General features: G+C 71.9%; 47 protein-coding genes (2 of these 47 only partly in view). 32 read left to right on the forward strand and 15 right to left on the reverse strand.

The window, feature by feature from the left end; translation table 11 throughout:
- The 7 genes from dxr to ACWCWD_RS14780 all read left to right on the forward strand — a co-directional run.
- Positions 1-271: the final stretch of a 1-deoxy-D-xylulose-5-phosphate reductoisomerase gene (gene dxr, locus ACWCWD_RS14750; RefSeq protein ID WP_450772974.1), read on the forward strand. It extends 983 nt beyond the left edge of the window; only the last 271 of its 1,254 coding nucleotides appear in the window; its start codon lies off the left edge, out of view; it ends in the stop codon at positions 269-271.
- Positions 268-1,578 (forward strand): M50 family metallopeptidase, encoded by a 1,311-nt coding sequence (locus tag ACWCWD_RS14755; protein WP_450772976.1) that lies wholly within the window; start codon positions 268-270, stop codon positions 1,576-1,578. The genes dxr and ACWCWD_RS14755 overlap by 4 nt, the downstream gene beginning before the upstream one ends.
- A gap of 187 nt (positions 1,579-1,765) precedes the next feature.
- Positions 1,766-2,920 carry a flavodoxin-dependent (E)-4-hydroxy-3-methylbut-2-enyl-diphosphate synthase gene (ispG, locus tag ACWCWD_RS14760; RefSeq protein ID WP_450772977.1) on the forward strand — a complete coding sequence of 385 codons (1,155 nt, stop codon included), beginning with the start codon at positions 1,766-1,768 and terminating at the stop codon, positions 2,918-2,920.
- Between the two features lie 202 nt (positions 2,921-3,122).
- Positions 3,123-3,965 (forward strand): GNAT family N-acetyltransferase, encoded by an 843-nt coding sequence (locus ACWCWD_RS14765; protein ID WP_327180184.1) that lies wholly within the window; start codon positions 3,123-3,125, stop codon positions 3,963-3,965.
- 243 nt (positions 3,966-4,208) lie between these two features.
- The gene (locus tag ACWCWD_RS14770; RefSeq protein ID WP_450772978.1) at positions 4,209-4,976 is read left to right on the forward strand and encodes a DUF1684 domain-containing protein; all 768 of its coding nucleotides are present in this window, start codon (positions 4,209-4,211) and stop codon (positions 4,974-4,976) included.
- A gap of 27 nt (positions 4,977-5,003) precedes the next feature.
- A complete protein-coding gene (locus tag ACWCWD_RS14775; RefSeq protein WP_450772980.1) occupies positions 5,004-5,567 on the forward strand; it encodes a GNAT family N-acetyltransferase in 564 nt (187 codons plus the stop codon).
- A 116-nt stretch (positions 5,568-5,683) separates the two neighbouring features.
- Complete coding sequence (locus tag ACWCWD_RS14780; RefSeq protein ID WP_450772981.1) at positions 5,684-7,387, forward strand: proline--tRNA ligase; 1,704 nt, start codon at positions 5,684-5,686, stop codon at positions 7,385-7,387.
- Positions 7,388-7,503: 116 nt separating this feature from the next.
- Here the strand turns inward: ACWCWD_RS14780 and ACWCWD_RS14785 are convergent, their stop codons facing one another.
- The 3 genes from ACWCWD_RS14785 to ACWCWD_RS14795 are packed head-to-tail and all read right to left on the reverse strand — an operon-like array spanning position 7,504 to position 9,550.
- The gene (locus tag ACWCWD_RS14785; RefSeq protein ID WP_450772983.1) at positions 7,504-8,424 is read right to left on the reverse strand and encodes an aminoglycoside phosphotransferase family protein; all 921 of its coding nucleotides are present in this window, start codon (positions 8,422-8,424) and stop codon (positions 7,504-7,506) included.
- Between the two features lie 41 nt (positions 8,425-8,465).
- Positions 8,466-8,948: a DUF4439 domain-containing protein gene (locus tag ACWCWD_RS14790; protein ID WP_450772985.1), complete on the reverse strand. Its 483-nt coding sequence runs from the start codon at positions 8,946-8,948 to the stop codon at positions 8,466-8,468.
- Positions 8,945-9,550 carry a hypothetical protein gene (locus ACWCWD_RS14795; protein ID WP_450772987.1) on the reverse strand — a complete coding sequence of 202 codons (606 nt, stop codon included), beginning with the start codon at positions 9,548-9,550 and terminating at the stop codon, positions 8,945-8,947. The genes ACWCWD_RS14790 and ACWCWD_RS14795 overlap by 4 nt, the downstream gene beginning before the upstream one ends.
- Positions 9,551-9,726: 176 nt before the next feature.
- On the opposite strand from ACWCWD_RS14795, the gene rimP reads away from it, so the two are divergent.
- From rimP to ACWCWD_RS14840, 9 genes are all read left to right on the forward strand, one after another.
- On the forward strand, positions 9,727-10,233 hold the full coding sequence (gene rimP, locus ACWCWD_RS14800) for a ribosome maturation factor RimP (protein ID WP_450772988.1): 507 nt from the start codon (positions 9,727-9,729) through the stop codon (positions 10,231-10,233).
- Between the two features lie 2 nt (positions 10,234-10,235).
- On the forward strand, positions 10,236-11,276 hold the full coding sequence (nusA, locus tag ACWCWD_RS14805; protein ID WP_386892477.1) for a transcription termination factor NusA: 1,041 nt from the start codon (positions 10,236-10,238) through the stop codon (positions 11,274-11,276).
- A gap of 213 nt (positions 11,277-11,489) precedes the next feature.
- Entirely contained in the window at positions 11,490-11,777 is a 288-nt protein-coding gene (locus ACWCWD_RS14810; protein WP_327178282.1) for a YlxR family protein, read from the forward strand.
- Positions 11,778-11,917: 140 nt separating this feature from the next.
- A complete protein-coding gene (gene infB, locus ACWCWD_RS14815; RefSeq protein WP_450772989.1) occupies positions 11,918-15,049 on the forward strand; it encodes a translation initiation factor IF-2 in 3,132 nt (1,043 codons plus the stop codon).
- 138 nt (positions 15,050-15,187) lie between these two features.
- Positions 15,188-15,484 carry a DUF503 domain-containing protein gene (locus ACWCWD_RS14820; RefSeq protein ID WP_266709805.1) on the forward strand — a complete coding sequence of 99 codons (297 nt, stop codon included), beginning with the start codon at positions 15,188-15,190 and terminating at the stop codon, positions 15,482-15,484.
- Positions 15,485-15,507: 23 nt separating this feature from the next.
- Positions 15,508-15,951, forward strand: a complete 444-nt coding sequence (gene rbfA, locus ACWCWD_RS14825; protein ID WP_327178285.1) for a 30S ribosome-binding factor RbfA — start codon at positions 15,508-15,510, stop codon at positions 15,949-15,951.
- The gene (gene truB / locus ACWCWD_RS14830) at positions 15,948-16,847 is read left to right on the forward strand and encodes a tRNA pseudouridine(55) synthase TruB (protein ID WP_450772991.1); all 900 of its coding nucleotides are present in this window, start codon (positions 15,948-15,950) and stop codon (positions 16,845-16,847) included. Before rbfA ends, truB begins: the two co-directional genes overlap by 4 nt.
- 274 nt (positions 16,848-17,121) lie before the next feature.
- Positions 17,122-20,772: a trypsin-like peptidase domain-containing protein gene (locus ACWCWD_RS14835; protein WP_450772993.1), complete on the forward strand. Its 3,651-nt coding sequence runs from the start codon at positions 17,122-17,124 to the stop codon at positions 20,770-20,772.
- Positions 20,773-20,818: 46 nt separating this feature from the next.
- Positions 20,819-21,781: a bifunctional riboflavin kinase/FAD synthetase gene (locus tag ACWCWD_RS14840; protein WP_450772994.1), complete on the forward strand. Its 963-nt coding sequence runs from the start codon at positions 20,819-20,821 to the stop codon at positions 21,779-21,781.
- Positions 21,782-21,823: 42 nt separating this feature from the next.
- Here ACWCWD_RS14840 and ACWCWD_RS14845 read toward each other — a convergent pair whose 3' ends face one another.
- From ACWCWD_RS14845 to eccE, 9 genes are all read right to left on the reverse strand, one after another.
- Positions 21,824-22,876 carry an ABC transporter ATP-binding protein gene (locus ACWCWD_RS14845; RefSeq protein WP_450772996.1) on the reverse strand — a complete coding sequence of 351 codons (1,053 nt, stop codon included), beginning with the start codon at positions 22,874-22,876 and terminating at the stop codon, positions 21,824-21,826.
- Positions 22,873-23,982 (reverse strand): ABC transporter ATP-binding protein, encoded by a 1,110-nt coding sequence (locus ACWCWD_RS14850; RefSeq protein WP_450772998.1) that lies wholly within the window; start codon positions 23,980-23,982, stop codon positions 22,873-22,875. The genes ACWCWD_RS14845 and ACWCWD_RS14850 overlap by 4 nt, the downstream gene beginning before the upstream one ends.
- 23 nt (positions 23,983-24,005) lie before the next feature.
- A complete protein-coding gene (locus tag ACWCWD_RS14855) occupies positions 24,006-24,929 on the reverse strand; it encodes an ABC transporter permease (RefSeq protein WP_450773000.1) in 924 nt (307 codons plus the stop codon).
- The gene (locus ACWCWD_RS14860) at positions 24,926-26,017 is read right to left on the reverse strand and encodes an ABC transporter permease (RefSeq protein ID WP_450773002.1); all 1,092 of its coding nucleotides are present in this window, start codon (positions 26,015-26,017) and stop codon (positions 24,926-24,928) included. The genes ACWCWD_RS14855 and ACWCWD_RS14860 overlap by 4 nt, the downstream gene beginning before the upstream one ends.
- A gap of 3 nt (positions 26,018-26,020) precedes the next feature.
- Positions 26,021-27,889 carry an ABC transporter substrate-binding protein gene (locus tag ACWCWD_RS14865; RefSeq protein ID WP_450773004.1) on the reverse strand — a complete coding sequence of 623 codons (1,869 nt, stop codon included), beginning with the start codon at positions 27,887-27,889 and terminating at the stop codon, positions 26,021-26,023.
- 198 nt (positions 27,890-28,087) lie between these two features.
- The gene (locus tag ACWCWD_RS14870; RefSeq protein WP_450773005.1) at positions 28,088-30,973 is read right to left on the reverse strand and encodes an SCO5717 family growth-regulating ATPase; all 2,886 of its coding nucleotides are present in this window, start codon (positions 30,971-30,973) and stop codon (positions 28,088-28,090) included.
- Positions 30,974-31,309: 336 nt separating this feature from the next.
- Positions 31,310-31,543 carry a DUF397 domain-containing protein gene (locus tag ACWCWD_RS14875; protein ID WP_450773007.1) on the reverse strand — a complete coding sequence of 78 codons (234 nt, stop codon included), beginning with the start codon at positions 31,541-31,543 and terminating at the stop codon, positions 31,310-31,312.
- 373 nt (positions 31,544-31,916) lie between these two features.
- Positions 31,917-32,612, reverse strand: coding sequence for a hypothetical protein (locus tag ACWCWD_RS14880; RefSeq protein ID WP_450773054.1), 696 nt, complete (start codon positions 32,610-32,612; stop codon positions 31,917-31,919).
- Between the two features lie 8 nt (positions 32,613-32,620).
- Positions 32,621-33,973 carry a type VII secretion protein EccE gene (gene eccE / locus ACWCWD_RS14885; protein WP_450773009.1) on the reverse strand — a complete coding sequence of 451 codons (1,353 nt, stop codon included), beginning with the start codon at positions 33,971-33,973 and terminating at the stop codon, positions 32,621-32,623.
- Positions 33,974-34,155: 182 nt separating this feature from the next.
- Between eccE and eccB the strand changes: the two genes are divergently transcribed.
- The 7 genes from eccB to ACWCWD_RS14920 all read left to right on the forward strand — a co-directional run bounded on the left by eccB (position 34,156) and on the right by ACWCWD_RS14920 (position 41,518).
- Positions 34,156-35,685 (forward strand): type VII secretion protein EccB, encoded by a 1,530-nt coding sequence (eccB, locus tag ACWCWD_RS14890; protein ID WP_450773011.1) that lies wholly within the window; start codon positions 34,156-34,158, stop codon positions 35,683-35,685.
- 18 nt (positions 35,686-35,703) lie between these two features.
- Complete coding sequence (gene mycP / locus ACWCWD_RS14895; protein ID WP_450773012.1) at positions 35,704-36,993, forward strand: type VII secretion-associated serine protease mycosin; 1,290 nt, start codon at positions 35,704-35,706, stop codon at positions 36,991-36,993.
- Positions 36,994-37,224: 231 nt separating this feature from the next.
- A complete protein-coding gene (locus ACWCWD_RS14900; protein WP_450773014.1) occupies positions 37,225-37,671 on the forward strand; it encodes a hypothetical protein in 447 nt (148 codons plus the stop codon).
- Entirely contained in the window at positions 37,668-39,356 is a 1,689-nt protein-coding gene (locus ACWCWD_RS14905) for a WXG100 family type VII secretion target (protein WP_450773016.1), read from the forward strand. Before ACWCWD_RS14900 ends, ACWCWD_RS14905 begins: the two co-directional genes overlap by 4 nt.
- A gap of 25 nt (positions 39,357-39,381) precedes the next feature.
- Positions 39,382-40,683, forward strand: a complete 1,302-nt coding sequence (locus ACWCWD_RS14910; protein WP_450773018.1) for a S8 family serine peptidase — start codon at positions 39,382-39,384, stop codon at positions 40,681-40,683.
- A gap of 122 nt (positions 40,684-40,805) precedes the next feature.
- A complete protein-coding gene (locus ACWCWD_RS14915) occupies positions 40,806-41,156 on the forward strand; it encodes a WXG100 family type VII secretion target (RefSeq protein WP_450773019.1) in 351 nt (116 codons plus the stop codon).
- A 62-nt stretch (positions 41,157-41,218) separates the two neighbouring features.
- Complete coding sequence (locus ACWCWD_RS14920) at positions 41,219-41,518, forward strand: WXG100 family type VII secretion target (protein WP_450773021.1); 300 nt, start codon at positions 41,219-41,221, stop codon at positions 41,516-41,518.
- A 241-nt stretch (positions 41,519-41,759) separates the two neighbouring features.
- On the opposite strand, the gene eccCa is transcribed toward ACWCWD_RS14920, so the two are convergent.
- The gene (eccCa, locus tag ACWCWD_RS14925; RefSeq protein ID WP_450773023.1) at positions 41,760-45,731 is read right to left on the reverse strand and encodes a type VII secretion protein EccCa; all 3,972 of its coding nucleotides are present in this window, start codon (positions 45,729-45,731) and stop codon (positions 41,760-41,762) included.
- 260 nt (positions 45,732-45,991) lie between these two features.
- Between eccCa and eccD the strand changes: the two genes are divergently transcribed.
- The 6 genes from eccD to ACWCWD_RS14955 all read left to right on the forward strand — a co-directional run bounded on the left by eccD (position 45,992) and on the right by ACWCWD_RS14955 (position 53,184).
- Entirely contained in the window at positions 45,992-47,500 is a 1,509-nt protein-coding gene (eccD, locus tag ACWCWD_RS14930; protein WP_450773024.1) for a type VII secretion integral membrane protein EccD, read from the forward strand.
- Positions 47,501-47,719: 219 nt separating this feature from the next.
- Complete coding sequence (rpsO, locus tag ACWCWD_RS14935; protein ID WP_003965855.1) at positions 47,720-48,010, forward strand: 30S ribosomal protein S15; 291 nt, start codon at positions 47,720-47,722, stop codon at positions 48,008-48,010.
- A 305-nt stretch (positions 48,011-48,315) separates the two neighbouring features.
- Positions 48,316-50,526, forward strand: coding sequence for a polyribonucleotide nucleotidyltransferase (locus ACWCWD_RS14940; RefSeq protein WP_450773056.1), 2,211 nt, complete (start codon positions 48,316-48,318; stop codon positions 50,524-50,526).
- Positions 50,523-51,902, forward strand: a complete 1,380-nt coding sequence (locus tag ACWCWD_RS14945) for a M16 family metallopeptidase (RefSeq protein ID WP_450773026.1) — start codon at positions 50,523-50,525, stop codon at positions 51,900-51,902. The genes ACWCWD_RS14940 and ACWCWD_RS14945 overlap by 4 nt, the downstream gene beginning before the upstream one ends.
- A 62-nt stretch (positions 51,903-51,964) precedes the next feature.
- Entirely contained in the window at positions 51,965-52,717 is a 753-nt protein-coding gene (gene dapB, locus ACWCWD_RS14950; RefSeq protein WP_450773027.1) for a 4-hydroxy-tetrahydrodipicolinate reductase, read from the forward strand.
- Between the two features lie 11 nt (positions 52,718-52,728).
- On the forward strand, positions 52,729-53,184 hold the full coding sequence (locus ACWCWD_RS14955) for a hypothetical protein (protein ID WP_450773029.1): 456 nt from the start codon (positions 52,729-52,731) through the stop codon (positions 53,182-53,184).
- Positions 53,185-53,248: 64 nt separating this feature from the next.
- On the opposite strand, the gene ACWCWD_RS14960 is transcribed toward ACWCWD_RS14955, so the two are convergent.
- Positions 53,249-53,797 (reverse strand): hypothetical protein, encoded by a 549-nt coding sequence (locus tag ACWCWD_RS14960; RefSeq protein ID WP_450773031.1) that lies wholly within the window; start codon positions 53,795-53,797, stop codon positions 53,249-53,251.
- 95 nt (positions 53,798-53,892) lie between these two features.
- A complete protein-coding gene (locus tag ACWCWD_RS14965) occupies positions 53,893-54,132 on the reverse strand; it encodes a hypothetical protein (protein ID WP_450773032.1) in 240 nt (79 codons plus the stop codon).
- Positions 54,133-54,305: 173 nt separating this feature from the next.
- Here ACWCWD_RS14965 and thyX point away from each other — a divergent pair, with 173 nt between their 5' ends.
- The 3 genes from thyX to ACWCWD_RS14980 all read left to right on the forward strand — a co-directional run.
- Positions 54,306-55,043, forward strand: a complete 738-nt coding sequence (gene thyX, locus ACWCWD_RS14970) for an FAD-dependent thymidylate synthase (protein WP_450773034.1) — start codon at positions 54,306-54,308, stop codon at positions 55,041-55,043.
- A 152-nt stretch (positions 55,044-55,195) separates the two neighbouring features.
- Positions 55,196-56,095 (forward strand): 4-hydroxy-tetrahydrodipicolinate synthase, encoded by a 900-nt coding sequence (dapA, locus tag ACWCWD_RS14975; protein ID WP_450773036.1) that lies wholly within the window; start codon positions 55,196-55,198, stop codon positions 56,093-56,095.
- A gap of 147 nt (positions 56,096-56,242) precedes the next feature.
- On the forward strand, positions 56,243-57,671 hold the 5' portion of the coding sequence (locus ACWCWD_RS14980) for a ribonuclease J (RefSeq protein ID WP_450773038.1). 257 nt of this gene lie beyond the right edge of the window; only the first 1,429 of its 1,686 coding nucleotides appear in the window; the start codon lies at positions 56,243-56,245; its stop codon lies off the right edge, out of view.

Raw genomic sequence — 57,671 nt, forward strand, 5'->3', positions numbered from 1 at the left:
CTCCGTCGGCCTCGCCCGGCACGTGGGCGCCCTGGGCGGGACCGCACCGGCGGTCTTCAACGCCGCCAACGAGGAGTGCGTCGACGCGTTCCTGTCCGGCGCGCTCCCCTTCAACGGCATCATGGACACCGTCACCGCGGTGGTCGCCGAGCACGGCACCCCCGCCCCGGGAACTTCACTGACGGTCGCGGACGTCCTGGAAGCGGAGACCTGGGCGCGCGCCCGGGCCCGTGAACTCTCGGCGAAGTCGACGGCGGAGGCGCACGCATGAGTCTGAGCACGATCCTGCTGACGGTCCTGGGGATCGCCGTCTTCGTCGTGGGGCTGCTGTTCTCGATCGCCTGGCACGAGCTCGGCCACCTCTCCACGGCCAAGCTCTTCGGCATCCGGGTCCCGCAGTACATGGTCGGCTTCGGCCCCACCATCTGGTCGCGCAAGAAGGGCGACACCGAGTACGGCTTCAAGGCCATCCCGGCCGGCGGCTACATCCGGATGATCGGCATGTTCCCGCCCGGGCCGGACGGCAGGATCGAGGCGCGTTCCACCTCGCCCTGGCGCAGCATGATCGAGGACGCGAGATCCGCCGCCTTCGAGGAGCTCGAACCCGGCGACGAGACCCGCCTCTTCTACACGCGCAAGCCGTGGAAGCGCGTCATCGTGATGTTCGCCGGCCCCTTCATGAACCTGGTCCTGGCCGTCGCGATCTTCCTCGGCGTCGCCATGACCTTCGGCTTCCAGACCCAGACCACCGAGGTGGCCGGGGTCCAGAAGTGCGTCATCGAGCAGAGCGAGAAGCGCGAGAAGTGCAAGACCAGTGACCCGGTCTCCCCCGCCCTCGCCGCCGGACTGCACGAGGGCGACAAGATCGTCGCCTTCGACGGCACGAAGGTCGACGACTGGGACAAGCTCTCCGACCTCATCCGCCGGACCATCGGCCCCGCCGACATCACCGTCCAGCGGGGCGGCCAGGACGTCACGCTCCACGCCGTGCTCGCCAAGAACGTCGTGGTGAAGAAGGACGACAAGGGCGAGGCCGTCCCGGGCAAGTGGGAGGAGGCGGGCTACCTCGGCTTCGCCGCCAAGAGCGAGATCGTGCCCCTCTCCTTCGGTGACTCCGTCGTGCGGATGGGCGACATGATCGAGAACGGCGTCGACTCGATCATCTCCCTGCCCTCCAAGATCCCCGGACTGTGGAACGCCGCCTTCGACGGCGGCGAGCGCGCCGACGACTCCCCGGTGGGCGTGGTCGGAGCCGCCCGGATCGGCGGCGAGGTCATGACCCTCGACGTTCCCGCGCAGAACCAGATCGCGATGATGCTGTTCCTGCTGGCCGGCTTCAACCTCTCGCTCTTCCTCTTCAACATGCTGCCGCTGCTCCCCCTGGACGGCGGCCACATCGCGGGCGCCCTCTGGGAGGCGCTGCGCCGCAATCTGGCCAAGGTCTTCAAGCGGCCCGACCCGGGCCCGTTCGACGTGGCGAAGCTCATGCCCGTCGCCTACGTGGTGGCCGGAATCTTCATCTGCTTCACGCTCCTGGTGCTCGTCGCCGACATCGTGAACCCGGTCAAGATCACCTGACCCCGGTCCCACCCGCACCAGGAGTGCCGGCCGGGTGCACGCGTGGCGCCCGGCCGCACCGCCCGACGAGCGCCGGCCGGTGTTTTGACCCGGGGGATGCGCTCGCCCGACATCCCGTGCCGTAACCTCGAAAGCTGTAGCCCGCCGATTTCCGGGCCTCGATCCACACCTTGGGGATGCTCAGCGCATGACTGCGATTTCTCTCGGAATGCCGTCCGTTCCGACCAAGCTCGCCGACCGACGCGTCAGCCGCCAGATCCAGGTCGGATCGGTGGCCGTCGGCGGGGACGCGCCCATCTCGGTGCAGTCGATGACGACGACGCGCACCTCGGACATCGGCGCCACGCTCCAGCAGATCGCCGAGCTGACCGCGTCCGGCTGTCAGATCGTGCGCGTGGCGTGCCCCACGCAGGACGACGCCGACGCCCTGGCCACCATCGCCAGGAAGTCGCAGATCCCGGTCATCGCCGACATCCACTTCCAGCCCAAGTACGTCTTCGCCGCCATCGACGCCGGCTGCGCCGCGGTCCGGGTGAACCCGGGCAACATCAAGCAGTTCGACGACAAGGTCAAGGAGATCGCGAAGGCGGCGAGCGCGGCCGGCACCCCGATCCGGATCGGCGTGAACGCCGGTTCCCTCGACGCCCGGCTGCTGAAGAAGTACGGCAAGGCCACCCCCGAGGCCCTGGTGGAGTCCGCCCTCTGGGAGGCGTCCCTCTTCGAGGAGCACGGCTTCCGGGACATCAAGATCTCGGTCAAGCACAACGACCCGGTCGTCATGGTCAACGCCTACCGCCAGCTGGCCGCCGCGTGCGACTACCCGCTGCACCTCGGCGTCACCGAGGCCGGTCCGGCGTTCCAGGGCACCATCAAGTCCGCCGTCGCCTTCGGCGCGCTGCTCTCCGAGGGCATCGGCGACACCATCCGCGTCTCCCTCTCGGCCCCGCCGGCCGAGGAGGTCAAGGTCGGCCTCCAGATCCTGGAGTCCCTCAACCTCAAGCAGCGCCGCCTGGAGATCGTCTCCTGCCCGTCCTGCGGTCGCGCCCAGGTCGACGTGTACAAGCTCGCGGACCAGGTCAGCGCCGGCCTCGAAGGCATGGAGGTGCCGCTGCGCGTCGCCGTCATGGGCTGCGTCGTGAACGGCCCGGGCGAGGCCCGCGAGGCCGACCTCGGTGTCGCCTCCGGCAACGGCAAGGGCCAGATCTTCGTGAAGGGCGAGATCATCAAGACCGTCCCCGAGTCGAAGATCGTCGAGACCCTCATCGAAGAGGCGCTGAAGATCGCCGAGCAGATGGAGAAGGACGGCATCGCCTCGGGCGAGCCGCAGGTCGCCGTCAGCTGACGACCGGAGCGCGCCGGGCCGGCCCGGCGCACCCGAACCTTCCGCGCCCCGCCAGGACGACACCGTCCGGGCGGGGCGCGGCGGCGTTCCCGTGGCCGACTCCGTGCGGTGCACTGCCCGGCCTGCGGATGCGGGCGGCGCCCCACAGCCTTGTTGGGTACAGTGCGGAAATCAGCAGACCGTATGGTGAGGCCCCCTCGTGTTGACGCACACCACCACCCGGGTCCTCGAACCCAGTGACCTCGGCGCCGCTCTGGCCATTCTGGAGAGCGACCCCGTGGCCAACGCTTTCGTGACCTCCCGTGTCCAGATCGCCGGGCTCGACCCGTGGCGGCTGGGCGGCGAGATGTGGGGCTGGTACGCGGACGGGATGCTCCGCTCGCTCTGCTACTCCGGTGCCAACCTCGTCCCCATCTGCGCGGGACCCGAGGCCGTACGCGCCTTCGCCGACCGCGCCCGCAGGGCCGGGCGCCGCTGCTCCTCCATCGTCGGGCCCGTCGAATCCACCGCCCTGCTGTGGCGCCTGCTCGAACCCGGCTGGGGACCCGCCCGCGAGGTCCGCGCCAACCAGCCGCTGATGGTCACCGACCGGCCCTCCACCACCGTGGACCCCGACCCGTACGTCCGCCGGATCCGCAAGGACGAGATGGACGTGATCCTGCCCGCCTGCGTGGCGATGTTCACCGAGGAGGTCGGGGTCTCCCCGCTCGCCGGCGACGGCGGACTGCTCTACCAGGCGCGGGTCGCCGAACTCATCGGCGCGGGCCGCTCCTTCGCCCGCATCGACGACGGCAAGGTGGTCTTCAAGGCCGAGATCGGCGCCGCGACCGACCGGGCCTGCCAGATCCAGGGGGTCTGGGTCGCCCCGGAGTTCCGCGGCCGCCGCCTCTCCGAGACGGGGATGTCCGCCGTGCTCAACCACGCGCTGGCCGACGTGGCCCCGCTGGTCAGCCTGTACGTGAACGACTTCAACACCGCGGCCCGCAGGGCGTACAGCCGGGTCGGCTTCCGGGAGACCGGCGCCTTCATGAGCGTCCTGTTCTGACGGGCCGGGCCGCCCCGCTCCGTACCCGCCCCGCTCCGCGTCCGCCCCGCCCCGCACCCGGCGCGCGAAACACCCGGCCCGTGAAACCCGGCCCGCGAGCGCGCACCCCGCAGGGCCGGGCCGGACGGTCCCCGGCCCGGGTGAGTGTCGCCAAGTCGACTTATAGTCGGCAGGGGGACCGCTGAGGGCCGCGGACCGGCACGTCCGGGACGCCGCCGCCCTCCGACGCGAATGAGCCCGCCGATGACCGAGACCGCGCCCCCCGCCGACGACCACGCCGCCCCGCCCGTCACCGCCGCCGCCCCGGCGGGATCGGACGCCCGTACGGCCTGGGAGGCGTGGCGCGAGGAGCGTCGCGCCTCCGTCACCGCCCCCACCGGCAACCTCGCCCTGGTGGAGACCCGCCCGGTGGCCCGCGGAGAGGTGCCCGACCCCGTCGCGGCCGGGGAGGGGCTGCCCGAGAGCGTCACGGTGACGGTCGTCGAGCGGACCGAACCGGTCAGCGGGGCCCCCGAACACTTCCTCCGCTTCTGGGACGCCGAGGCTCCCGCGATCCACTCCTTCGAGCGGATCGACACCTTCCCGTACGACCCGGCCTGGGTGCTCGACGCCGCGTACACCCCCGTCGAAGGCGCCCGCAAGGTCGCGTTCGAGCACATCCGCGACAACGGCGGCACCCGCGACCTGGTCGTCCCCGGCGACATCACCCTCACCGTGGACGGCACGCCGTACACCCTGAGCGCCTTCGACGACGACGGCACCCTGCTGCTGGTCTTCGGCGACCCCACCAACGGGGACTCCACCTACGGCGCCGGACGCTTCCTCTTCGTCCCGCACGAGACCGGGAGCGACCGGGTCACCCTCGACTTCAACCGCGCCTTCGTGCCGCCCTGCGGCTTCTCCGACCAGTACAACTGCCCGATGCCGCCCCGGCAGAACCGCCTCCACCTGCCCGTCGAAGCCGGCGAGAAGCTCCCCGTCACCAAGGAACCCGGCACCCCGCCGCACTGAATACCGGGCGGAGTAGTCTCCCGTGCCATGCCGCACTTTCCCGGAGACCTCAGCGAACCACCCCTGATCGGTCCGCTCGACCTCGCGTCCCGCGTGGACGAGGCGCTCCAGGTGCAGGCCCTCGCCTTCGGACTCGGCCCCGGCGAGGTCGCCGTGCGCCGCCAGATCGTGCTGCGCCACCTCACCCTCCCCGGCGCCCGCGCGCTGGGCGCCACCGCACCCTCGGGCCGGCTGCTCGGCTTCGTCTACGGGCTGCCCAACGACCGCGCCCACTGGTGGTCGGGGGTGGTCGAGCCCTATCTGCGCGCCGCCGGTACCGAGGAGTGGCTCGACGACTCCTTCGTCATCACCGAACTCCACGTCCACCCCGACTACCAGCAGCACGGCATCGGCCGCGCGCTCATCACCGGGCTGACCGACTCCGCCGCCGAGCCGCGCTCCATCCTCTCGGCCATCGACACCGACAGCCCGGCCCGCGGTCTCTACCGCGCCCTCGGCTACCGCGACCTCGCCCGCCGGGTCGTCTTCCCCAGCGCTCCGCAGCCGTACGCGGTGATGGGAGCCCCGCTTCCCCTGCGCCGCGGAATCTGAACCGCGGAATCTGAACGGATTTCCGCCCGCGCGGGCGACCCGGCTAATCTCGGCCCCATCACCTTCGGGGGTCCGGGGGCGTCCCCCCGGAAGACACAGTCGAGCAGGAGTTCATCATGGCCCAGGTCCAGCGCATGTCCCGATTGATGATCAAGACACTGCGCGACGACCCGGCGGACGCCGAGACGCTCAACCACAAGCTGCTCGTCCGGGCCGGTTACGTCCGCCGCACCGCCGCCGGTATCTGGTCCTGGCTGCCGCTGGGCAAGAAGGTCCTGGAGAACATCACCCGCGTCGTCCGCGAGGAGATGGACGCCATCGGCGGCCAGGAGGTGCTGCTTCCCGCGCTGCTGCCCAAGGAGGCGTACGAGGCGAGCGGCCGGTACGACGAGTACGGCGACCTGCTCTTCCGCCTCAAGGACCGCAAGGGCGCCGACTACCTCCTCGGCCCCACCCACGAGGAGATCTTCACCCAGGTCGTCAAGGACATGTGCTCGTCCTACAAGGACCTGCCCGTGATCCTCTACCAGATCCAGACCAAGTACCGCGACGAGGCCCGCCCCCGCGCCGGTGTGCTGCGCGGCCGCGAGTTCCAGATGAAGGACTCGTACTCCTTCGACACCACGGACGAGGGCCTGGCCGAGGCGTACCAGCTGCACCGCGCCGCGTACATCCGGATCTTCGAGCGCCTCGGCCTCGACCACCGCATCGTCTCCGCCGTCTCCGGCGCCATGGGCGGCTCCGCCTCCGAGGAGTTCCTCGCCCCGGCGCCCGCCGGCGAGGACACCTTCGTCGACTGCCCGAACTGCGACTACGCCGCCAACACGGAGGCCGTGACTTTCAAGGCCACCGCCGTCGACGGTTCGGCGCACGGCCCGGTCGAGGAGCTGGACACCCCCGACACCCCGACCATCGAGACCCTCGCCGCCCACCTCGGCGTCCCGGCCTCCGCCACCCTGAAGAACCTCCTGGTCAAGGTCGACGGCGAGATCGTCGCCGTCGGCGTACCCGGCGACCGCGAGGTCGACCTCGGCAAGCTCGGCGAGCACCTCGCCCCCGCCGTGGTCGAGCTCGTCACCGCCGAGGACTTCGTGGGCCGCCCCGACCTGGTGCGCGGCTACGTCGGCCCGCAGGGCCTGGAGAAGGTCCGCTACATCGCCGACCCCCGCGTCGCCGCGGGCACCTCCTGGATCACCGGCGCCAACAAGGACGGCAAGCACGCGAAGAACGTCGTCGCGGGCCGCGACTTCGAGGTGGACGACTACCTCGACGTGGTCGTCGTCGAGGCGGGCGACCCCTGCCCGAAGTGCGGCTCCGGCCTCCAGGTGGACCGCGCCATCGAGATCGGCCACATCTTCCAGCTCGGCCGCAAGTACGCCGACATCTTCTCGCTCGACGTCCTCGGCCAGCAGGGCAAGCCGGTCCGCGTCACGATGGGCTCCTACGGCATCGGCGTCTCCCGCGCGGTGGCCGCCCTCGCCGAGCAGACCGCCGACGACAAGGGCCTGTGCTGGCCCCGCGAGATCGCCCCGGCCGACGTGCACGTCGTCGCCGCGGGCAAGGCGCTCCAGACCGAGCTGGCGCTGGAGGTCTCCGAGAAGCTGAAGGCCGCGGGCGCCTGGGTGCTGGTCGACGACCGCGCCGGTGTCTCCCCGGGCGTGAAGTTCACCGACGCCGAGCTGATCGGCGTGCCGACCATCCTCGTCGCCGGCCGCCGCTCCGCCGAAGGCGTGGTCGAGCTCAAGGACCGCCGCACCGGCGAGCGCGAGGAGCTCACCGTCGACGAGGCGATCGCCCGCATCGCCGCCGACCTGGGCTGATCCTCCGGCACCGCCCGCAGGACCCGGCCCTCACGCCACGACCCCCGCGCACCGACGAGGTGCACGGGGGTCGTGGCGTACGGGCGGTGCGGTGAGTGGCCGCGGAGGCGGCCGCCTCAGAGCCACCCGGCGAACTCCAGCGACATCTCGCCCGTCTGCCGACGCCCCTCGGCCAGCGCCCGGGTGCCCGACTCCACCGCCCGGAACAGGGTCCAGCCGTGCAGCCGCTCCTGGCCGACCTCCAGCGAGTCCGCCAGCTTGCGCACCCGGCGCCGGGCCGTCGCCGGCCCGCCCGGCGAGGCGATCAGGTCCTCCACCCGGTCGCGTACCAGCCGCGCCAGGTCGTAGGCGCGCTCACCCACCAGCGGCTCGGGCCCGACGGTGAGCCAGGGCGCCCGCTCGCCCGACAGCACCTTGCTCTGCCGGAAGTTGCCGTGCAGCAGCAGCGCCTCGGTGGGGTCCGCGACCAGCTCCTCGCGGACCGCCAGCGCCGCCTCCACCAGGGGCGCCAGCTCGGGATCGCCCGCGGCGAACGCGCGCATCGCGCCGGTCCGCCGCCCGGTCCGCTCGGCGACTGTCTCGAACGCGTGCCCCTGGGGCGGCTCCACCCAGAGCCTGCGCACCGTGCCCGCCGCCTCCAGCAGCGCCTTGGCCTCCGGCAGCGAACGCAGCGACACCTCCGGGTGCAGGCGCTCAAGGAGCATCCCGCCGCCGGGCGTCAGGGCGTCGGCCGGCTCCAGGAGACGTACCGAACCCCAGCCGTTCCAGTGGGCCAGTGCGGCCCGCTCGGCGTCCGGCGCCGCCCCGGGCGGGGCGATCTTCAGCGCGGCCGGGGTGCCGTCCGCCCGGCGTACCAGCAGGACCACGCTGGTACGCCCGCCGGGGGCGGCCACCCGGTCGACGGTCAGGGCCCGGCCGCCGGCGGAGAGCTCCGCCTCCACGAGCGTGCCGAGCGAGCCCAGCCAGGCGTCGGCCACGGCCTTCCCGTACTGCTCGTCCAGCGCTCGCGCCAGACGCTGCGGCGGTTCGAAACCCATACCTGCCTTGTACCTTTCCGAGGCCGCTTCAGTGACCCGATTCAGTGCGTCCCGGCGGCACCGGCGGCCTCCGGGGGAGAGGGGGACGCGGTCCCCGCCCGCCCGGCCCGCTCCGCGAGCCCCGGAAAGGCTACGCCGGAGCCCCGCCAGCGGGCAGCGCGCACGGCGGCCTCCCGCAGCGCGAGCGCCGCGTCCCGCCGGTCCGTGCCCTCCGTGGCCCGTACGAGGTCGGCGCAGGCACCCGCGACGCCGTCCTCCAGGACGGCCGCCAGCCGCAGCGCCGCCGCACCGTCGTGGACCGCGAACGGCAGAGCGTACGCGGCGTCCGCCACCACCGGGACACCGCCCAGGCCCCGCACCGCCCGGGCCAGCGCGTCCCGGCGGGCCCGGTGCGCGTGGTAGGCGCTCGTCGCCTCGGAGCGGCGGCTGCCGGAGGTACGCGCTCCGACCACGCCGTAGCCGTAGACGGCCGCGTGCTCGGCCGCCAGGGCGGCCTGCGCCGCCGTCAGTGCCTGGGCCGTCATGATGCCGGGGTCTCCTTGGCCAGTTCGGTGAGCAGGTACGCGTGCACGCCGCAGGCGGCGGCGACCGACGCCAGCAGCCGGGACAGCTCCGGTTCCGCCTCCAGCAGTGACGCGGTGTGGGCGTCGCCCGCCCGCCGGGCCTCGGCCGCGAGCTCCTTCAGAGCGGTGCGGGCGTCACCGGCCGTCGCCGGGCCGGAGGGGCCGGCGGTGCTCCCGACCGCCTCGGTCGTGGGCGCGGGGCTCGCGGAGGCCGTGGACGCCGGCGCCGTCGGCGCCGTGGCCGAAGGGCGGGGCGAGGCCGTCGCGGTGCCCTCGGCGAGCGCCTCGGTGTGCTGCCGGACCTCGGCCCGCAGCGGGGCGAGCCCGGCGGCCGCCGCCGGATGGGCGGCGGCGACCCCGTCGTACCGGGCGAGCAGCGCGGCGCTGGTCCGCGCGGCGGTCGTCCGCAGTCTCTGCTCGGGGCTCGTCCGGGCGGCTCGGCCCGACCCGGTCCGCTCCGCGGCCGGCCGTTCCCCGCCGTCGCAGCCCGCCAGTACCGTTCCCGCCACGAGCGCTCCGGCGGCGGTGAAAGCCCCCCTGCGCGTCGTCCCCGTGGGCCGCACTTTTCTCCTTCGGGCTTGAACAAGTCCTGACAGGATCTGTCCTGAAGTGATCACCGCTGGCGAGCGTACCCGCGTGCGGGCGGCCTGAGGACGGCAACACCCCTCGCGACCGGATACCCTTTGTCCTGACGCACGACGATCCCCACAACAGCAGACGCGGCCGAGGAGTCACCCGGATGAGCACCAACCAGAGCGAGAGGCTGCGCGGGCTGCTCGAACCGCTCGTCGCCGCCGTACAGCTCGACCTCGAGGAGATCGAGGTGTCCCGGGCCGGCCGCCGCCGTGTGCTGCGGATCGTCGTCGATTCGGACGACGGCGTCGAACTCGACACCTGCGCGGAGCTCAGCCGCTCCCTCTCCGAGAAGCTCGACGAGACCGACGCGATGGGCGAGGACGAGTACGTCCTGGAAGTGAGCTCGCCGGGCGCCGACCGCCCGTTGACCGAGCACCGCCACTACGTCCGCGCCACCGGCCGGCTGGTCAAGTTCAAGCTGACCGCCGAGGCGGGCGCCGACGAACTGATCGCCCGCGTGCTGGAGGTCGACGACGAGGGCCTCGATCTGGAGGTCCCGGGCGTCAAGGGCCGCAAGCCCACCTCGCGCCGGATCGCCTTCGCCGAGATCGACAAGGCGCGCGTGGAGATCGAATTCAACCGCAAGGACAAGAAGGAAGAGGAGGCGTAGCCGTGGACATCGATGTGAAGCTTCTGAGGGGCTTGGCGCAGGACAAGGGAATCCCGTTCGACGTGCTCGTCGGGGCGATCGAGTCGGCCCTCCTCATCGCGTACCACCGCACGGACGGCAGCTTCCGCAGGGCGCGCGTGGAGCTGGACCGCAACGGCCACGTCACCGTCTGGGCGACGGAGGACCCGGCCGACCTGGAAGAAGGCCAGGAGGCCAAGGAGTTCGACGACACCCCGTCCGGCTTCGGCCGCATCGCGGCGACCACCGCCAAGCAGGTCATCCTGCAGCGGCTGCGCGACGCCGAGGACGACCGGACCTTCGGCGAGTACGCCGGGCACGAGGGTGACGTCGTCACCGGTGTGGTCCAGCAGGGCAAGGACCCGCGCAACGTCCTCGTCGACATCGGCAAGCTCGAAGCCATCCTGCCCGTGCAGGAGCAGGTGCCGGGCGAGGAGTACACCCACGGCCTGCGGCTGCGCACCTACGTCGTCCGGGTGGCCAAGGGCGTCCGCGGCCCGTCCGTGACGCTGTCGCGCACCCACCCCAACCTGGTGAAGAAGCTCTTCGCGCTGGAGGTCCCGGAGATCGCCGACGGTTCCGTCGAGATCTGCGCCATCGCCCGCGAGGCCGGCCACCGCACCAAGATCGCGGTCCGCTCCACCCGGTCCGGGCTCAACCCCAAGGGCGCCTGCATCGGCCCGATGGGCGGCCGTGTCCGCAACGTCATGGCCGAGCTGCACGGCGAGAAGATCGACATCGTGGACTGGTCCGACGACCCGGCCGAGATGGTCGCCAACGCGCTGTCCCCCGCGCGGGTGAGCAAGGTCGAGATCGTCGACCTCGGTGCCCGCTCCGCCCGGGTGACCGTGCCCGACTACCAGCTCTCGCTGGCGATCGGCAAGGAGGGGCAGAACGCCCGTCTGGCCGCACGCCTCACCGGCTGGCGCATCGACATCCGCCCGGACACCGAGACCGACGAAGAGCGCGACGTCGCCGACCGCGAGCGGGCCGAGCGGGCCCGGGAGCGCTCGGAGCGCGGCTGACCGACGTACGGTCGCCGGCCTCCGGGACCCCGCTCCGGCGGGAGGGACCGGGGGTCGCGCCGTCCGTGCGGCGTACTGCCGGAGCGGGGTACGCGCCACCGGAAACCGGGGCGACAGGAATAGATCGACGCGGGAACCCGCTGGAGATCACAACAACATCCGTTCGATTTTTGCCCCAAAGGGGTGAGGTCGGCGCGGGGAGGTAGACTTAGCGTGTCTGGCCGGACGCAAGCCCGCGCTTGTCCCGAACGCACCTGTGTGGGATGCCGGGAGCGAGCGGCCAAGACCGAGTTGCTGCGCATCGTGGTGGACGAGGGCGCTTGTGCGCCTGATCCACGCGGTACGCTGCCCGGCCGGGGTGCGTATGTGCACCCGGCATCTGTCTGTCTCGACCTGGCGGTCCGCCGCCGGGCATTCCTCCGGGCCTTCAAGGCCAAGGGGCCGTTCGACACCACCGCGTTGCAGCGGTTCGTCGAGCGGGTGGCACCGCAAGAAAAGTGAACGGCACGGGTCCCCGTGCGGTCAGGTACCTCGCGAGTTGGAAGTAGGTCGAGATTGCGATGAGCACTCGATGAGTACGCGATGAGTACGCCCATGAAGTAGCGACGGTCCGGCGGTAACCCGGACCTAAAAGGAGCGAAGTGGCTAAGGTCCGGGTATACGAACTCGCCAAGGAGTTCGGCGTAGAGAGCAAGGTCGTCATGGCCAAGCTCCAAGAACTCGGTGAATTCGTCCGTTCGGCGTCCTCGACGATCGAGGCGCCGGTTGTACGCAAGTTGACCGATGCACTGCAGGGGCCCGGCGGCAACGCCGGCAAGTCCGCTGCCAAGCCGGGAGCGCCTCGCAAGGCTGCCCCCGCCAAGCCCGCGGCGCCCTCCCCGGCCGCTGCGGCACGTCCCGCTGCCCCCAAGCCCGGCGCACCGGCTCCCAAGCCGACCGCCGCGCCGGAGACCAGCGCCCCCGCGGCTCCCGCCGCACCGTCGGCCGGTCCCCGTCCGGGCCCGCGTCCGGCTCCCCGGCCCGCCCCGGTGACCCCGGTGCCCGTCGCCGAGTTCTCGGCGCCGGAGCCGGCCCAGCCGGCCGCGCCTCAGCAGCCCCAGGCCCCGCGCCCCGCGGGTGCCACCCCGGGTCCGCGTCCCGCCCCGGCCCGTCCGGCTCCGGCCGGCGGCCAGCGTGACGGCGGCCAGCGCGACAGCCGTGACGGCGGTCAGCGCGACAACCGCGGCGGCGACCGCCCGGCGCGTCCCGCCGGCCAGGGCGCCCCGCGTCCCGGCGGCGCACGTCCGGCCGGTCCCCGTCCGGGCAACAACCCGTTCACCTCCGGCGGTTCCACCGGCATGGCGCGCCCCCAGGCGCCCCGTCCCGGCGGTGCCCCGCGCCCCGGCGGCGGTCAGGAGCGCCCCGGCGCCCCGCGCCCCCAGGGCAACACCGGCGGTCCCGGCGGCGCCCCGCGTCCGCAGGGTGCCCAGGGCGGTGCCCGTCCCACCCCGGGCGGCATGCCCCGCCCGCAGGCTCCGCGTCCCGGCGCTCCCGCCGGTAACCGTCCCAACCCCGGCATGATGCCGCAGCGTCCCGCTGCGGGTCCGCGTCCCGGCGGTGGCCCCGGCGGTGGCCGTGGTCCCGGCGGCGGTGCGGGTCGTCCCGGCGGCGCCGGCGGTGCCGGTCGTCCCGGTGGCGGCGGCTTCGCGGGTCGTCCCGGTGGCGGCGGCGGTGGCGGCTTCGCCGGCCGTCCGGCCGGTCCCGGCGGTGGCGGCGGCGGTGCCGGTCGTCCCGGCGGCGGTGGCGGCGGCTTCGGCGGTCGTCCCGGCTTCGGTGGTCGTCCCGGCGGCCCCGGTGGCCGTGGTGGCACACAGGGTGCGTTCGGCCGTCCCGGCGGTCCGGCGCGTCGTGGTCGCAAGTCGAAGCGGCAGAGGCGCCAGGAGTACGAGGCCATGCAGGCCCCGTCGGTCGGCGGCGTGATGCTGCCTCGCGGCAACGGACAGTCCGTCCGCCTGTCGCGCGGTGCCTCGCTCACCGACTTCGCCGAGAAGATCGGCGCCAACCCGGCGTCGCTCGTCGGCGTGATGATGAACCTCGGCGAGATGGTCACCGCCACGCAGTCCGTCTCCGACGAGACGCTGAAGCTCCTCGCGGACGAGATGAACTTCGTCCTCGAGATCGTCAGCCCGGAGGAGGAGGACCGCGAGCTGCTCGAGTCCTTCGACATCGAGTTCGGCGAGGACGAGGGCGGCGAGGAATCGCTCATCCCGCGTCCGCCGGTCGTGACCGTCATGGGTCACGTCGACCACGGTAAGACCCGACTCCTCGACGCGATCCGCAAGACGAACGTCGTCGCGGGCGAGGCCGGCGGCATCACGCAGCACATCGGTGCCTACCAGGTCTCCGCCGAGGTCAACGGCGAGGACCGGAAGATCACCTTCATCGACACCCCGGGTCACGAGGCGTTCACCGCCATGCGTGCCCGTGGTGCGAAGTCGACCGACATCGCGATCCTCGTGGTGGCGGCCAACGACGGTGTGATGCCCCAGACGATCGAGGCGCTGAACCACGCCAAGGCGGCCGACGTGCCGATCGTGGTCGCGGTCAACAAGATCGACGTCGAGGGTGCCGACCCGGTCAAGGTGCGCGGTCAGCTCACCGAGTTCGGTCTGGTGGCCGAGGAGTACGGCGGCGACACCATGTTCGTCGACATCTCCGCCAAGCAGGGTCTCAACATCGACTCCCTGCTGGAGGCCGTCGTCCTCACCGCCGACGCCTCGCTCGACCTGCGGGCCAACCCGGAGCAGGACGCGCAGGGTATTGCGATCGAGTCCCACCTCGACCGCGGTCGCGGTGCCGTCGCCACCGTCCTGGTGCAGCGAGGCACGCTGCGGGTCGGCGACACGATGGTCGTCGGCGACGCCTACGGCCGAGTCCGCGCCATGCTCGACGACAAGGGCGAGAACGTCGAGGAAGCGGGTCCGTCGACCCCCGTCCTCGTCCTCGGTCTCACCAACGTCCCGGGTGCCGGCGACAACTTCCTGGTCGTCGACGAGGACCGCACGGCCCGGCAGATCGCCGAGAAGCGTGCGGCCCGCGAGCGCAACGCCAACTTCGCCCGCAAGGGTGTCCGGTTCTCCCTGGAGAACCTCGACGAGGCGCTCAAGGCCGGTCTGGTCCAGGAACTCAACCTCATCATCAAGGGCGACGCGTCCGGTTCGGTGGAGGCTCTCGAGTCCTCGCTGCTCCAGCTCGACGTCGGCGACGAGGTCGACATCCGCATCCTGCACCGCGGTGTGGGTGCGGTCACCGAGTCGGACATCAACCTGGCGACCGGCTCCGACGCCATCGTGATCGGCTTCAACGTGCGTGCCGCAGGGCGCGCGCAGCAGATGGCCGAGCGCGAAGGTGTGGACGTCCGGTACTACTCGGTCATCTACCAGGCGATCGAAGAGATCGAAGCGGCCCTCAAGGGCATGCTCAAGCCGGAGTACGAAGAGGTCGAGCTCGGTACGGCGGAGATCCGCGAGGTCTTCCGCTCGTCCAAGCTGGGCAACATCGCCGGTGTCCTGGTCCGGTCGGGCGAGGTCAAGCGCAACACCAAGGCGCGCCTGCTCCGCGACGGCAAGGTCATTGCGGAGAGCCTCAACATCTCCGGTCTGCGCCGCTTCAAGGACGACGTCACCGAGATCCGCGAAGGCTTCGAGGGCGGTATCAACCTCGGAAACTTCAACGACATCAAGATCGACGACGTCATCGCGACGTACGAGATGCGCGAGAAGCCGCGAGGCTGACCCGTACCTCAACAGTCGGGGCCGATCGGCGGGAGGAAATTCCCGTCGATCGGCCCCGGCCGTTCCGTGTACGGTTCTGGTGTTCCTGCCAAGCGTGCGCAGGACACGAACCCGAACCGGCGGGACATCCGGGCATCCATGTATGTGGGGACTCTGTCCTTCGATCTGCTCCTCGGCGACGTACGGTCGTTGAAGGAGAAGCGTTCCATCGTCCGGCCGATCGTCGCCGAGCTCCAGCGCAGATTCGCGGTGAGCGTGGCGGAGACGGGCGATCAGGATCTCCATCGCAGGGCCGAAATCGGCCTCGCCGTGGTCTCCGGGGAAACCCGGCACCTCACAGACGTGCTGGACCGGTGCGAGCGACTCGTCGCCGGCCGGCCGGAAGTGGAGCTGCTGTCCGTACGGCGGCGGCTGCACAGCGACGAAGACGATTGAGCAAGGCAGAAGGAGACGGACCAGTGGCCGACAACGCGCGGGCGAAGAAGCTGGCGGACCTCATCCAGCAGGTGGTCGCCGAGAAACTGCAGCGCGGGGTCAAGGACCCCCGGCTGGGTACCCACGTGACGATCACGGACACCCGCGTCACCGGTGACCTGCGGGAGGCCACGGTCTTCTACACGGTCTACGGCGACGACGAGGACCGTGCCAGCGCGGCGGCCGGCCTGGAGAGCGCCAAGGGCGTGCTGCGGTCGGCGGTCGGGGCGGCGGCGGGGACCAAGTTCACCCCCACCCTCGCCTTCGTGGCGGACGCCCTGCCGGGCAACGCCAAGGCGATCGAGGACCTCCTCGACCAGGTGCGGGCCTCGGACGCCAAGGTGCGCGAGGCGTCCTCGGGCGCCACGTACGCCGGTGGCGCCGACCCGTACCGCAAGCCTGAGGACGAGGACGACACCTCAGCATGACGGAGCAGATCAGGACGCCGGACGGCCTTGTCATCGTCGACAAGCCGTCCGGCTTCACTTCGCACGACGTCGTCGCCAAGATGCGTGGCATCGCCCGGACCCGTCGCGTCGGCCACGCCGGCACGCTGGACCCGATGGCGACCGGGGTGCTGGTGCTCGGCGTGGAACGGGCCACCAAGCTGCTCGGCCACCTCGCCCTCACCGAGAAGGAGTACCTCGGTACGATCCGGCTGGGCCAGGACACCGTCACCGACGACGCCGAGGGCGAGATCACCTCGTCCACCGACGCCTCCGAGGTCACCCGTGAGGGCATCGACGCCGGGGTCGCCGCACTGACCGGACCGATCATGCAGGTCCCGTCCAAGGTCAGCGCCATCAAGATCGACGGCAAGCGGTCGTACGCGCGAGTGCGCGGCGGCGAGGAGTTCGAGATCCCGGCCCGTCCGGTGACGGTCTCCTCGTTCCGCGTCTACGACGTCCGCGAGGCGGTCGCGGAGGACGGCACCCCGGTGCTGGACCTGGTCGTCTCCGTCGTCTGCTCCTCGGGGACGTACATCCGGGCCCTCGCCCGGGACCTCGGTGCCGGGCTCGGCGTCGGCGGGCACCTGACGGCGCTGCGGCGCACCCGGGTCGGCCCGTACGGCATCGACACGGCCCGGACGCTCGACCAGCACCAGCAGGAGCTCACCGTGATCCCGGTGGCCGAGGCCGCCGCGTCGGCGTTCCCGCGCTGGGACGTGGACGAGAAGCGGGCCAAGCTGCTGCTCAACGGGGTCCGGCTGGACATGCCGGCGTACCCGCCGGGGCCGGTCGCGGTCTTCGGGCCGGACGGCGCCTTCCTCGTGCTGGTGGAGGAGGAGAAGGGCAAGGCCAAGAGCCTCGCCGTCTTCGCCTGAGCGGTCCCCGGGCCGTCTCCCGGCGTTCTCGTTCTCCCGCACGGCTTCTTCAGGCGGCCTGCTTCCCGTCCGGTGCGCACCGGACGGGAAGCAGGCCGTTCTCGTGGAGCAGGCCCCCCGGTCTCCACGAACCCCCCTCCGCCGAGCACTCTGTCCATTCGGGCCCCCGAACTCACCCCAATGGACGGGCGCTCGGGGTGAATCGGGGGCGTGAGGGGGCGCATTCACCCGTTCTGGCCTATCGGGCCACCCCCGTCCGCCTACCTTCGGACCCATGGGAAGCGGGGACCGGACGACGCTGGTGAGGATCTGCGACCAGGCAGGCCGGCCCCGGGGCACCGGATTCCTGGCCGACGACCGGGGCACCGTCGTGACCAGCCACCAGGTCCTCGACGGCCCCGCGCCGGGCGCTCCGCTCCTCCTGCACGGGGCGGACGGCGCCCCCCACCCGGTGGACCCCGGGAGCATCGTCCCGCTGCCCGCCCTCGGCCTCGCGCTGCTGCGCACCGGGGACACCGCGGCCCTCGGCCTGGAACCCCTGCCCATCGCCGCACCCGAACGCGCGGAGCCGGGCGCGTACGTGCACATCGCCGCGCACGGCATCCGCCAGGCCCGCGTGCTCGGCACCACCCCGGCCACCTACCCCACCCGCGACGGCCACGCGCATCCGGTGGCCGCCGTGCTGGAGCTCGCCGTCGGCACCGACGGCCGGGACGCGCTGCGCTCCGGCGGCGCCGCCGTCGGCGGACCCGTCACCGACCCCCGTACCGGAGCCGTCCTCGGCGTGCTCTGCCCCGCGCTGCGCGCCGGCCACGAGGCGGCCGGGCTCGCCCTGCTGCTGCACCCCGGCGACGGCGGCCCGCTCGACGAGCTCCTCGCGCGCAACGCCCTCACCGTCCCCGGCTACGGCCCAGACCTCAACCTCGCGGGCGCCCTCCGGCTCACCGCCACCTCCGTCGGCACGGCCCGCTCCACCCAACGGGGCACCCACCCCGTCGAACCCGTCCCACGCGAAGACGTCGCCGCAGAGCTCGCCGCCTTCGAGAGCGGTCCGGCGACCGTCCTCGGGCTCGTCGGCGCACCCGGCACCGGCCGCACCACCGAACTCGCCGCCCTCGCCGCCCGACGCGCCGAGGCGGGCGGCCGCGCGCCCACCCTCTGGCTGCGCGGCGCCGATCTGCTCGCCGACGACCACTCGGTGGCCGACGCCGTCGCCCGGACCCTGGACCGCTCCGTCCGCACCGTGAACGCGGCGGACGGCCCGGGAGCCCCGGAGGACGGTACGGCCGGAGCCACCCCCGAGCGGATCGCCGCCCTCGCCGCAGGCGCCGGGCGCCCGCTGCTCGTGCTGCTCGACGGCCCCGAGGAGATGCCGACCGCCCTCGCCCACCGGCTCGCCGGATGGACCTCGGCCACCGCCGGCTGGCTCCGGGCCCACGAGGCCCGCATGGTGGTCGCCTGCCGGCCCGAGCACTGGGAGACGGCGGGCGCCCTCCACCCGCCGGGCGTCCTGCACCACCCCGCGCGCCCCGCCGTCGGCCTGCCGCCCGGACTGCTCCTCGGCGACCTCGACGAGGAGCAGGCGGCCCGGGCCAGGGAGCGGTACGCCCTCGCGGACGGAGCCGTAGCCGCCGGGCACGACCGCCATCCGCTGACCCTGGGACTCCTCGCCGAGCTCCGCGCGGTGCTGCCGCCCGACGTGCCCGGCACCCCGGACACCGAGGACGTCTTCTCCGCCCACCTCGACCTGACCTGCGCCCGGGTGGCGGTACGGATCGCGGCGCCCGCCGATCCCCCCATGAGCGGCCCCGCCGTACGCAGGCTCGCCGCGCGGGTGGCGGGCCAGGTGCACGAGGCGGCCCGCCGGTGCCTGGGGCCCGGCCAGGGGGAGCTGGACCGGACCGCCTTCGAGGAGCTCTTCCCCCGGCGCACCGGCTGGGCCTCCGCCGTCCTGGCCGAGGGCCTCCTCGTCCCGGCCGGTGAGGGCTACCGCTTCGCCCACGAGGAGGTCGGCGACTGGGTGCAGGGCGCCCACCTCGACCTGGACGCCGCCCTGACCTTCCTGGTGCACCGGTGGCACGCCGACGAGCGGCCCGACGAGCGACCCGACAACCGGCCGGGCCCCGGACCGGAGGGCGGCCCGGCCTCCTCGCACCACCTGCCCGTACCCCGCCACCGCATCGGGCCGGTCGTCCAGGCGATGCTGCTGGCCGGCCGGCGCCACGGCGACGCCGCCCTCGCACACCGCATGGCCGACCTGATCGAGGCGCTCGACCGGCTGGGCGCCCGTCTCCGGGACGGCCGCCCCTGGCGCCCCGGCCACGAGGACGCCGCGTGGTGGGCCGCCCGGCTGCTGCGCGAGACGCTGCTCAAGGTCGCCGACGCCCGCCCGTACGCCGGAGTGCTGCGGGTGCTCGCCGGGCGGATCACCCGGGCCGCCGGGCCGGACGGTGCCGTGCCGGGCGGGGCGTACACCGCGTTCGACCCGTGGTTCTGGCGGCGGCTGCGGCTGCCCCTGGAGGACCGGGTCGACCTGCTGCGGATGCTGATGCCCGCCGACGGGGGGACGGGACGCGCCGGTGAGGAGCGCTTCCTCGACGCGGTGGACCGTCTGCTGACCGAGGGCCCGGCGGCCCCGGCGGCGGTGCGACGGATGCTCTGCGGCTGGTTCACCGACGAGCGCCCGCTGCTCCGCTCCGGCGGTCCCGACGACCCGGCGGACGGCCACCCGCCCCGGCGGCCCACCGTGGCCACCGCCGCGCAGACCCTGCTGTACGCACGCCGCGACCTCGCCCCGGACGACCTCGCCGACGCCCTCGTGGACACCCCGCACCCGTGCGCCGCCGAACTCCTCCTCGCCCTCGCCGAGGACGAGCCCACAACCCTGAGCCGCGCGGCCGCCCGCTGGGCGCGGGACGACGAGCGCCCCGAGCGCCGCGCCGCCGCCGCGCGCTACGCCGGAGCCGTCTTCGGGCGGGCGGAGGCGGCCGAGGACCGGGCGCTGCTGCGCGCCGCCGCCCTCGCCCTGCTGGGGCGCACGGAGGACGGCCCGTTGCACGGCCCGGCGCTCGCGCTCCTCCTCCGCGACCCCGAGACCCGGGACCGGTGGCTGCCCCAGGCACTGGGGGCCTACGCCGAAGGCGCGCCCGGCCTGCCGACCGTCCTGGTCGCCGAGGCGCTGCCGACGTCCCCGCAGCCCGTGCTCGCCGCCCTCCACGGCCGGCTGTCCCGCCCGGGGGAGGAGGCGGGCAAGGCGCTCGCCGAGCTGGCCGCCCTGGACCTCCCGGCGCTCTCGCTGCACACCGCCGGACTCGTCCGCACCTACCTCCAGCGCTCCGGGGACGGCGAGGGCTCCGCCGGCGCACGGGTCGCCGCCCTGGTGGACCAGCGGCTCGAACAGGGCGCCGCGGCCCGCGCGCTGCTGCTTCCCCTGGTCGCCTCGCTGCTCCGGGACCCGCCCGCGCCCGCCCCGGTCCGCGCGGCGCTGGCCCGGACCCTCGCCTCCGGGGGCAGCCCCGCGTCCCGGCCCGCGCGCGCCGAGCTGCTGGAGACGCTGATGGAGTACGAGCAGACCACCGGGCGCGACCCGGACGTGCTGCACGCCCTGCTCCGGGCGGCCGCGGCCGGTTCGGCGCGCCGCCCCGAGCCCCGGACCCGCGCGCTGGTGCACCGTACCGGGACACTCCTCGTACGGTCGGCCGAGGGCGCCGAGCGGTTCGACCGCGAACTGGTCGCCCTCGCGTCCGCCGTGCCCGGATTCGCTCCGATGGTCTGCCGATGGCTGGCCGCCGCCCCCGAGGAGTGGGCGGCCGTGGTGGGGCCCGACGCCAGGGCCGCCCTGGAGCACCTGACGGCCTCCCGGCGCACGATGACGGTGCCGATGCAGGCGACCGGGCACGAGCATGGCAGTCTTAGGCCTGCGTAATCTACATACCGCATGTAGATGCAGACTCGGGCGAGGAGCGGTCACGGTGCAGTGCTGGCGCGGCTTGGAGGACATCCCAGAGGACTGGGGACGCAGCGTCGTCACCATCGGGTCCTACGACGGGGTGCACCGAGGGCACCAGCTGATCATCGGCCGGGCCGTGGAACGCGCCCGTGAGCTGGGTGTCCCGTCCGTCGTGGTGACCTTCGACCCGCACCCCAGCGAGGTCGTCCGCCCCGGCAGCCACCCGCCGCTGCTCGCCCCGCACCTGCGCCGCGCGGAGCTGATGGCGGAGCTGGGCGTCGACGCGCTGCTCATCCTGCCGTTCACCCTGGAATTCTCGAAGCTGGCGCCGGCCGACTTCATCGTGAAGGTGCTGGTCGACCGGCTGCACGCGCGCACCGTCATCGAGGGACCGAACTTCCGGTTCGGCCACAGGGCGGCGGGCAACGTCGGGCTCCTCTCCGAACTGGGCTCCACCTACGACTACACCGTCGAGGTCGTCGACCTGTTCGTCACCGGAGAGGTGGGCGAGGGACTGCCGTTCTCGTCCACCCTCGCCCGCCGGCTGATCGCGGAGGGCGACGTCTCCGGCGCCGCCGAGATCCTGGGCCGTCCGCACCGGGTCGAAGGCATCGTGGTGCGCGGTGCGCAGCGCGGCCGGGACCTCGGCTTCCCCACCGCCAACGTCGAGACGGTCCCGCACAGCGCGATCCCCGCCGACGGCGTCTACGCGGGCTGGCTCGACGTGGCCGGCGAGTGCATGCCCGCCGCGATCTCGGTCGGCACCAACCCGCAGTTCGACGGCGTCGAGCGGACCGTGGAGGCGTACGCCATCGGCCGGGTCGGCCTGGACCTGTACGGCATGCACGCGGCGGTCGACTTCCTCGCCTACGTGCGCGGGATGCTGAAGTTCGACTCCATCGACGATCTGCTGGTCGCGATGGCCGCCGACGTCGAGCGGTGCACCGAGCTGATCGACGCGTACGAGGCCGAGCGCGGCGCCTGACCAACCACGCCCGGCCCTCGTACCTACGCCCGGCCCTCGTACCTACGCCGGAGCCGGAGCCGGCTGCTCCCCGGCGGTCGCGCGCGCCCAGTGGCAGGCGACCTGCCCGGCGCCGCCGCCGTCGAGCACCGGCAGGTCCTGCGTACGGCAGGCGTCCGCCACCCCCGCCCGCTCGGCCTCGCCCGAGGCGAACACCTGGCAGCGGACATGGAACCGGCAGCCCCCCGGCACGTTCGAGGGGTCCGGAGCCTCGCCGGACAGCACCACCGGCTCGCCCGGCGCCTCCGGCAGCACCGACAGCAGCGCCTTGGTGTACGGATGCCGGGGAGCCGTCAGGATCTGCTCGACGGCCCCGGTCTCCACGATCCGCCCCAGATACATCACCGCCACCCGGTCCGCGATGTTCCAGGCGAGCCCGAGATCGTGGGTCACGATCAGCGCGGAGAGACCGAGTTCGTCCCTCAGCCGCAGGAGCAGCGCCAGGATCTCCCCGCGCACCGAGGCGTCCAGCGAGGCCACCGGCTCGTCGGCGACGAGGAGTTCGGGCTCCAGCACCAGCGCCCCGGCGATGACGACGCGCTGACGCTGACCGCCCGACAGCTCGTGCGGGTAGCGCAGGAAGAACCGCTCGGGGGGCCGCAGCCCGGCCCGGGAGAGCGCCCCGGCCACCGCCGCGGTCTCGTCGCCCCGGTGCCCGTGGATGCGCAGCCCCTCCGCCACCGCGTCGTACACCGTGTGGCGGGGGTTGAGGGAGCCACTGGGGTCCTGGAGCACCAGCTGGGCGCGCTTGCGGTACGCCTTCATCGCCCGCGCCGAGGGGTCCAGCGGCCGGCCCTCGAAGGTGATCCGACCCGAGGTCGGTGCCACCAGGCCCAGCAGGGAACGGGCGAGCGTGGTCTTGCCGCACCCCGACTCGCCGACCAGGGCCACGATCTCGCCGGGCCGGATGTCGAGCGCCACCCCGTCCACGGCCCGCGCGGGCGCGGCACCCCGACGGCCGGGGAAGGTGACCTCCAGCGCCTCGGCGCTCAGCAGGGGGGCGGTCGGCGGCGGAGTGGCCGACGGGGGGGTTCCGGGCACGGGGGTGGTCGTCATGGGGTGCTCCTCGCTTCCTCTGCCCCGGGCTCGCTCGTGCCCGTGGCCGTACCGGTGTCCTCGGGCTCTTCCGCAGCCGCAGGCACGACCGGCTCTTCGACGGGCGCGGGTTCCGCGGCAGGCGCCGTCGCAGGGCCCACCAGGACGCAGGCCGCGCGCCGTCCGGGCCCGGCGTCCCGCAGCCACTGGTCCTCCTCGGCGCAGGAGTCCAGCGCCGCCGAGCACCGGGGGTGGAAGGCGCAGCCGGAGGGCAGCGCCGCCGGGTCCGGCGGGTCGCCGGGCAGTCCGCGCGGGGCGTGCCGCGAGGCGGGGTCGCCGATGCGCGGGAAGGCGGCGGAGAGCGCCGCTCCGTACGGGTGGCGGGCGTGCCGGTACACCTCCTGGGCCGGGCCCTCCTCCACGACCCGGCCCGCGTACATCACGGCGAGCCGGTCGCAGGTGTCGGAGAGGACCGCCAGGTCGTGGCTGATCATGACGAGGCCGAGGTCCTGGTCGGCGACGAGCTGTTCGATCAGCCGGAGGATCTGGGCCTGGATCATGACGTCGAGCGCGGTGGTCGGTTCGTCCGCGACGATCAGCCGGGGGTCGCAGGCGAGCGCCATGGCGATCATGACCCGCTGTCGCTGGCCGCCGGAGAGCTCGTGCGGGTAGGCGGCGGCCCGCGCCGCCGGCAGCCCCACCTGTTCCAGCAGTTCACCGGCGCGGGTGCGGGCGGCGGCCGGGGTGGCCCGTTTGTGCAGCAGGATCGGTTCGGCGATCTGGTCGCCGACCCGGTGCACCGCGTTGAGGGAGTGCATGGCCCCCTGGAAGACGATGGACGCGCCCGCCCAGCGGACCGCCCGCAGCCGGCCCCACTTCATCGTCAGGACGTCCTCGCCGTCCAGCAGGATCTCGCCGCTCAGCTTGGCCGACGCGGGCAGCAGCCGCAGCAGCGCGAGCGCCAGCGTCGACTTGCCGCAGCCGGACTCCCCGGCGATGCCGAGCTTCTGCCCGGCGTCGACGCGCAGGTCCACGCCGCGCACGGCGGGCACGGCCGACGGCCCGGAACCGTAGGTGACGCGGAGGTCGCGCACCTCAAGCAGGGGCCCTGGCGAGGTCGCTGTCATGCTGGTCCGTTCCTCGGGAGTGCTCAACGGGCCACCCCCAGCTTGGGGTTGAGTACGGACTCGATGGTCCGGCCGCAGAGGGTGAAGGCGAGCGCGACGACCGCGATGGCCAGTCCGGGCGGGGCGAGGTACCACCAGTTGCCCGAGCTGACGGCCCCGGCCTCCCGGGCGTCCTGGAGCAGCCCGCCCCAGGAGACGACCGTGGGGTCGCCGAGCCCGAGGAAGGCGAGGGTCGCCTCGGTGAGGATCGCGGTCGAGATCGCCAGTGTGGTCTGGGCGAGGACCATCGGCATGACGTTGGGCAGCACATGACGGCTCATGATGTGGCCGTGCCCGCCGCCGAGCGCCCGGGAGCGCTCGATGTACGGGCGGGACTCCACCGAGAGCGTCTGGGCCCGCACCAGCCGGGCGGTGGTCGGCCAGGTCGTCACGCCGATCGCGAGGACGGTGGTCCACAGCGACCGCGACAGCACGGTGGCCAGCGCGATGGCGAGCACCAGCGTCGGCATCACCAGGAACCAGTCGGTGACCCGCATGGCCACTGTTCCGTACCAGCCCTTGAAGTGACCGGCGGTGACGCCCACCAGGGTGCCGATGGCCACCGAGAGGAAGGCGGCGAGCAGCCCCACGGTGAGCGAGACCCGGGCACCCCAGAGCAGCAGCGCCAGCAGGCTCCGGCCGAACTGGTCCGTACCGAGGGGCAACTCCGCACTCGGCGACTCCATGGGTCCGCCGGGGGCTTCGGTGACGCTCTTCGAGTCGGCCCCCACCAGCAGCGGGGCCGCCAGCGCCAGCACGGCGATGACCACCAGCACGGCGAGCCCCACCACCCCGGCCCGGTGCGTCCGGTACTGCGCCCAGAAGCGGGCGGCGGCCCGCCGCCTGCGGGTCCACGCCAGTGAGCGCGGGCTGCTGCCCGGCCCCAGCGCGTCCGTCGAGGTCGTCATCGGCCCACCCGGGGATCGAAGAGGGGATAGAGCACGTCGGCGAGCGTGTTCATCAGGATCACCGCGGCGGCGAAGACGAAGAACAGCGCCTGCACCAACGGCAGATCGGGCACGCTCAGTGCCTGGTAGAAGAGACCGCCGAGGCCCGGCCAGGAAAACACGGTCTCCACCAGGATGGCGCCGGCGACCGTGTTGCCGAGGTTGACGAAGAGCAGTGTGACCGTCGGCAGCATCGCGTTCGGCACCGCGTGCTTGCGGCGGACCTGGTCGTCCCGCAGCCCCTTCGCACGGGCCGTCGTGAGGTAGTCGCTGCCCATCTCGTCGAGCAGCGAGGAGCGCATCACCAGCAGGGTGCGGGCGTACTCCACCGCCACCAGCGTGAGGACGGGCAGCACCAGGTGGTGGGCGACGTCGAGGACGTACCCGAAGCCGGACGAGTCACCGGACTCCATGCCACCGGTCGGGAAGAGCCCGGGGATCGGGCCGATGCCGACCGAGAGCGTGATGATCAGCAGCAGTCCGAGCCAGAACGACGGTACGGAGTACAGGGTCAGCGCGAACGCGGTGTGGAAGCGGTCCCCGAAGGAGCCGTTGCGCCAGGCGGAGCGGGAGCCCAGCCAGATGCCGATCGCGGTGTAGATCACGAACGCGGTCCCGGTGAGCAGCAGCGTCGCGGGCAGCGCCTCGGCGATCTTGTCGACGACCGGGGTGCGGAACTGGTACGAGGTGCCGAAGTCGCCGGTCAGGGCGTTGCCGCAGTACTGGGTGAACTGCCGCCAGAGCGGCAGGTCGAGGCCGAACTCCCGCCGCATCGCGGCGATCTGCTCGGTGGTCACCTGGCGTCCGCCGGTCATCTGCTTGACCGGGTCGCCGGGGATCAGACGGAAGAGGAAGAAGCTGGTGACCAGGACGGCGAAGAGCGAGACGGCCGCACCGGCCAGCTTGCCCGCCGCGTAGCGGAGGTAGGCGGTGGTGGAGCGGGCGCGCGGACCGCGGACCGCCGGCCCGGCCTGAGCCGGACCGGCGGTTCCCGCACCCTCCACGCCCGCCGGGCCGAAGCCCGGCAAGGGAGTGCTGTCAGTGCTCATCGGTTATTCACGGTCCTCCGCGGTGGAACGGCGGCGCAGGGCGAACAGCAGTCCGCCACCGGCCAGAACGACGACGGCGATGCCGACGCCGACGAGCACCCCGGTGGAGCTGCCCGAGTCCGAGGAACCGCTCGCCGAGGCGGCCGGGACCGCCGACCACCAGCTCCAGTAGCCGTCCTGGCCGTAGATGTTGCCGGCGTCCGAGGGCATGGTGGTGATGGAGGCGATCTGGTCGGTGCGGTAGGCCTCCACGGCGTTCGGGTACGCCATGACGTTCATGTACCCGGTGTCGTACAGCCGCGACTGCATGTCCTTGACGAGCGTCGCGCGGGCGGCGGGGTCGTACTCGGCCAGCTGCTTCGCGTAGAGGTCGTCGAACTGCGGGTCGCAGATGAAGTTGTCCGTGGCGGCCGATTCCTTGGCCTTGGCGGGCAGGGCACCGCAGGTGTGGATGGAGAGGACGAAGTCCGGGTCCGGGTTGACGGACCAGCCGTCGAAGGCGAGGTCGTACTCACCGGCGTACCAGGGATCCGAGACGTTGTCGAGGCAGTCGACCTTCAGGCCGACGCCCAGGTCGCCCCACCACTCCTGGAGGTACTTGCCGACGGCCTTGTCGTTCGGGTCGGTGGCGTGGCAGAGGATGCGCAGGTCCAGCGGCTTGCCGTCCTTGCCCACCCGCTTGCCTTCGGCGTTCTTCTTGTACCCGGCCTGGTCGAGCAGGGAGGCGGCGCGGGCGGGGTCGTAGCTCAGCTGCTGTCCGGCGGCGGGCTGCCACTGGTACGCGGAGAAGCGCGGCGGGATGTACCCCGCGCCCTCCACCGCGTGGCCCTGGAAGACCTTGTCGATGATGGTCTTCCGGTCGACGGCGAGGAAGAGCGCCTGGCGGACCTTCTGGTCGAGCAGGGCCGGGTTGCCGTCGCCGAACTTCTGGCCGTCCTTGGTGCGCGCGCCCGGGTTGGTGGCCAGCGCGTAGAAGCGGCGGCCGGGGCCCTCGTTCACCTTGATGTTCGGGGCGGACTTGAGCGAGGCCGCCTGAGCGGGCGTCAGGCTCGGGCTGCCCGCGACGAAGGAGACCTCGCCCTTGCGCAGGGCGGCGACGGCCGCGTCCTGGTCCTTGTAGTACCGGAACACGATCTCGTCGAACTTGGGCGACCCGCGCCAGAAGGTCTTGTTGGCCTTGAGCTTGACGTAGCTGTCGACCTTGTAGTCGGTCAGGATGAACGGTCCGTCACCGACGATGGGGAACTTCGTGTCGTTGTTGAACTTCGAGAAGTCGGTGACGTCCTTCCAGACGTGCTCGGGGACGATCGGCACGTCGAGCGCGGCCATCGTCGCCTGCGGCTTCTTCAGGGTGACGACGAGCTTGTCCGGGCTGGGCGCGGTCACCTTGTCGAAGTTGGTGACGAAGGAGCCGTTGGCGGTGGCCGCTCCCTCGTCCTTCATCATCGTGTTGAAGGTCCACGCCGCGTCCTCGGCGGTGACCTTCTCCCCGTCCGACCACTTCGCATCGGACCGTATGGTGTACGTCCACGTCAGCTTGTCCGCGGACGGTTCCCACTTGGTGGCGAGACCCGGGACGGCGTGACTGTCCTTGGGGTCATAGTTCGTCAGGTAGTCGTACATGAGCCGCAGGACGCTGGTGCTCAACAGCCGCTGTGCCAGGAACGGGCTCAGCGAGTCCACGCTCTGGGCGACCGCGACCGTGAGGGTCGTCTTCCCGGAGTCGGCGTGGGCGGGTGAGGCGGCGAGCGGAGCGGGGGCGCCCGGTACGAGCGATCCGGCGGCGAGCGCCAGCGCGGCGGCACCCGAGGCCGTGAGGAGGCGCAGACGATGGCCTGGCCGGGCGGAACGGACGGGACTTCTTGTGACCATGGGACGTCGACCTCGCGTCATGACTCGCTTGTGGGGCGGCGGGTAGAGCAGTGGTTCGCCAACTGGTGAAGCGAAGGTTTATCAGCGGCGGCCAACTGGAGTCAACGGTCGGCGAAACGGCGTGTGGGCTGCGGGAATACGCAAAAGGCCCGCACCGTCACAACGGTGCGGGCCCTCATTGGTCTAAACCACTTCGGCCTACTGGTGGGGCGGCGCGGGCGGCGGCTGCTGCCACCCCGGCGCGGGCCACGGGCCGTCCGGGCCGGGCGGACCCTGCCGCTCGGGCTGTCCTGCCTGGCCAGCCTGCCCGTCCTGCGGCGGCTGCCCCCCGTACGGCTGCGGGGGCTGGGGCGGACCCTGCTGCCAGCCGTTGTCCGGCTGCGGCGGGTAGGGCTGCGGCGGGTACGGCTGCTGCGGAGGCTGCTGTCCCCCGTACGGCTGCTGCCCTCCGTACGGCGACGGGGGCGGCTGCTGTCCCCCGTACGGCTGCTGCGGATACGGCTGTTGGGGGTGGGGCTGCGGCGGGTACTGCTGGTACCCGGGCATCGGCGGCGCGTACTGCGGCGGCGGGTTCTGGCCGTCGGCGGTCCACAGGCCCTGCTGCTGCTGGGCCCGGGCGAAGTCCTCCGCGACCAGCGCGGAGAGGTGGAAGTACGCCTCGCGGGTCTTCGGCCGCATCATGTCCAGATCGACCTCCGCGCCCGCCGCGAGGTGCTCGTCGAACGGGACGACCACGACACCCCGGCAGCGCGTCTGGAAGTGCTGGACGATGTCGTCCACCTTGATCATCTTGCCGGTCTCGCGGACCCCGGAGATGACGGTCAGGGAGCGCTGCACCAGGTCGGCGTAGCCGTGCGCCGAGAGCCAGTCCAGCGTGGTCGACGCGCTGGACGCGCCGTCCACCGAGGGCGTCGAGATGATGATCAGCTGGTCCGCCAGGTCGAGCACCCCGCGCATCGCGCTGTAGAGCAGACCCGTGCCCGAGTCGGTGAGGATGATCGGGTACTGCTTGCCCAGCACCTCGATCGCCCGGCGGTAGTCCTCGTCGTTGAAGGTCGTGGAGACCGCCGGGTCCACGTCGTTGGCGATGATCTCCAGCCCGGAGGGCGCCTGCGAGGTGAAACGGCGGATGTCCATGTACGAGTTGAGGTACGGGATCGCCTGGACCAGGTCGCGGATGGTCGCCCCGGTCTCCCGGCGCACCCGCCGCCCGAGCGTCCCGGCGTCCGGGTTGGCGTCGATGGCGAGGATCTTGTCCTGCCGTTCGGTGGCCAGCGTCGAGCCCAGCGCCGTGGTGGTCGTGGTCTTGCCCACGCCGCCCTTGAGGCTGATCACGGCGATGCGGTAGCAGGAGAGCACCGGCGTCCGGATCAGTTCGAGCTTCCGCAGCCGGTCGGCCTCCTCCTTCTTGCCACCCAGCTTGAACCGGTTGGCGGGGGAGGGGTTCCGGCTGCTCTTCGCCTTCTGCTTGCCCCGCACCAGCCGGTCCGAGGAGAGCTCCACGGCGGCGGTGTACCCGAGCGGGGCACCGGGCACCGAGCGCTCCCGCTGGTCGTGCGTGACCGGGGTGGGCCAGGCGCCACCGGCCCGGGGATCGACGGGCTGCTGCGCCGGACCCTGCTGCTGCGGGGTCTGGCCCTGCTGGGGAACCTGCGCCTGGTGGGGCGGCTGGGCCTGGTGGGGTGCCTGGGCCTGATGGGGCGGCTGGCCCTGCTGAGGTACGAAGCCCTGGGGGGCGTACGGGTGCTGGGGCTGCGGGGGGCCCGGCGGGTAGCCGTAGCCGGCCTGCGCGTCGGGCGCCTGCGGCGGGAGAGGAGCCGGCGGCCGGGGGGCGGGCGGCTGCGGGGTGAGCGGCGGCTGGGGGAACCCGTAGCCGCCCTGCTGGGGTACCTGCGGGGGCAGCTGACCGCTCTGGGGCGCGTACGGCTGGTACGGCCCCGGCGCCTGCGGGAAGCCGTAACCGCCCTGTCCGTACGGGGTGTTGGGCTGCGGCGGCAGGGGAGCCGGCGGCTGGGGCGCCTGCGGGGGCTGAGGGACCTGCGGCTGCTGGGGAGCCTGCGGGAAGCCGTAGCCACCGGCCGCGCGGTCGGCGGAGGGCGGCCACTGGGGCGCCGGCTCCGGGGCGTTGGGCTGAGGCCCGGCCGGGTGGAAGGCGGGCGGCAGCGGGGGCAGCGCGGTCGGCGGCTGGGCGGCCGGAAGCGCGGGGGACCAGGGCGTGGCCGACTCGTCCGCCGAGGCCGAGGCGGCCGGGGCGTCCTGAACGCGCGCGTCCGTGGGCGCGGAGTCGGCGGGGGCGGAGTCGGCGGATTCCGTGTCCGAAGGGGCCGCGACCGCCGGGCTCTCGGCGGTGGGGCTTCCGGCGGGGCTTCCGTCCGCGTCGGGGGAGTCGGCGGAGTCGGCTGTGTCCGTCCCGGCTGTGTCCGTCCCGGTGGCGTCCGCCGGGGTTGCGTCCGGGCCGGACGCGTCGTCCCGCGCAGGCGCGTCGTCGGGGACCCCGGGGGTCTCGGACGCCTGGGGGGCGGGCGGGAGCGCGGGCGGCGTCGCGGCGGTGAAGGCGGGTGCCGCGTCCGTACCGCTCGTGGAACCGGCGGCTCCGGCATCGGCGGCGGGCCCGTCGGCGCCCGTACCCGTACCGGCCGCGGCGGCGGCCTCGGCGTCGCGTGCGGCGAACTCCCGCTTCAGCGCCGCCGCCGAGAAGCGCATGGTGGTGCCGCTCTCCACGTCACCGCCCCCGAACGTCTGCGGGGTGACGCCGGCGCTCGGCGCGGACTCGACCGGGGCCGGCGGCGCGGGCTGTACCGGCGGCGCGGGAGTGGCGGTCGTCCAGGCGCGCTCGAACCCCCCCTGGGACGGCAGCCCCGGCACGGAGAGCGGAGCCCCGTGCGGGGGCGGCGGAGTGGGAGGGGTGCCGGAGCCGGCCGCACCGGAGCCGCCCGAGGTGTCGCCCGCCGCGTTCTGCGTGTACCAGGCGGGCGGGGTGTAGTCGATGGTGAACTCACCCGTCAGCTCGGCGGGATCCGCGTCGGACGACTCGTCGCCGGGCGTGTTCCATCCCTCGCGCATCTCGTCCCGATCGCTGTTCACTATGCCTCCTGGTGTGGTCGAGCACCCTTGTGCCGTGGTGGGCAGGGGCGACCGTCTCCCGTTGTCCGAAACGCCCGGCTCTCCCTCCGGGGACGCGCACCGCACGCCCGAAGGTACCGCGACACGCCCACACCCCACCCTAATCGCCATCAGGGCCCCTATGTCAGGCCGTACCCGGGGCAGTGGACGGTCCGATCCGTCACATCCGCCCGCAGCGGGCCGAGTCGGCCCGCGCGCGCACCACGAAGGCGGTCACGAGGCCCCCTCCGACCTGTGGATGCGGGAAAGGGGGCGGCGGCCCCGGCCGGGCCGCCGCCCCCTTTCGCACCACGGCCGCTACGTGAGGTCGAACTCCCCGTCACGGGCGCCGAGTACGAACGCCCGCCACTCCGCCGCCGTGTAGCGCAGCACCGTCTCCGGGTCCAGCGAGGAACGCATCGCGACCGCCCCCTCCGGAAGATGCGCGATCTCGACCCGCTCCTCCTCGTTCTCGGTGCCGGGGGCGCTCAGCCAGACGGCGTCCGTGATGTCGAGCGCGTAGAGCTCGTCCTTCTCCTGCTGGGTGCCCATGTGCGGCGCCCCTTTCGATCGAACGGTGACGTGGGGTCCATGGTCCACGGAATTCCTCCGCCCCGGTACGGAAACCGGACGGATCCAGGGCCTTTCGCCGAACCGGGCCCGGTTCCCCGGGTGGGGTGCTAAGGGCTGTCCCGCAATCCCTGGTGGGTGCGCGACGACAGCTACGGCACCTCGCCGCGTTGTCGGAACGTCCGCATACATCCAGTATGCGGACGCTCCTCCGCCTTGCGATGCACCGCATCTGCCGCCGCGCACTGATCCACCACGGATTACGGGACAGCCCTTAGGCGTGTGTCGAAAGTAGCGCCGTCCGCCCGGACGCCGCAGGACAGGCGGGGCTTTCGACACACGGCCTCAAGCCCGGCTAGTCCATCCTGCGGGCGGTGCCCAGCAGTCCGGTCTCCGCGTCCGTCGCGCTCGTCATCACCCAGTGGTGCTCACGGCCCGACACCCAGAGGGTGACGCCGTCCGCCAGGGTGGGAAGCGCCTCGGTCTCGACCCGCGACAGGCTGAGGATGCGGCCGATCTGATCGGCCTCTGCGGGGGAGACCCGCTGGACGCCCACCAGCGACGAGGACCGCATCAACCGCGGTGCCACCGGGCTCAGATAGGGGAGCAGCGTCAGCACGGACTGCCACGGCGACGAGACGACCCGGCCGCGGGGCGGCCGCATGCCGCAGTCCCGTACGACGACCACCGGACTGCCCACCGTCGCACCGGTCGGGGGCACCCGGCCCACCTCGTGCAGGGAGACGCACTCGAGCCCGGCACCGGCGGCCTGCGCCAGTGCGGTCCACGCCTGGGTACGCCCGGTCTCCACCGCCACCCGCGCCCCCGTGCCCGCCGCGCGCAGCGCCAGCACCTGAGCCGTCCACAGACCGCCGATGAGCAGGACGTCGTACGGGGCGGGCCGGTGGAACCCGATGATCTGCGGGCGGTTCTCCGCGTCGTTGCCGATCACCACGCCGTCGTCGCCGACGGGCAGCGACAGCGCGCCCAGATGGTCCGCCGCGATGGAGTGGCCCGCGTGACGCGGACCCCGCAGCCCGTGCCGCGACATGATCCGGCTCACTGCGCGCCTCCCAGCGGAAGAGTGGCGAGTACACCGGGCAACTGCTCGCGGTCCAGGCGTACGAGACCGACCTTGGCGACCCGGGCCGCCTGTACCAACGTCCTGCGCACGCTCACCAGTTCCGTGTCGGAGCCTCCGGTGATCCGGACGTGCCCGGCCACCGACACCTCTCCCTGGTGCGCGCCGCGCCGCACGGTGAGGCTGAACGTCGTGGCGTACGCCGGTACCGAGGTCAGCAGCGCCACCAGCTTGGGCAGCGGCGTCGCGCCGCGGCCCAGTTCGGGCCAGCGGTCGACCGCGTACGTCGTGTGCCACCGGTCGTCGCACCGCCACACCCGCGAGGTCTCCTTCGTCCGGCGCTGCGTAGCCGCCTCCTGGCGCACGGCGCGCGCCGACTGGATCGGGTTGGCGCAGGCCGAGGTCGCGACGGCCGCGTTCAGCTCCTCCTGGTCGAGCACCGTCGCCTTGAACCCGGCCCCGCTGATCCGGCTCGCCACATGGTCCGCCATCCGCACCAGGCAGCGCTGGGCACCGGCGACCCCGCCCCCGCGCGCCTCCACCGCCTCGCGGCAGAGTTCCGGGTCGAGCTTCACCGCCACCCACGTCATCCGCAGCGCCGGAGCGCCGGTCTGCTCCTGCAGGGGGGCGTACGAGAGACGGGCGACCGACCGGGCCGGAAGATGCGGCGCCGGGGCGCAGCGGACCTGCTGCACCAGCTGCGCCGACTCCAGCACGATGTCGTCCACCTCAAGGGCCTCGCCGAGCAGCGTCAGCGGAAGCGCCCGGGCGCCGAACGCCGGGCGGAGCGCCTCACCGCTCGCCTCGACCCGCACCACGGCGGTGAGGAAGGTGCCATCGCCGAGCATCCCGACCGTACGGCGCTCCCGGTCGATGTAGACGAAGGGGGCGAAACCCGGCACGCTCTCCGCGATCGGCCCCAAGGACGCCTCCGCGTCCGGCGCGTGACGCACCGGCATCCGCTGCCGGGCGCGCAGCGCGAGCGCCGTCGACAGCCAGTCCTGCAGAGCGGTACCGCGGCGCCGGATGACCGCGATCACGACGAGGATGCCGGCGACCACCATCCCGGGCACCATCCACATCCCGCCGAGCGCGGCTCCCACCACGGCCGCCGCCAGCGCCACTTCGACCAGCACCAGCTGCCGCAGCAGCGGGCTGACCCGGCTGGTCCGCGAGGCCGACCGCAGCACCGCGGAGGCAGGCGCTGCGGATGCGGCGGAGGTGGTGGCGGCGGGGTCGGTCCCGGGCCGCCGTCCACGGCGTTGCCGTCGGGAAGTGCCGGACGCATCCGCGGTCCCCCGACCCGTACGCTCGCGCGTCGCAGTGCCCATCGCCGTGTTGCCCCCTCGTGTCCCTATTTAGCTTTTCCCCGCGGGTGTTGACCGGGCGATCACCCTACCTGAGGCGTGTCCGCGCACCGTCAACAGGCATAGTAGGGGCGCCGGTGCGACAACTGAATCCGCAAACGGATGTGGTTATCTGGTCGCCCGTCGGGGAGAAGGGGCAGCGGATCATGGCATCAAGGCGGGACGAACTCAACGCCTACACCTTTGCGAAGCGGAGGTTGATCGCGCAGTTCGTGCAACCCCATCCGAGCGGTTCCGAGGAGGGTGCGCCACGCCCCCTGCGCGCGGTGGTCCCGGGAACCGTCGCCGGCGTCGTGATCCTCGCGGTCTTCGGCGCCTGGGGCATGTTCAAGCCGGTCGCGCCCACCGGGTGGGACACCCCCAACGAGAACGTCATCATCGCCAGCAAGTCGACGACCCGTTATGTCGTCCTCAAGACCAACGGCAAGACCCAGCTCCACCCGGTCCTCAACATGTCCTCCGCGAAACTGCTGCTCGACCCGGAAAAGGGCAAGGTCATCAACGTCGCCGAGTCCGAACTCGACAGCGGCAAGATCCCGCACGGAGCGACCCTCGGCATCCCCTACGCCCCCGACCGCCTGCCCGACAGCGGCGACGCCGGCGCCGCCAAGCGCTGGGCCGTCTGCGAGCGCCCCGGCGAAGGCGGCCGGGCGATCCAGAAGGCCGCCTTCGTCTTCGCCGAGCGCGAGGAGAAGAAGACCGAAGGCACCCAGCGGCTCACCGCCGGAGAGCTGATGTACGTCGAGGGCCCGGACGGCGTCCGCCACGTCGTGGACGCCCAGGGCCGCGCGTACACCGTCGACAAGACGGACGAACTGCTGCTGCGCACCCTCGTAGGCGAACGCCGCACCCCGCAGCGGGTCTCCTCCGCCTGGCTTGCGACCCTGCACACCGGCGACCCCATCGCCTTCCCGTCCGTCCCCGGCACGCCCGGGGCGAGCGCCGGAGTGGGCGGCGAGCTCGACCCCGCGCTCGACAAGGTCGGCATGGTCCTCGAAGCGACCTCGGGCACCACCACCCAGAAGTACGTGGTCCTGCAGGGCCGGGTCGCGCCGGTCTCGGAGTTCACGGCCAAGCTGCTCCTCAGCAGCCGCGACCTCATCGGCCTCGGCCAGGCGGGCACGGCGAAGGCGGTCAGCGCCGCCGCCATCGCACCGGGCCAGGCCTTCGGCGAGGACAAGAAATGGCCGAAGGACGCCCCTCGCGCCGTCAACTCCGCGAGCACCACGAGCGGCAGTCGCAACACCGTGTGCAGCGTGCTCCGCGCGGTGGACGGCGACACCGGAGCCACCACCCTCTCCACCTGGGCGGGCACCGGCTTCCCCGCCACCCTGCCCACCGGCTCCAGCAGCGCGTACGTCACCCCCGGTTCGGGCCAGCTCTTCCGCCAGTTCAAGGGCTCCGACACCTCCGCCGGGTACCTCTTCCTGGTCACCGACACGGGGCTCCGGTACGCGATGCAGTCCAACGGCGACAGCGCGCAGGGCGACTCCGGCATCGGCGAATCCGGAACGGCCGAGGAGAAGGCCCAGCGGCTGGCCGAGGGCCAGCAGTCCCAGAACCGGCTCGGGTACGGGAAGGTCACCCCGGCGCCCGTGCCGGCGGCCTGGTCCGAGTTCCTGCCGACCGGCCCCCGACTGTCGACCGCGGCTGCCCGCCAGCCGCAGGGCTCCTGAGAAGGGCGGCGGACAGCCATGACCCCCCCGAAGAACTCCACGCAGCCCGCGCGGTCCTCGAACTCCCCACAACATTCACCACCTCTGAAGCGGCGTCTGCTGACCGTCGCCGCCGCGACCGCGGTCACCCTGGTCTCCGTACCGGTCCTGCCCGCCGTCGCGGACGACGCGACCCAGTGCACCTTCCCCTCGAAGCCCTACGCGGGCCGCCCCTGGTCGCTCCAGCGCGTCCTGCTCGACGAACTCTGGAGCCGCTCCACCGGGAAGGGCGTCCGGGTCGCGGTGATCGACACCGGAGTCGACGTCAAGAACCCGCAGTTGAAGAAGGCCGTCGACACCTCGGCGGGGATCAACCTGATGGCCAAGGGCATCAAGGACGAGAACGGCGAGCCCATCCCGCGCGGCAAGGAGAACGGCACGACGGACACCGTCGGCCACGGCACCAGGGTCGCCGGCATCATCGCCGCCCGGGAGGCGGAAGGCACCGGCTTCGTGGGCCTCGCCCCCGACGCCACGATCATCCCGATCCAGCAGAACGACGCCGAGGGCCACGGCACCGCGAAGACCCTCGCCGCCGCCATCGACTACGCCGTCGACACCGCCCACGCCGACGTCATCAACATCTCCCAGGACACGGCCAACGCCGTGGAGCCCGAAGCAGCACTGCGCCAGGCCGTCGACCACGCGCTCGCCGCGGAGGTCGTCGTCGTCGCCTCGGCCGGCAACGACGGCCTCGACGCGACCGACAAGAAGACCTACCCGGCCTCGTACCCCGGCGTGCTCGCGGTGGCCTCATCGGACCGCAACAACGAGCGTGCCGGCTTCTCCCAGACCGGTGACTGGGTGGGCGTCGCGGCCCCCGGCGTGGACATGATCTCCACCGTGCCCGCCGGAGGGCACTGCGCCGACAACGGCACCAGCTTCTCCGCCCCTTACGTCGCGGGAGTCGCCGCCCTGATCAAGGCCAGGCACCCGGAGTGGGAGCAGGAGGAGATCGTCGCCCAGATCGAGCAGACCGCCGAGCGGTCCGTCGCCGGACGGGACCGCCTGGTGGGCTGGGGAGTCGTCGACCCCGTCCGCGCGCTCACCGAGGACGACAAGCCGGTCAAGGAGCCGACCGCACGCGAAGGAGTGACCCGCGCCGAAGCCCCGACCCCGGCCGAACTCACCCTGGGGGAGACGGCCGAGGAGCGGAACGCCCGTCTCGCCACTTACGTCGTGGTGGGTGCTCTGGTGCTGGTCGCCGCGATAGCGGGAGTCGCCGTGGCGCTGCGCGACGCGCGTCGGCGCCGGGTTTCCGGGGCATGAGGTGACGGGACTCCCGCCATCTCCGTTCGCACGGTGGTCGGTTGGCAAGAAGATGCCGGTTCGGCCTGCTTCTCTGGAGTGTCCATTCGTAAGTCACATGGCTGACAACACAGTTGGAGCCTCCGGAGGCTGTGGATAGAGTATGGGGATGCGATCGCCGTGGTGCGTTCCGATGCGATCGCAACGCAGGACGGTTTGTGCAAAGTAGAACAACGGGGGAAAGGCAGTCACGTGCGTCCAAGTGACGGAGGAAGCTCGACCGGCGGGAAGGCCGACCTCGAGCACGGTGTCGGCGCGTTGGAGCGGTTCAAGCAGAGGGTGGACGTACTCCTCGCCGACCTGGAGAGCTCGGCGGCCGGACGCACAAAGATCGGCGCCCAGCAGGTTTCCCGCACCTCGTTCAGCGGCGGGAACACCGGCTTCGCCGAGGCGGACGCCCTCTACTCGCAGTACAACCGCGTCCACGAGTCGCTCACCACGCTCTCCAAGACCCTGAGCGACCAGATCGAGTACCTCAGCCTCGGCGTGCACGCCGCCGCCGTCGGCATGGACAACACCGAGGACGAGGTGCGGCGCAGGTTCTTCGTGGTCAAGGGCCGTCTGGACAAGGAACACGAGCGGACCAAGTACGAAGACGTCCACGACAACAAGTCCGACTCCGGGTGGGCAGCCGAATGACCGACGAGAACCAGCCGGAGCGGACTCCGGCCGAACAGCAGGAGTACGACCAGGGCCGGGTCAAGGCCCAGATCTTCGGTACGGACGTCACCGAGCGGGTCCGCGAGGTGGCGGGGTCCTTCTTCTTCGGCGGCTCGGGCCTCCCGGCGGGCCGGACCTGCTTCGAGCACCGCGACCTCAACGCGATGATCGACCTGGTCGAGCACTCCAACCCGGCGGACCTGGAGGCCGCCGGACAGGAGCTCTACAAGGCGCGGGACGCGATCAGGGAAGCGGCCAAGGAACTCGGCGACCACATCGCCGCCGTGGACTGGACGGGCGAGGCGAACACCGCGTTCCGCGACTGGGGAGCGGGCCTGGTGGCCCACGCGACCCGGCTCAGCGACTTCGCCGACTCGGCGGCCACCCAGATCACCGTCGCCGGTACCGGACTCGCCTCCGTCAAGAGCTCCCTGCCGCCCCGCGACACCCGGGCGGTCCGCAAGGACGTGAAGGACATCCCGGCCCCGGAGCGCCTCGACAGCAACCCGGAGTACGCGGCGGCCAAGCGGGTCGAGCAGCACCGGCAGGAGGCCATCAACCAGGCGAACCGGCTGGCCTCCTACTACTCCGTCACCTCGGAGGTGCTCGCGACGCAGGAGGCGCCCCGGTTCGACATGCAGCTGTCGGTGGACATGCCGCGGCCGACTGCGGGCGTGCACACTCCGGGAGCATCGTCCGGCAGCTCTGGACAGACGGGAAGCAGCTCTTCCGGGCATGCCGGCAGCGAAAAGGTGGTGAGGCAGCCACAGACCGGCGAGAGTAGCCCGCAGGCGCACCACACCACGGAACTGGGCACATCCACCAAGCCCGTTCTGGACAGCAGCACGCGCACCGAGATCGACAGCGTTGCCACGCCGCCCGCGCCTCCCACCACGCTGCCCGGCCCCTCGCCCGTGTCCCCCGCCACCGGCGGGACCCACGGCCCCGGCACCACGCCGTTCCCCCCGACGGGCCCCCTCGGCCCCAACGGCGTGACCGGCGGCTCGAAATCGGTCACCGGCACCACCAGCGGTCCCAAGGGCTCCGCGCGGACCGGGGGGCTTTCGGGTGGAACCACCTCGGCGACGCAGCGATCGGGCACCGGGAGCTCGGGTCGGACCGGCGGGTCCCAGGCCTTCGGGCGTACCACCGGCACGGGAGGCACCTCGTCGGCCACCGGCCGGTCCGGTGTCACCGGAGGCCGTCCCGTGGCAGGACAGAGCGGTTCGAGCACAGGCTCCACTCCTCGGGCCGGACGCGGCGGCATCACGGGCGGGACGCCTCAGCAGAAGGCCTCCGGCACCGGTACCTCGGGCGCCCGCACGGGTGGGCGCGGCACGGTGATCGGCGGTCAGAAGACCGGCCAGAGCGGTGCGTCCGCGAGGAGTGCCGGTCAGCGCGGAGTCATTGGCAACGGCGGCTCGGCGGCTCGGCCGACCGGCCGGGGAACTCCGGGTCAGAACGGCGTGGTGGGCACCCCGCGCGGTCGTTCGGGCGGCAAGGGGTTCACCTCGGGCGGTGCGGGCCTGGTGCGACCCGGTGGGCGGCAGGAGCACGAGGAAGAGGAAGAGAACAACACCTCGACGCGGCCCGACTACTTGACGGAAGACGAAGAGACCTGGACGGCCGGGCGGCCCGAGGCCGCGCCACCGGTGATCGAGTAGGCACGTGGAAGGTTCGGAAGTCAGGATGACCGCAGAAATGAGCCATGCCCGTACGCCCCGAGGCACCGGCCGGGCACGCCGACGGTTGATCGGCGCGCTCGCCGCGACCGCCGCGTGGAGTGCCTGTCTCGCGGGGCTGGCTCCGTCCGCCGTGGCCCAGGACGTACAGGCGAAGCAGTGGTACCTCAAGGCCATGCAGGCCGAGGAGATGTGGAAGGTCTCCACGGGCAAGGGCGTCACGGTCGCGGTGATCGACACCGGGGTGAATCCCGATACGCCGTCGCTGCGGGGCCAGGTCCTCAAGGGATGGGACGCCACCGAGGCGGACGGTGACGAGAACGACGACTACACCGGTCACGGTACCTCCATGGCCGAGCTCATCGCCGGGACGGGGGAAGGGGGCGGTCTGCAGGGTCTCGCCCCGGACGCGAAGATCATTCCCTATCGCGTCTCCGACACGGACTTCCAGCACCGCAACAAGCACTTCAACCCGCGCGACACCGCGGACGCCATCAAAGCCGCCGCCGACAGTGATGCACGGATCATCAGCATGTCCTTCGGTGGCGAGTTCGCGATCGACTCGGAGGAAGACGCCGCGAAATACGCCCTGTCCAAGGGCAAGTTGTTCTTCGCCTCCGTAGGAAACTCGGGTGACAAGAGCAATTACGTGTCGTATCCAGGGGCCTACCTGGAGGTCATCGGGGTCTCTTCGGCGGGCCCGGACGGAACGGTGGCCAAGACGTCCGAGCACGGCGACTACGTGGACCTGGCTTCGCCGGGGACCGACGTGCCCGTCTGGTGCGACGAGACGTTCCAGTCGTACTGCACCGTGACCGGAACCAGTCAGGCCACCGCCATCGCCTCCGCCTCCGCCGCTCTCGTCTGGTCCGCGCACCCCGACTGGACCGCGAACCAGGTCCTCCGGGTCCTCTTCGACACGGCCGGCCGGGACTGGGCCGACGACAAGGTCAGCACCTACCTCGGCCACGGGCTGATCCGCCCGTCGATGAACCTCCTCAAGCACAAGGGCGACCCCGGCGACCCGGACGTCAGCCCGCTCACCCTGGAGAAGACGAGCGCGGCCGGCTCCACCGCCTCGCCCGCCCCCTCCGGCTCCAGTTCCTCCTCCGCCGCACCCTCCGCCTCTGCTTCAGGTTCGTCACAGCCTCCGCAGGACAAAACCGGGGACACCCCGCCTGTGGCAGGCTCCAGCGAGCCGGAGGGCGGCGGCAGCAACCTCGGCCTGATCGCCTGCGCGGTGGTGGTCGTGGTCGTGCTCGGCGGGGGCGTCTTCTACTTCCTCCGCAGGCGCCGCGGCGCCGTCTGACCGTGTGAGGGGGGCCGAACCGGCGACGGCCGCGGCCGTCGGCCGTGAGCGGCCGGCTCACCCACGAACTTCCGGCGAGAACCTGCCGGTCCGTAGAGAGAACCCGAAAGGAAGTCAGGTCCATGGCAGACCAGAAGGTCACAGATCACAGTCTCCTCCAGCTGGAGAACGAGCTGTCGACGCGGTTCGACTCCGTCAAGGGGCAGCTGAAGGCGCTCCAGGCGACGATCGACAGCGTGGAGGGCTCCTGGAAGGGTGTCGGCGCCAGCGCCTTCGACAAGAAGCAGCGCGAGATCAACGAGAGCATGGTGTCGATCGGCATCCGGCTGCAGAACTTCCAGGAGGCCATCAAGGCCGCCCGCACCCTCTCCGGCAACACCGAGGACGAGGTCGCGGCCGCGCTCCGCGGCATCGACGTGGTGCCGGGCTACACGGGCGGCGACGCGCCCACGTCGAGCCTCAGCGGCTTCTGACCGCCTCGGCCGCCCGCGCCGAGCGGCAGCCGCCCCGCAACCACCCCGAATCGGAGGACCACATGTCGAACACCGACGGTACGACCGTTGTCACATATTCCAGCCTGGAGGCAGCCGCTGCTTCCATCGAGCGGCAGAGCAAGCAGCTCGACGAGGACCTCGCCGCGATCAAGCGCCGCGTAGCCTCCGTCTCCGAGCTCTGGGAGGGTGAGGCCAAGAGCGCGTACGACACCGCTCAGGCCGGCTGGGACAAGGACGCCCGGTCGATCCACGAGTCCCTGCAGCAGATCTCCCGCTCCGTGCGCGAGGCATCGACCGCGTACCAGGGCGGCGACAAGAAGGCCGCGCAGAACTTCCAGTAGTGCGCGGCCGCGGCGCCCCGAGGGCGTGACAGCGGTACCGGGGAACTGAAGGACGGGTGTGGGCACGCGCGGGAGGTGCCCACACCCGTCCTTTCCCATGTGGCGGCCCGCATGCGAGCGCTGGAACGGCACAACGGCACAACGGCACAGCGACGAACGGCGCCCCCTCCCGTCCAGGAGGGGGCGCCGTTGTGCCGTAAGGGCCGGAGGGGCCGGAGGGGCCGGAGCCAGCCGGAGGGGTCTACGGCGCCCCGTCCACCAGCCCCGTCTGCACCAGCGGGTTGCCCCGGCGGCGGGAGACGAACACGCCCCGGCCGGTGGGCATCGGCCGCGGCCGGACGCTGCCCATGATGTCGCCCTCGTTCGGGTCGCCGGAGAGCAGCAGCCCCTGGGCGCCCAGCTCCGTCATCCGCTGGATGAACGGCTCGTACGCGGCCCGCCCCGCGCCCGCCGAGTTGCGGGCGATGATGAAGCGCACGCCCACGTCCCGCGCGAACGGCAGGAGTTCGGTGAGCCGGCCCAGCGGGTTGCCGCTGGACGTGGAGACCAGGTCGTAGTCGTCGACGACGACGTACACCGTCGGGCCCCGCCACCAGCTCCGGTCGCGCAGCTCCTGCGCGGTGACCGTCGCCGACGGGGTGCGCCGCTGCATGAGGTCGTAGAGCGCCTCCATGTGGTGCTCCATGTTGTTGGACATGGGCACGTACTCCGCCAGGTGCGACGTCGGGGTGACGTCCAGCAGGGAGCGCCGGTTGTCGATGACGAAGAGCTTGCAGCTGTTGCCGTCGTAGCGCTCCGTCAGCTGCTTGATGATCAGGCGCAGCAGGTTGGACTTCCCGGACTCGCTCTCCCCGAACACCATCAGGAACGGGTCGTGCTCGAAGTCGACGAAGACCGGCTCCAGGTTGTTCTCGTCGATGCCGAACGCGATGCCGCGCTCCGGGTGCGCGTGACCCGGCGGCAGCGCCGAGGCGGGCAGCTCGCGCGGCAGGAGGCGTACGGCCGGCGCGGGGGACGCCGTCCAGTGGCGGGCGACCTCCTGGTTCATCGCGGCGGTCGCCTCGGAGAGGTCGCTGTCGGAGTTGATGCTGTCGATGCGCGGCACCGCCGCCATGAAGTGCAGCTTCTCCGGCGTCAGGCCCCGGCCCGGCACGCCGGCGGGCACGTTGACGGCCGACTTGCGGTCCAGCTCGGAGTCCATGACGTCACCGAGCCGCAGCTCCAGCCGGTTCATCAGGTGGTCCTTGAGGTTGGCCCGCACCTCCATGGACCGCGACGCGGTGACGACGAGGTGGATGCCGTACCCGAGACCGCGTCCCGCGATGTCGAGGACGGCGGGTTCCAGACCCTCGTAGTCGCTGCGGAAGTTGCCCCAGCCGTCGATGATCAGGAAGACGTCGCCCCACGGCTGGTCCTCCACCGTCACCTGGCCCCGCTCCCGCATGCGGCGGAAGGTGGCGATCGAGTCGATCCCCGCGCTGCGGAAGTACTCCTCGCGCCGCGTCAGGATGCCGTACACCTCGGCGACCGTACGGCGCACCCGCTCGGGGTCCAGGCGGGAGGCGATGCCGCCGACGTGCGGGAGGCCGCTGACCGACGCCATACCGCCGCCGCCGAAGTCCAGTCCGTAGATCTGCACCTCGTGCGGGGTGTGGGTGAGCGCGAAGCCCGCGATGAGCGTCCGCAGCAGCGTCGACTTGCCCGACTGCGGACCGCCGGTGATCTGCATGTGCCCCGCGGCACCGGAGAAGTCCCGGTACAGCGTGTCGCGCCGCTGCTCAAACGGCTTGTCGACGACACCGAGCGGGACGACCAGGCGCCCCGCGCCCTCGAACCCCGGCTGCGTCAGACCGCGCCCCTGGACCGGCGCGAGGCCGGGCAGCAGCTCGTCCAGCGACGGCGGGTTGTCCAGCGGCGGCAGCCACACCTGGTGCGCCGAGGCGCCCCGTCCCTCCAGGCGGCGCACGATCACGTCCAGCACGGTGTCCGCGAGCGCGTCGTCCTCGGGCTTGCGGGCCTCCGGCACCTCCGGCTGCGGCTCCGGCTCCACGTACCGCACCGGAACCGGCGCCGCCGTGAACGGGACCGGCCGGCGGTCCACCGGCAGCTTCCCGCCCGGCAGCGACGCCCGCTCCGCGCCCGTCCGGTAGACCCCGGAGACGTACGCGGCCTTGAAGCGGACCATCTCGTCGGTGCCGTACTTCAGATAGCCGGAACCCGGCACGTTCGGCAGGTGGTAGGCGTCCGGCACGCCGAGTGCCGCGCGGGACTCGCCGGCCGAGAAGGTCCGCAGACCGATCCGGTACGACAGGTACGTCTCCAGCCCGCGCAGCCGGCCCTCCTCCAGGCGTTGCGAGGCCAGCAGCAGGTGCACGCCGAGCGAGCGGCCGATCCGGCCGATCTGCACGAACATCTCGATGAAGTCCGGCTTGGCGGTGAGCAGTTCGCTGAACTCGTCGATCACCAGCACCAGCGAGGGGATCGGCAGCAGCGGGGCGCCGGCCGCCCGCGCCTTCTCGTAGTCGTGGATGTTGGCGTAGTTGCCGGCGTCGCGGAGCATCTCCTGCCGCCGGTTGAGCTCACCGCGGATGGAGTCGCCCATGCGGTCCACCAGCGTCAGGTCGTCCGCCAGGTTGGTGATCACGGCGGCGACGTGCGGCATCTGCGCCATCCCGGCGAAGGTGGCACCGCCCTTGAAGTCGGCGAGCACGAAGTTCAGCGTCTCCGACGAGTGGGTGACGGCGAGCCCCAGCACCAGGGTGCGCAGCAGCTCCGACTTGCCGGAACCCGTCGCGCCCACGCACAGACCGTGCGGGCCCATGCCCTCCTGCGCGGCCTCCTTGAGGTCGAGCATGACCGGGCTGCCGTCCTCGCCGACACCGATCGGGACGCGCAGCCGCTCCGCCTGCGAGCGGGGACGCCAGGTCCTGCTCACGTCCACCGAGGAGGCGTCCCCGAGGTTCAGCAGGTCGGTGAACTCCAGGTTGGCGAGGAGCGGTTCGTCGTCGTCCCCGCCCGCCGCCACGTTCAGCGGGGCCAGCTGGCGGGCCAGCGCCTCCGCGGCCTCGTAACTCAGCAGGTCCGGCAGGCCCTCGTAGACCAGCCCGTGGCCCGACTCCAGCTGGAGCGCGTGCGGATGGACCACTACGGACAGGCCGCCGCGGGCACCGGTCACCTCGCCCGGGACGACCTCGATGACCGTGACGCCCTGCACGCCCTCGGGGGAGGCCAGCACCGACATCGGCGGAACCGACTCGCCGTCGAGCACCACCACGATGTGCGGCTGGTCCATCAGCGGCTGCCCGCCGGCCTGGAACCGGGGGCGGCCCTCGATCCGGTTCCCGAGCAGCTCCTCCAGCTCCGAGGAGCTCGTCGAGATCAGCCGGCGGCTGCCCGCACCGTCGGTGGAGTTGCGCAGCTGGACGTGCGGGAGCCACTTCGCCCACTCCCAGTGCGGGGACGCCTGCCGGTCCGCCGCGATCGCCACGACCAGGTCCTCGGGGGAGTGCAGCGAGGCCAGCGAACCGATCAGGGCGCGGGCCGAGGAGCGCACGGACTCCGGATCGCCGCTCACGGTCACGTGGTAGAAGGCGCGGAGCGAGACGGCCATCGGCAGCCCGTCCAGCGTCGAGTGGGTGTTGAGGAACTGCTGCATCGCCCCGGCGGTCAGCGGCTCCAGCTCGTCCACCGGCGCGGTCTGCGGGGGAACGAGCGGGGTGGCCAGCTCCTGGTTGCCCAGGCCGATGCGGACCTGCCCGAAGTCGCCGTCGGCGACCCGGCGCTCCCAGACCCTGCTGCCCTCGGCGACCAGCGCCCACAGCTGCTCGGGCGACGGGTGCAGATAGAACTGTGCGTCACGCTGGAGGCGTGCCGTCCGCAGGACCTCGCGGCGGGTCTGCGTGAGGTACTTCAGGTAGTCGCGCCGCATGTCGGCGAGCTCCCCCTGGGTGCCCCGCCGGTGACGGACCAGCATCGAGACCGCCATCGCGACCGTCGAGCCGATCATCACCATGCCCATGATCCGCATGATCGGGTTCGGCGTCATGAAGAAGAAGACCACCGAGCCGCCCATGCCGAGCATCGGCAGCAGCTGCATCATCGCGCCCTCCTGCTGCCCACGCGGCAGCTCCGGAGGAGATTGCAACTGCACCTCCATGTCCGGCACTTCGGAGGGCAGCGCGCGCGGAGGGCGCTTGACGACAATGTGGCTCACAACTCACCAATTCCCTTGCCGGACAGATCTGTTCCTCTCGACGCCCCCGTGGCGACGGGCTCCGCCCGGGCAGAGATCCTACTGACGGAGAGGCCCGGCGGAGAGCGGTAGGGTAGCGCGACGCGTGTACGCACCCGCGAACTACCGCCAAAAAACCGGTCATTCGGGACGGGTCGCGGAACGCGCGTCCCAGCGGAGAGACACGGCAGCGACATCGCTGCGACAGCGCGAGCGACAGCGCAATAGAGGGGGAGCGACAGGTGACCACGACGGCCCGAGCGGCGACCACCGGACCCGGCCGAACCGGCCCCGGGGTCCCGTCCAGCAACGGAACCGGATTCTGCAGGGTGACCGTCGTCGCCCCCGACAGCCGCGTCGACGTCGCACTGCCCGAGGACGTCCCCCTCGCCGACCTCTACCCGGAGGTCCTGAGGCTCTCCGGCCAGAGCCCCGCCGAGGGCGCACCCGTCGGCTACCACCTCGTACGCCGCGACGGCACCGTGCTCGACAGCGGACGCACCCTCTCCGCCCAGCGCATCCTCGACGGCGAGCTGCTCTCCCTGCGCCCGTTCTCCGAATCGCTGCCGCCCGCCGTGTTCGACGACGTCTCCGACGCCGTCGCGTCCGCCGTGGCCCGCGACCGCACCCTCTGGGGCGACGCCCTGATGCGCGGCTCCGGCCTCTTCGGCGGCTCGGTCCTCCTCGCACTCCTCGGCTTCGTCCTGTGGACCGCCGACCCGCTGCACGACATGCACGGCCTGCCCGGCGTCATCGCCGCGGTCGCCGCCGTCCTGCTCCTCGCCGTCGCCGGGGTACGCGCCCGGGTGTACGAGGACCGGGGCTCGGCCGTCGCCCTCGGCACAGGAGCCCTGGTCAACGGGGCGGTCGCCGGGTCCGGGCTGCTGCCGCTCGGCGCCGGGGAGGGGATCGGCCGCCTCCAGTTCCTGCTGGCCTGCGTCGCCGTCCTCGTCGTCTCGGTGATCCTGGTGATCGTCGCCCCCACCGGCGACGGCCCCTTCGTCGCGTTCGTCTTCGCCTCGGCCGTCGGCGTGCTGGTGACCTTCGCCGCGATCCTCACCGACCTGAAACCCACCGAGACCGCCGCCGTCTGCGCCCCGCTCTCCGTCGGGGCGCTCGGCTTCCTGCCGGGCCTCTCCACCCGCTTCGCCCGCCTCCCCATCGGCTTCGAGCCGCCCCGCACCACCAGCGGCGACTACGGCACCGGCGAGCAGGCCCCCCAGGGGCCGGTCGACGCCGTCAGGATCGCCGCCCAGGCCCGGCGCGGCCACGAACTGCTGCTCGGCCTGGCCGGCGGCTGCGCCATGGTGGCGGTCGCCGGAGCGGCCGTCCTCGGCTTCTCGGCGGACATCTTCGGCCAGCTGCTGGCGCTGGCCACCGGCTGCGCCATGCTGATGCGCGCCCACCTCTTCCGCTACACCGCCCAGGTCGCCTGCGCGCTGGCCGCGGGCCTCGGCGCGCTGGTCCTCCTCGGCCTCGGGCTCGCCCTGAACCCCCCGGTCGGCATCATGATCGACGCCCTGCGCGGCGACACCGCGGCGCTCGACATCCGTACGATCTGGCTCACCGCGGCCGTCGCCGCGACCGCCGCGGTGATCACCGCCATAGGGCTGATCGTGCCCCGCAAGGGGGTCACCCCGTTCTGGGGCCGCTTCCTGGAGATCGCCGAAGCCTTCGTCCTGCTGACGCTCCTGCCGCTCTGCCTCGCCGTCTTCGACGTCTACACCTCGATCCGGTCCCTGACCAGCTGATTCCCATGCCCTCGCCGACCGTCCCCGCCCGCGCGCGAGGGCGGTCGGCGAGGGCGCTGTCGTACGGCTGGTAGTCTGTGCGGTGGCCGTTTGTGTACGCGTCCCCGGTTTCACTCTGGGGGCAGCGCCCATCGGACCTTCGCCTCCGAGTCACGGAAGCTCCCCTGAGATCAAGACCAGGGGCACTCGTGGGCGCATCGAACATCAAGAGGAGTACGCGTGCCGCTCGACGCCGCTACGAAGAAGCAGATCATGTCCGAGTTCGCCCAGAAGGAGGGTGACACCGGTTCCCCCGAGGTTCAGGTCGCCATGCTCTCCCGCCGGATCTCGGACCTGACGGAGCACCTCAAGACGCACAAGCACGACCACCACTCCCGTCGTGGTCTGCTGATCCTGGTCGGCCAGCGTCGCCGCCTCCTGCAGTACCTGGCCAAGAAGGACATCCAGCGCTTCCGTGCGCTCGTCGACCGCCTCGGCATCCGCCGCGGTGCGGCCGGCGGCGCCAAGTAAGCACGCTGTGAAAGGGAGCGGTGCCCACTTCCAGGGGGCCGCTCCCTTTGCTGTACGTGCGCTACCGGGGGCAACCTCAGTAATCTGGACGTACGCACCACCGCACCACCCGCACCACCGCACGAACCGAACGCACGAGGAGAAGCGCGCTCCCGCAGCCGCCGGTCCTCGGTAGTGGCACCCGGGAAAGAACGCCCGGGGGCTTCGATCGAAGACCGGCCCGCACACCAGGCGCGCTTCTCCACGCACCGTCCTCCGCCACACGGGCGGCAGGACGAAAGACGACGAGTATGGAGAAACCACTAGTGGAGAACGAGACCCACTACGCCGAAGCCGTGATCGACAACGGCACCTTCGGCACCCGCACCATCCGCTTCGAGACGGGCCGCCTGGCCAAGCAGGCCGCCGGCTCCGCCGTCGCGTACCTGGACGACGACACCATGGTGCTGTCGGCCACCACCGCTTCCAAGCGGCCCAAGGACCAGCTCGACTTCTTCCCCCTCACGGTGGACGTCGAGGAGCGGCAGTACGCCGCCGGCAAGATCCCCGGCTCCTTCTTCCGCCGGGAGGGCCGCCCCTCCGAGGACGCGATCCTCACCTGCCGCCTGATCGACCGGCCGCTGCGCCCCTCCTTCAAGAAGGGCCTGCGCAACGAGATCCAGATCGTCGAGACGATCATGGCGCTCAACCCCGACCACCTGTACGACGTGGTCGCGATCAACGCCGCCTCCTGCTCCACGCAGCTGGCCGGCCTGCCCTTCTCCGGCCCGATCGGCGGCACCCGTGTCGCGCTGATCAAGGGCCAGTGGGTCGCCTTCCCGACGCACACCGAGCTCGAGGACGCCGTCTTCGACATGGTCGTCGCGGGCCGCGTCCTGGAGGACGGCGACGTCGCGATCATGATGGTCGAGGCCGAGGCCACCGAGAAGACCGTCCAGCTGGTCAAGGACGGCGCCGAGGCCCCCACCGAGGAGGTCGTGGCAGCCGGTCTGGAGGCCGCGAAGCCCTTCATCAAGGCCCTCTGCAAGGCGCAGTCCGAGCTGGCCGCCAAGGCCGCCAAGCCGGTCGGCGACTTCCCGGTCTTCCTCGACTACCAGGACGACGTCCTGGAGGCCCTCACCAAGGCCGTCTCCACCGAGCTGGCCAAGGCGCTCACCATCGCCGGCAAGCAGGACCGCGAGGCGGAGCTCGACCGCATCAAGGACATCGCGGCCGAGAAGCTCCTCCCGGCCTTCGAGGGCCGCGAGAAGGAGATCTCCGGTGCCTACCGCGCGCTGACCAAGAAGCTGGTCCGCGAGCGCGTCATCAAGGACAAGGTCCGCATCGACGGCCGCGGCGTCACGGACATCCGTACGCTCGCCGCCGAGGTCGAGGCCATCCCGCGCGTGCACGGCTCGGCGCTGTTCGAGCGTGGCGAGACCCAGATCCTGGGCGTCACCACCCTCAACATGCTCCGCATGGAGCAGCAGCTGGACACCCTCTCCCCGGTGACCCGCAAGCGCTACATGCACAACTACAACTTCCCGCCGTACTCCGTCGGCGAGACCGGCCGCGTGGGCTCGCCCAAGCGCCGCGAGATCGGCCACGGAGCGCTCGCCGAGCGCGCCATCGTCCCGGTCCTGCCGTCGCGCGAGGAGTTCCCCTACGCGATCCGCCAGGTCTCCGAGGCGCTGGGCTCCAACGGCTCCACCTCCATGGGCTCGGTCTGCGCCTCGACCATGTCGCTGCTGAACGCCGGTGTGCCCCTCAAGGCCGCCGTCGCCGGTATCGCCATGGGCCTCATCTCCCAGGAGATCGACGGCAAGACCCACTACGTCGCCCTCACCGACATCCTCGGTGCGGAGGACGCCTTCGGCGACATGGACTTCAAGGTCGCCGGTACGAAGCAGTTCGTGACCGCGCTCCAGCTCGACACCAAGCTCGACGGCATCCCCGCCTCGGTCCTGGCCGCCGCGCTGAAGCAGGCCCGTGACGCGCGTCTGCACATCCTGGACGTCATGAACGAGGCCATCGACGTCCCGGACGAGATGTCCCCGAACGCCCCGCGGATCATCACCGTCAAGATCCCGGTGGACAAGATCGGTGAGGTCATCGGCCCCAAGGGCAAGATGATCAACCAGATCCAGGAGGACACCGGCGCCGACATCACGATCGAGGACGACGGCACCATCTACATCGGTGCCCAGCAGGGCTCGCAGGCCGAGGCCGCCCGCACCACGATCAACGCCATCGCCAACCCGACCATGCCGGAGGTCGGCGAGCGCTACCTGGGTACGGTCGTCAAGACCACCACCTTCGGTGCCTTCGTCTCCCTCATGCCCGGCAAGGACGGTCTGCTGCACATCTCGCAGATCCGCAAGCTCGCCGGTGGCAAGCGTGTGGAGAACGTCGAGGACGTGCTCGGCGTCGGCGCCAAGGTCCAGGTCGAGATCGCCGAGATCGACTCCCGCGGCAAGCTCTCCCTGATCCCGGTCGTCGAGGGTGAAGAAGACGAGAAGGACGACGCCTCCAAGTGACGTCCCGTAGTTCCGTGACGACGGCCCGCGCCTCTTCGAAGGCGCGGGCCGTCGCCCGTACCCAAACGCTTCTCAAGGGCACCAACGGCATCGGCACGGTCCGCCGTACGGTGCTCCCCGGTGGTCTCCGTGTCGTCACCGAGACCCTGCCCTCCGTACGCTCCGCCACCTTCGGGATCTGGGCCAACGTCGGCTCGCGCGACGAGACCCCCACCCTGAACGGCGCGACCCACTACCTCGAACACCTCCTCTTCAAGGGCACCGGCCGGCGCAGTGCCCTGGACATCTCCTCCGCGATCGACGCGGTCGGCGGCGAGATGAACGCCTTCACGGCGAAGGAGTACACCTGCTACTACGCGCGGGTCCTCGACACCGACCTGCCGCTCGCCATCGACGTGGTCTGCGACATGCTGACCGGCTCGCTGATCAACGCCGAGGACGTCGACGCCGAGCGCGGAGTCATCCTCGAAGAGATCGCGATGACCGAGGACGACCCGGGCGACTGCGTGCACGACCTGTTCGCGCACACCATGTTCGGCGACACCCCCCTCGGCCGCCCGGTCCTCGGCACCGTCGACACGATCAACGCGCTGGACCGTGGGCAGATCGCCCGCTTCTACAAGAAGCACTACGACCCCAGGCACCTGGTCGTCGCCGCCGCCGGCAACGTCGACCACGCCACGGTCGTACGCCAGGTCCGCAAGGCCTTCGACCGCGCCGGCGCGCTCTCGCGCACCGACGCCGAGCCGATGGCCCCCCGCGACGGCTCCCGCGTCCTGCGCACCGCCGGCAAGGTCGAGGTCGTGAACCGCAAGACCGAGCAGGCGCACGTCGTCCTCGGGATGCCGGGCCTCGCCCGTACCGACGAACGCCGCTGGGCGCTCGGCGTGCTCAACACCGCACTCGGCGGCGGCATGAGCTCGCGTCTCTTCCAGGAGGTACGCGAGAAGCGCGGCCTGGCCTACAGCGTGTACTCGTACACCTCGGGCTTCGCCGACTGCGGCCTCTTCGGCGTGTACGCGGGCTGCCGCCCGAGCCAGGTCCACGACGTCCTCAAGATCTGCCGCGACGAGCTCGACCGGGCGGCGACCGAGGGCCTGCCCGACGACGAGATCGCCCGGGCCATCGGCCAGCTCTCGGGTTCCACGGTCCTCGGCCTGGAGGACACCGGCGCGCTGATGAACCGCATCGGCAAGAGCGAGCTCTGCTGGGGCGAGCAGATGTCGGTCGACGCGATGCTGGCGGAGATCGCGGCGGTCACGCCCGACGACGTCCGCGCCGTCGCCGCCGACCTCCTCGGACAGCGCCCCTCGCTCTCCGTCATCGGCCCGCTCAAGGACAAGCAGGCCGACCGCCTCCACCAGGCCGTGTCCTAAACACCGTCCCGGGCCGCTCCGACGGCCCGTACCCACTCCGTTCGATCAAGGAAGCAGAGCACATGAGCAAGCTGCGTGTGGCCGTCGTCGGCGCCAAGGGCCGCATCGGATCGGAAGCGGTACGGGCCGTCGAGGCCGCCGAGGACCTGGAGCTGGTGGCCGCCCTCGGCCGGGGCGACGGGCTGGAGGCCCTCACGGAGGCCGGCGCCGAGGTCGTGGTGGAACTCACCAACCCCGACGCCGTCATGGACAACCTGGAGTTCTGCGTACGGAACGGCATCCACGCCGTCGTCGGCACCACCGGCTGGACCGACGAACGCCTCGCACGGCTCACCGGCTGGCTGGACGGCTCCCCGGAGACCGGCGTGCTCATCGCGCCGAACTTCTCCATCGGCGCCGTCCTCACCATGAAGTTCGCCCGGGCCGCGGCCCCCTGGTTCGAGTCGGTCGAGGTCATCGAGCTCCACCACCCGAACAAGGCCGACGCGCCCTCCGGCACCGCGACCCGGACGGCCCAGCTCATCGCCGCCGCCCGCGCCGAGGCCGGAATCCCGCCGCAGCCTGACGCGACCGCGACCGGTCTGGAGGGGGCCCGGGGCGCCGACGTGGACGGTGTCCCCGTGCACTCCGTACGGCTGCGCGGGCTTCTCGCGCACCAGGAGGTGCTGCTCGGCGGCGAGGGCGAGACCTTCACCCTGCGCCACGACTCCCTGCACCACAGCAGCTTCATGCCCGGCATCCTGCTGGGAACCCGCCGCGTGGTCACCACTCCCGGACTCACGTTCGGGCTGGAACACTTCCTCGATCTGAACTGACGGTTCCTGCCATGCGCGCAAAGATCTCGTACATCGTCACCGCCGCCGTCCTGGTCTTCTACTTCGTCCTGGCCGGCAGCAGGGGTCTGCTCCTCATCCGGCACGGCACCCTGATCACGGTCACCTTCGGGGTGGCGGTGCTCATCCTGCCGGTGATCGGCATCTGGTTCCTCTGGAAGAACACCCAGTTCGTCCGGCGGGCCAACGCGCTCGCCGCAGAGCTGGAGGCCGAGGGCGGGCTCCCGGTCGACGAACTCGTCCGGACCCCGTCCGGCCGGATCGACCGGGATTCCGCCGACGCCGTCTTCGTCCGCCGCAAGGAGGAGACCGAGGACGCGCCGGACGACTGGCGCTGCTGGTTCCGGCTGGCCGTCGCCTACCAGGACGCCCGCGACACGCCCAGGGCGCGCAAGGCGATGCAGCGCGCCATCGCCCTGCACGCACACAAGCCGGTACGCGCCGCCTGAGCGGAGCCGTACCGGCTTGTGTGACGCAGGACCGCGAGAGCGGGGAGAACGGGCGGGCGGCGCGTCAGCGCCGGTACTCGTCCGCCCACGCCTCGATGGCGTCGGTGGCCCGGTCGAACGCCTCGGACCGGGACAGGAAGTCCGCGTCGTGGTCCGTCATCAGCGGCGGCAGCGAGCCGGCGCCCCGACGGGCCACGACCAGGGCCTGACCCTGCACGGTCCGGGGCATTCCGAGCCACCGCACCGGCTGCTGGACCGTACGGACCGTACCAGTCCGGCTCCACGCCACCGTGGTGGTGCGGAAGAAGCCGACACGGCGTACGCCGTGCCGGCTCACCCAGGCGCCCACACGCAGCAGCCGCAGCGCGCAGGCGATCACCGCCGCGGCGAGCGTCATGCAGAGCAGTGCGCCCGAAGGCTCACCGGCCACACCGATGATCACCGCTGCGAACAGGACGAACGACGCCAGCAGCAGCAGCCCCGCCGCCGCCGAGACCCGCCAGGGTCCGGGACGGTAGGGCCGCCGCCAGTTGTCGTGGTCGTCGAACGGCAGCGCGACGTCCTCCGCACCCGCGTCGAACGCGCGGTCGGCCGTCAGGAAGGGCAGGGGCACGACTGATCCTCACTCACAAGCACGCTCGTTGTTGCTGTGCCCGGTGAGGCTACCGACGGGTTCCCGCTGCTACCACCCCAGGGGGCCCGTACGAGTCAGCGGTCCTGGGAGGCTTCGGACCTCTGGTGGTGCGCGGGTGCCTGATCGGGGTCGAGGGCGGGCAGCCCGAAGAGGAGCGAGCCCACGAGGCCCGCGACCACGACCAGCCCCACGAGGGAGCGGCCGGCCACCTCGGAGACGCTGGCGCGTTCCCGGGGCGGCGGAGTGACATTGCTGCGGAACCGCTCGGCCTCGGCTACGAACGAGAACGGGACGGATTCACGCCGGCGGAACATGAGGAAAATCTCCTTCGGACTGTGGTGAAGGTGCTACTGAAGTGTCAGACGCGCGGAACGCCGGATCGGTGCCCCCTTTTGCCGGTCCTTCGGAGTTTTCCCCGGACCGAGCTCTCCACGCGGCCCCGTAGAGTGGACGCCGCCCGAGCGAAGCAATTGGAAGGACCCCGCCGGTGACCGACACCCCCGAGCCCGCGAAGCCCAGTTTCCGCAGCGATGTCACCGTTGAACTGGTGAAACACGCCGCAGGCGATGCCGACGTCCTGTTCGCCGCCCGTGTCTCGACCGCGGGGGAGCAGTCGCTGGAGGAGGTCACCAAGGATCCGGAGCGTTCCAAGGGTCTCATCAATTATCTGATGCGCGACCGTCACGGCAGCCCTTTCGAGCACAACTCGATGACGTTCTTCATCAGCGCCCCGATCTTCGTGTTCCGCGAGTTCATGCGGCACCGGGTCGGTTGGTCGTACAACGAGGAATCGGGCCGTTACCGGGAGCTCCAGCCGGTCTTCTACGTCCCCGGAGAGTCCCGCAAGCTCGTCCAGCAGGGCCGCCCCGGCAAGTACGAGTTCGTCGACGGCACCGCCGAGCAGGCGGAGCTCACGGGGCGCCTCATGGAGGACTCGTACCGCCAGGCGTACGACGCGTACCAGGAGATGCTCGCCGCCGGCGTCGCCCGCGAGGTGGCCCGGGCCGTGCTGCCCGTCGGCCTCTTCTCATCGATGTACGCCACCTGCAACGCGCGCTCGCTGATGCACTTCCTCGGCCTGCGCACCCAGCACGAGCTGGCGACCGTCCCGTCGTTCCCGCAGCGCGAGATCGAGATGGTCGGCGAGCAGATGGAGGAGCACTGGGCCCGCCTCATGCCCCTCACTCATGCCGCCTTCAACAAAAACGGACGGGTAGCCCCGTAGGCGGTGTCCGTATTGCGGCGTTTCGTGAAGTTCATCTAGGCTGATCAAACGGACCCGGCACTGCTTGAACCCCCGAGCAGGCAGTGCCGGGTTCCAAGATCGACGTCCCCCGAGGGGACATCCCGGGCCGAGCAACGAGTAGCGTGTTACCCATGGCTCCGATCTCCACTCCGCAGACCCCCTTCGGGCGGGTCCTCACCGCTATGGTCACGCCCTTCACGGCGGACGGCGCACTCGACCTCGACGGCGCCCAGCGGCTCGCGACCCATCTGGTGGACGCGGGAAACGACGGTCTCGTCGTCAACGGCACCACCGGCGAGTCGCCCACCACCAGTGACGCGGAGAAAGACCAGCTCGTCCGAGCCGTACTCGAAGCGGTCGGCGACCGGGCCCACGTCGTCGCCGGCATCGGCACCAACGACACCCGCCACAGCGTCGAACTCGCCCGTGCCGCCGAGCACGCCGGAGCCCACGGACTCCTCGCGGTGACCCCGTACTACAACAAGCCGCCGCAGGAGGGCCTGCGCCGGCACTTCACCGCGATCGCCGACTCCACCGGCCTGCCCGTGATGCTGTACGACATTCCCGGGCGCAGCGGCGTGCCGATCGAGACCGAGACCCTCGTCCGGCTCGCGGAGCACCCGAGGATCGTGGCCAACAAGGACGCCAAGGGCGACCTCGGCCGCGCCGGCTGGGCCATCGCGCGCTCCGGCCTCGCCTGGTACAGCGGCGACGACATGCTCAACCTCCCGCTGCTCTCGGTGGGCGCGGTGGGCGTCGTCTCCGTCGTCGGCCACTTCGTCACCCCGGACCTGCGCGCACTGGTCGACGCGTACTTCGGCGGCGACGTCCAGAAGGCCAAGGAGATCCACCAGAAGCTGCTTCCCGTCTTCACCGGGGTGTTCCGCACCCAGGGCGTCATCACCACGAAGGCCGCCCTCACCCTCCAGGGCCTCCCGGCCGGCCCGCTGCGCCTCCCGCTGGTGGAACTCACCGCACAGGAGACGGCGCAGCTCAAGGTCGACCTGGCCGCCGGTGGGGTAGAGCTGTAACCACAGACTTCACAACTGAATACGCGAGACCTCTCAGTACGCGAGGACAGCTCGCACGCGTTCATCCCCCTGACAACAGCAAGTGCACGAATGACACACGCGCCACGTGCCCAAGCGGTACGTGGCGTGCGTGGTAAGGAGAGTCTTTTGAGTCATCCGCATCCCGAACTCGGTACGCCGCCGAAGCTCCCGAAGGGCGCCCTGAGGGTCACCCCCCTCGGCGGTCTCGGAGAGATCGGCCGCAACATGACGGTCTTCGAGTACGGCGGCCGCCTGCTCATCGTCGACTGCGGCGTCCTCTTCCCCGAGGAGGAGCAGCCGGGCATCGACCTGATCCTGCCGGACTTCACCACGATCCGGGACCGCCTGGACGACGTGGAGGGCATCGTCCTCACGCACGGCCACGAGGACCACATCGGCGGCGTGCCGTACCTGCTGCGCCTGAAGCCCGACATCCCGCTGATCGGTTCCAAGCTCACGCTCGCGCTGATCGAGGCGAAGCTCCAGGAGCACCGCATCCGCCCGTACACCCTTGAGGTTGTCGAGGGCCAGCGGGAGCGCATCGGTGTCTTCGACTGCGAGTTCATCGCGGTCAACCACTCGATCCCGGACGCCCTCGCGGTCGCGATCCGCACCCCCGCGGGCATGGCGGTGGCCACCGGCGACTTCAAGATGGACCAGCTCCCGCTGGACGGCCGTCTCACCGACCTGCACGCGTTCGCGCGGCTCAGCGAGGAGGGCATCGACCTCCTCCTCTCCGACTCGACCAACGCCGAGGTCCCGGGGTTCGTCCCGCCGGAGAAGGACATCTCCAACGTCCTGCGCACGGTCTTCGCCAACGCCAACAAGCGGATCATCGTGGCGAGCTTCGCCAGCCACGTCCACCGCATCCAGCAGATCCTGGACGCGGCCCACGAGTACGGCCGCCGTGTCGCCTTCGTCGGCCGCTCGATGGTCCGCAACATGGGCATCGCCCGTGATCTCGGCTATCTCAAGGTGCCGGCCGGGCTCGTCGTCGACGTCAAGACCCTCGACGACCTCCCGGACGACGAGGTGGTGCTGGTCTGCACGGGTTCGCAGGGCGAGCCCATGGCCGCGCTGTCGCGCATGGCCAACCGCGACCACCAGATCCGGATCGTCCAGGGCGACACGGTCATCCTCGCCTCGTCGCTCATCCCGGGCAACGAGAACGCGGTCTACCGCGTGATCAACGGCCTGACCCGCTGGGGCGCCAACGTCGTCCACAAGGGCAACGCCAAGGTGCACGTCTCGGGCCACGCCTCGGCCGGCGAGCTGCTGTACTTCTACAACATCTGCAGGCCGAAGAACCTCATGCCGGTGCACGGCGAGTGGCGCCACCTGCGGGCCAACGCCGAACTCGGCGCGCTGACGGGTGTTCCCAAGGACCACATCGTCATCGCCGAGGACGGCGTGGTCGTCGACCTCATCGACGGCAAGGCGAAGATCGTCGGCAAGGTCCAGGCCGGTTACGTCTACGTGGACGGCCTCTCCGTCGGCGACGTCACCGAGACCTCCCTCAAGGACCGCCGCATCCTCGGCGACGAGGGCATCATCT

Source organism: Streptomyces sp. NPDC001493, from assembly GCF_053597235.1.

Coding starts and splice junctions, on each gene's coding strand:
- ACWCWD_RS14755 (WP_450772976.1), top strand. CDS start 268: ATGAGTCTGAGCACGATCCTGCTGACGGTCCTGGGGATCGCCGTCTTC.
- ispG (WP_450772977.1), top strand. CDS start 1,766: ATGACTGCGATTTCTCTCGGAATGCCGTCCGTTCCGACCAAGCTCGCC.
- ACWCWD_RS14770 (WP_450772978.1), top strand. CDS start 4,209: ATGACCGAGACCGCGCCCCCCGCCGACGACCACGCCGCCCCGCCCGTC.
- ACWCWD_RS14775 (WP_450772980.1), top strand. CDS start 5,004: ATGCCGCACTTTCCCGGAGACCTCAGCGAACCACCCCTGATCGGTCCG.
- ACWCWD_RS14780 (WP_450772981.1), top strand. CDS start 5,684: ATGGCCCAGGTCCAGCGCATGTCCCGATTGATGATCAAGACACTGCGC.
- ACWCWD_RS14785 (WP_450772983.1), bottom strand. CDS start 8,424: ATGGGTTTCGAACCGCCGCAGCGTCTGGCGCGAGCGCTGGACGAGCAG.
- ACWCWD_RS14790 (WP_450772985.1), bottom strand. CDS start 8,948: ATGACGGCCCAGGCACTGACGGCGGCGCAGGCCGCCCTGGCGGCCGAG.
- rimP (WP_450772988.1), top strand. CDS start 9,727: ATGAGCACCAACCAGAGCGAGAGGCTGCGCGGGCTGCTCGAACCGCTC.
- ACWCWD_RS14820 (WP_266709805.1), top strand. CDS start 15,188: ATGTATGTGGGGACTCTGTCCTTCGATCTGCTCCTCGGCGACGTACGG.
- truB (WP_450772991.1), top strand. CDS start 15,948: ATGACGGAGCAGATCAGGACGCCGGACGGCCTTGTCATCGTCGACAAG.
- ACWCWD_RS14835 (WP_450772993.1), top strand. CDS start 17,122: ATGGGAAGCGGGGACCGGACGACGCTGGTGAGGATCTGCGACCAGGCA.
- ACWCWD_RS14845 (WP_450772996.1), bottom strand. CDS start 22,876: ATGACGACCACCCCCGTGCCCGGAACCCCCCCGTCGGCCACTCCGCCG.
- ACWCWD_RS14850 (WP_450772998.1), bottom strand. CDS start 23,982: ATGACAGCGACCTCGCCAGGGCCCCTGCTTGAGGTGCGCGACCTCCGC.
- ACWCWD_RS14855 (WP_450773000.1), bottom strand. CDS start 24,929: ATGACGACCTCGACGGACGCGCTGGGGCCGGGCAGCAGCCCGCGCTCA.
- ACWCWD_RS14860 (WP_450773002.1), bottom strand. CDS start 26,017: ATGAGCACTGACAGCACTCCCTTGCCGGGCTTCGGCCCGGCGGGCGTG.
- ACWCWD_RS14865 (WP_450773004.1), bottom strand. CDS start 27,889: ATGGTCACAAGAAGTCCCGTCCGTTCCGCCCGGCCAGGCCATCGTCTG.
- ACWCWD_RS14875 (WP_450773007.1), bottom strand. CDS start 31,543: ATGGGCACCCAGCAGGAGAAGGACGAGCTCTACGCGCTCGACATCACG.
- ACWCWD_RS14880 (WP_450773054.1), bottom strand. CDS start 32,612: ATGTCGCGGCACGGGCTGCGGGGTCCGCGTCACGCGGGCCACTCCATC.
- eccE (WP_450773009.1), bottom strand. CDS start 33,973: ATGGGCACTGCGACGCGCGAGCGTACGGGTCGGGGGACCGCGGATGCG.
- eccB (WP_450773011.1), top strand. CDS start 34,156: ATGGCATCAAGGCGGGACGAACTCAACGCCTACACCTTTGCGAAGCGG.
- mycP (WP_450773012.1), top strand. CDS start 35,704: ATGACCCCCCCGAAGAACTCCACGCAGCCCGCGCGGTCCTCGAACTCC.
- ACWCWD_RS14905 (WP_450773016.1), top strand. CDS start 37,668: ATGACCGACGAGAACCAGCCGGAGCGGACTCCGGCCGAACAGCAGGAG.
- ACWCWD_RS14910 (WP_450773018.1), top strand. CDS start 39,382: ATGACCGCAGAAATGAGCCATGCCCGTACGCCCCGAGGCACCGGCCGG.
- ACWCWD_RS14915 (WP_450773019.1), top strand. CDS start 40,806: ATGGCAGACCAGAAGGTCACAGATCACAGTCTCCTCCAGCTGGAGAAC.
- ACWCWD_RS14920 (WP_450773021.1), top strand. CDS start 41,219: ATGTCGAACACCGACGGTACGACCGTTGTCACATATTCCAGCCTGGAG.
- dapB (WP_450773027.1), top strand. CDS start 51,965: ATGAGCAAGCTGCGTGTGGCCGTCGTCGGCGCCAAGGGCCGCATCGGA.
- ACWCWD_RS14955 (WP_450773029.1), top strand. CDS start 52,729: ATGCGCGCAAAGATCTCGTACATCGTCACCGCCGCCGTCCTGGTCTTC.
- ACWCWD_RS14965 (WP_450773032.1), bottom strand. CDS start 54,132: ATGTTCCGCCGGCGTGAATCCGTCCCGTTCTCGTTCGTAGCCGAGGCC.
- dapA (WP_450773036.1), top strand. CDS start 55,196: ATGGCTCCGATCTCCACTCCGCAGACCCCCTTCGGGCGGGTCCTCACC.